Raw genomic sequence first — 57671 nt, forward strand, 5'->3', positions numbered from 1 at the left:
CTCAAGCGCCTGCATTCCCGCATCGAGCAGCCACTCGCAGGCGCGGATCGCGAGGTCCGCACTCGGCGTCCGGATCACCGGTACCACCTTGATCGCCTCCAGGCGCGCACGTAGCGCTACGCCTCGATTTTCCGACATGCCCCGCCTTCCCCATTATTTTGCGTGAGTCTCCACGATTCCATTCGTCAGGACAAGGGCATCGCGGCCGCGGCGGGACAAAGAGAACGGGCGGCGCTAGGCTGTAGGGAAAACGGAACGGGAGGAAGAAATGCTGAGTTCCGATCAGGCCGCGCGGTATCACGAGGACGGCTATGTCGTCCCGGATTTTCGTCTCGGTGCGGATGCGCTGGAGGAAATCAAGGCGCTGCATGCCGCTTTGCTGGAGCGGCATCCGGAGTTCAGGGATTACTGCTCCGCTCTTCTCGATTATGAGCCGGCTTTCAGGAAATTCGCGGAGAGTCCCGAGATCCTCGACATGGTCGGCCAGCTCATCGGGCCGGACATCGCGCTCTGGAACATGAGCTTCTTCGCCAAGCCGGCTCATGGCGGCAAACGGACGCCATGGCATCAGGATGGCGAATACTGGCCGATCCGGCCGCTCGCGACCTGCACCGTCTGGCTCGCCGTGGACGAAGCGACACCGGAGAACGGCTGCCTGAAGTTCATTCGCGGCTCACACAAGGATCAGCGTCTCAAGGCGCACAGCCGAACCGATGCGACCGACGTGACCCTGAACCAGGAACTCGACCCCGCTGCCTACGATGAACGCGAGGCAGTCGATCTGGTGCTGAAAGCCGGGCAGCTCTCACTGCACGACGTCTATCTGCTGCATGGATCGGAAGCGAACCATTCGGACAAGCCGCGCCGTGGCATGACCATGCGTTTCATGCCGACGACCAGCCTGTTCGACCGCGAGCTGGCCAAGCGAAAGTCCGAGACCCAGAAGATCCGCGACCAGTCACGCCAGAAGGTGTTCCTGATGCGGGGTGAGGACCGGACGGGCCGGAACCTGTTCGAGAATGCCTGAGGGTCAGTTGCGCCGCTTCAGCAAAAGCCGGCGGACCATCTCGGGCGCTTCGCCGAGATAGTTTTCCGGTTTGGTCAGGGCCTCGACGCTGGCCCGGTCGAGCGCGCCGGAAATCTCCGGCTCGGCCATCAGGGCGTCGAGGAACGTCGCCTCGCCGGACAGAGCCTTGCGGCAGCAATCATAGACCACGTCATGGGCCACCTGCCGGCCGATATGTGGGGCGAGGCCCATCATCACCGCCTCGGCGACGATCAGCCCCTTTGTGGTGTCGAGCACCTGGCGCATGGCGTCGGGCCGAACTTCCAGCCCTTCCAGGACTTCCGCCGCCGCGGCGAGGCCGCCGGAAGCGACGATGAAGGCTGTCGGCAGGGCGTGCCATTCGACATGCCACTGACCGGTCGCGCGCTCATGATCCTGCACCATCGCGTCCAGCATGGCGCTGTGCTGCTCGCGCACGATCTTGGCGGCGGCCAGCATCATCTCCGACGAAATCGGGTTGCGCTTCTGCGGCATGGTCGAGGAGGCACCGCGCCCGGCAACGTAGGGCTCCAGCACTTCGCCGGTTTCGGTTTGCATCATCAGCATGATGTCATAGCCGATCTTGCCGATGCTGGCGGCGACGAGGGCCAGGAAGCCGGTGACCTCGGCGAAACCGTCGCGGATGGTGTGCCAGGTGATGTCCGGCACGGCGAGGCCGAGTTCCTCAGCCAGCGCCGCTTGCGTCGCGAGGCCATTGCCTGAGAGCGAGGCGAGCGTCCCGGCGGCGCCGGAGAACTCGACCACCTCGACCCGGCCGCGCAACTCGGCAAGGCGGATGCGGTGACGGTCGATGGCGGACAGCCAGGTCGCGGCCTTGAAACCGAAGCTGACCGGCAGCGCGTGCTGCAGATGGGTGCGGCCCGCCATCGGGGTGTCGGCATGCTCTTCCGCCAGCTTGGCCAGCGCGGCGGCGATCCGCTCCAGATATTCCTCGACGATGTCGAGCCCGGCGCGAACCTGCAGCACATCGGCGGTGTCCATGATGTCCTGGGTGGTCGCGCCCCAGTGGCAATATTGCCCGAGCCCGTCCGGCGCCCAGCCGGAAAGCTGCTCGACCAGCGGCAGGATCGGATAGCCGACGATCTGGGTCCGGGCGGAAAGCTTGTCCATGTCGATCTTGTCGATGTCGGCAGCCTCGGTGATCGCCTTGGCGGCGTCTTCCGGGATCAGGCCGAGCTTCGCCTGTGCCCGGGCCAGCGCCGTCTCCACGTCGAGATAGAGCCCGAGGAGCGTATCGTCCTCGAACAGGCCGCGCATGTCGGCGGTGCCGAACATGTCTCCGTAGATACTGGATTTGACGACGATGGAAGGCATGGAAAGGCTCCGCTTGGTTGGACGGGGACGAGACTACATCAGAAGCCGAGCACGAACACCAGTGCGAGACCGGCAGCAAAGGCCGCGATGGCGCGCAGGCCGGCGGTCGCGTTGACGAGGCCCCAGCTTGTCAGCGCCAGTCCGGCACCGAGCTTGACGAAGGCGGCGAGCGCCAGCAGCGGCGCGTCGGTGAGGGCGATCAGGGACGGGTTCGCGACAATGCCGAGCGGCACGATATAGAGGCCGATGCCAAGCCGCATGGCGTTGCCCGCGACCTTCAGCCAGGGCGCGTCGGCCATCCCGGCGGCAATGAACACGGTGCCGCAGACCGGTGGCGTGATGGTCGAGAGCAGGGCGTACCAGAAGACAAACAGATGCGCTGTCAGCGGCGGCAGGCCGAGTTCCTGCAATGCCGGACCGGCCACGGAGATGCAGATCACGTAGGCTGCGGTGGTCGGCACTTCCATGCCGAGGATCAGGCAAGCCAGCGCGGTCAAGAGCAGGGCGGCCCAGAGCTGGCCGCCGGAGAAGGACAGGATGGCCGATGTCACCTTGACGCCGAGCCCGGTCATGTTCAGCACGCCGACGATGATCCCGGCGCACAGGATGATCGAGGCGATCATGGCGATCTGCCGGGCGGCGTCCACGGCGGCGCCGGAGAGTCGGTTCCAGGTGGTCTTCAGTCCGGCGAAACCGTCCGGGTTCAGCGGCAGCATGGCGGCGGCGGCGAAGATCGCCACACCGGCGGCATATTGCGGCGTGTAGCCAGTGCCGAACAGCACGGCCAGCAGGGCGCCGAACGGGATGACGAAGAACGGCAGGGTGCGCAGCACGGTGCGCCGGTCCGGGATCTCGGAGGCATCCATCGCCTTCAGACCGTCGCGGGCGGCAAACCAGTCGATGCCGAACCAGACGGCGGCGAAGAACAGGATGGCGGGCAGGATCGCGGCGGCGACGATGGTGTCGTAAGTGGTCGCCAGCAGTTCCACCATGACGAAGGCACCGGCCCCCATCAGAGGCGGCATGATCTGGCCGCCGGAGGACGCGACGGCTTCGACGGCGGCGGCGAGCGGTGCCGGATATCCAAGACGGCGCATGGTCGGGATTGTGAAAGCGCCGGTGGAAGCGACATTGGCCGATGCCGAGCCGCTGATGGAGCCGAACAGGGCCGAGGCAAGCACGGAGACCTTGGCGGCCCCGCCCTTCAGCCGTCCGGCCAGCCGGGTGGCGACATTCATGAAGCCTGTGCCGCCATGCCCCGCGCCGACCAGGGCACCGAGCACGATAAAGACGGCGACGACATTGACGGACACACCGGTGAGCGGTCCCCAGATCCCGCCCTCGGCAATGACGAGCGTGCCGAGCAGGCTGTCGAAAGGCAGGCCCGGATGCCCGAACTCGCCCGGCAGATACTCGCCGAACAAGCCATAGAGCAGGGCGATGACGGCAAGGGCGGGCAGGGCCAGCTTCACGGCCCGCCGCGCCATTTCAAGGACGATCAGGAGGATAAGGATACCGCCCGCGCGTTGCAGCCAGCCTTCGGTATAGCCGTACTGATCGCTGAGGGCTTCGGTGTTCCAGGCGATATAGGCGCAGATGGCAATGCCGGCTCCAGCCAGCATCCAGCCGGAGAGCCGGGAGGCAAGAGATCCGCCCGCGCCGATGACGAAAACCCACGGCAGGGCGAGCGCCAGATGCACCGGGCGGACGACCAGGTTCGGCAGCAGGCCGGTAAAGATCAGGGTGACGTGAAACGCGACGGACCCGAAGGCAAGCAGGGTCACGAGACTGGCCGTGACGCTCATCGGCACGGTCCGGTCATTGTCGGAGGGGAGCATCGGCGCAATCTCGGTCGCGTATCGGAAAGGGGCAGGCGCGGGAGACGGTGGTCCGTCTCCCGCTGTGTGAGGTTTGACTTACTTGATGGCGTCGGGAATCGCGATACCGGCTTCCGCATAGTAGCGGGCAGCACCCGGGTGCAATTTGCCGATCACGTTGGCCAGCATTTCCGGCTTCACGCCGTCCCACCATTTGGCGGTCTTGCCCATCGAGCCCTTGGCGTCCCAATAGGCCTTGGTCAGCGTGTAGGCGTCGTCGTCGCTCATCTTTGTCGTGGTGTAGGCGACGACCGGCAGGGACGTGGTGTTCACGTCGGTATCGATACCGGGATAGGTACCGGCCGGGATCACCAGCTTGGTGCGCTTGGTCTGCTTGATCTGCTCTTCCGACATGGACAGCAGGCGGACCTCGGTGCCGGCAGCAGCCTCGATCACATTCGGTGCCGGGTAGGAGCCGGCGGTGGCGAAGCCGTCGACCTGGCGGTTCTTCAAGGCCGGGACAGCAGCATTCAGCTCGGCGTCGACCAGCTTCACCTTGCCTTCAAGACCGAACAGTTTGAAGTTCTTGGCCGCCTCGCGGGCGCCGAAGCTGCCCTTGCCGATGATGAAGCTCTTGCCGTCGAGATCGCTGAATGTTTCGACACCGCTATCGGCGCGGACGACGAAATGCATGGTCAGGGACGGGATCGGGAACAGGGCGCGGATCGTCTTGTAATCCGTGTCGCCCTCGAACTTGCCCTTGTTTGCTATGGCCAGCTTCACCAGCACCGGCGGTGTAGTGAAGACATAGTTGCCCGGACGGCGGGCGCTTTCCTTGACGTTCTGGACCGAGCCCTGGCTCTCCTCGACAGTCAGTACCATCGCGCCGCCGGTGGCTTTCTTCACCGCTTCGGCGACCTGAACGGCCATCTGGTAGTAGGACGAGGTTGATTTCGCGGACTTGTAAGTCACGCGGGTTTCCGCACTGGCATCGGCGGCGAACAGGGCCGGCGCCGTCAGCGCCACGCCAAGCAGGCCGGCGCGTAGCAGTTTGTTAATCTTTTTCATTGTTCCTCCCGGGAGAAAAGCATAAGGCCGTCGAGTGGTAAGCATCTTGTCTTTCGCGGGCAAGAGGCTTCTCGGGATTACAGCCGTGCCGCAAAAATCAGGCATATTTATCGCTGAATACCCGGCCGCGACAGAAGGACGAAAGGACCATTGCATGCCGCATGACCTCATCATTCTGGATGGCGGTTTCTCCCGCGAGCTCGAACGCCTCGGTGCGCCTTTCCGGCAACCGGAATGGTCGGCGCTGGCGCTGATGGAAACCCCGGAAATCGTCGAACAGGCGCATAGTGCGTTTATCAATGCCGGGGCGGAGGTGATCACGACGAACAGCTATGCCGTCGTCCCGTTCCATATTGGCGAAGACCGCTTTGCCAGGGACGGACGGCGCCTGATCGAGCTTTCCGGAACGCTGGCGCGATCCGCCGCGGACAAGCATCCGGGGGTGCGCGTTGCGGGCTGCATTCCGCCGCTCTTCGGCTCCTACCAGCCGCAGGATTTCGATGCGGAGCGTGCACCGGCCCTGCTGGCGGAATTTGTCGGCGGGCTGGCACCCCATGTCGATCTCTGGCTGATCGAGACAACCAGCAGCATTGCCGAAATGGCTGCGGCAGCGGAGGCTACGGCTTCAGCGCCGAAGCCGCTCTGGGTTGCCTATACACTGGATGACGATAGCGAAGAGACCGATGCACCGAGACTGCGCTCCGGCGAGGCTGTCCGCGATGCGGCGGCCGCGGCGGCGCGCTGCGGTGCGGAGGCGGTGCTGTTCAACTGCAGTGTGCCGGAGGTTATGGAAGCGGCCTTGCAAGAAGCCCGGTCCGCCCTGCCGGTATCCATCCGCATCGGTGTCTACGCGAATGCCTTCGGCAAGCCTGCAAGCGGCATGGCGGCGAACGAGGGCCTGAGCGCAATGCGCAGGGACCTCGATCCGCCGGCCTATGTGGCCTGGGCCCGGAAATGGCGCGATATGGGGGCATCGATCATCGGCGGGTGCTGTGGGATCGGTGCTTCCCATATCGAGGTTCTGGCCCGCGCGCTGAAAGACGCGGATCAGTCGTCGTAGGCGAACCGAAGCGCGTCGTAGCGGGTGCCGTAAATGGTCTGATCGACGGCGCCCGTCTGGCGCATGCCGGCCTTCTCGTAGAACCCGATCGCCCGGTCGTTCCCGGCCAGGCAATAGAGCTCCATGCTGGGGCCAGCCAATGCGCGGCAATGGGCAAGAAGCGCTTTTCCGATGCCGCCACCGTGGGCTGCCGGATCGACGTGAAGGGATTCCAGTTTGGCGCCTTCCAGTATCGCCATAACCAGGATATTCCCGTCTCGTTCGCCGACCAGGAAGGTCACGCCTTCGTCCTCAAGCAACTCGCGCCATTTCGGACGATCGGGTGCGGCACTGGCGATCAGGTCCGCTTTTGGGACCAGACCGTCATAGGCAAGCAGACGTGCCGCGCAGTAGATCTCCGCGACGCGTGGAATATCCGCCAGCGTTGCTGCCCGGATGGTCAGCCCGCTCACGCGCCTGTCCATTCGGAGACGACGGTCTCCAGGGTCGGGCGCGGACGCTCCATTGGCGCATTGGTGGCGCTGCCGATATAGACGAAGCCGATGATCTCGGTCTCGGCGGAATGGCCGAGTGCTTTTTTCACGCCCTCGTCGAAGGCCGGCCATTCGGTCAGCCACTGGGCGACATAGCCGAGCGCATGGGCAGCGTTCAGCAGGTTCATGCAGAGTGCGCCGCCGGACATCTGCTGCTCGATCAGCGGCACCTTGTGATCCGGATGCAGGTCTGCCGTGACAACCAGAAGAACCGGCGCCCGGCCGGGACGTTCCCGCTCGAAAGCGAGCATGTTCTCGGAGGCGTCCTCGCCCCAGATCTCGGCAAAGCGGTTTGCGAAGACTTCACCGAGCGCTGCCTGACCTGCCTCGTGCAGCACCTGGATGCGCCAGGGGCCGATCTTGCCATGGTCCGGAACCCGGATGCCGGCGGTAAGGATTTTTTCCAGCTCGGCCGCATCGGGGCCCGGCCCGACCATATCCTTGACGACGACGGAACGGCGGGTGAGGAGCAGATCGATAGCTTCCACGGAATTGGTCCTTAGAGTTTGTTGGATAGAATAGGGACTAGATCGGTTCTATTTCAATCCATTCAAGCTTTAAAGCCCTAATCGCAGTTGTCAGGCTACCGGTTCGAGATGGGCGAATTCCGGCTCCGTATCGAACCTGCCGTTCGACAGCTTGAGCTTGTCCGCGTGGCGAACCCGTGTGTTTTTCTTTTCCCGGGATTTGCGTTGTGGCGGTAAATCGTTCGAGAGGGAAATGACGAACACTTCCTTTTCCGCCGTGCTGTAATTCTGTTCGATTTTCGCGAGTTCCGCAGCGGCCTCAGCATGTTCCGGGGAGAGCCTGAGGGCCTGTTTGTAATGCAGGATCGCGCCACCGAAAATTTTGAAAGCGCTTAGCATACGAGCGAAACCGACATGATTGTCCGGATCGAACGGGTCCAATCGCACGGCATCGGCCCAGCGTAATGTGGCCGGCATGAAGTTGCGCCGGGATGCCTCGATCGTGCCCAGAAGGGCAAAGGCCTTAGCCTTCCTGTCCGATGAGCCTTCAAGGTGGGTCATGCTTTCCAGGATGGCATAGGCCGCGTCGTGATCGTTTGCCGCGAGAAGTTTGTGCGCCTCGTCCAAGCGGGCGATTTCGAGATTGCGGATACGGTAGGCGCTCCGGTTCTTGACCGGATTCGGAATATAGGGACGAGTGCGGCAGTGCCGGCAGGCTATGCGCAGGCTTGGACTGCTCTCCGTATCGATGACTGCAGACTTGTAATGGTTCTCGGTCTGGCAGGTCGGGCAGGTGAAATCGAGATCGTAAGCGACCTTGCGGCCTTCGAGCTGCTTGTCGGAAATTTTGTGGGACGAATGCGGCGCCACGTTCAGGATAGCGCTGCCGTATGTGCTCAGGAGAATCGTTAGGAAGGTGCGGTTGGTCTCGTTCATCTGGCTGATATTGACGGAGACCGGAAGTTCGTTGACGAAATGATCGCGGTCCGTGATCAGGCCATCGCGTACCGCCTCGATATAGTCCGGGCTCCCGGGATAGACTTGCAGTGCGGAGAGATAGACACCGAGATCCGTGTTCTTGGCCCACCATTTCAATGAATTGTTGGCGGTCTCCAGTGTTTCGACCGTGTCACCGAAAATCAGGTTGGCCTGGATGCCGATCTTTTCTTCGGCGGTCATCCGGAGAGCGCTATGGACGCGCTCGACCTTTGCCTTCTTTTTCATGCTGACAAGTACCGTCGGATCCATGCTCTCGACGCCGTAACTGATGAAGCTGCAGCCGGAGCGTTCCATTTTCTTCAGCGATTCTCGGTCGCAGCTATTGACGTGCAACTGGACCAGCCACTGCAGGTTCAGCGGCTCCATGCGCTCGCAGAATTCGTGCAACCGGTCCCGGCGCAGCGAAAACAGCTCGTCCACGATCTGCACCATGTTGATCCGGTATTTGTCTTTATAGAAGGAGACTTCCTCGAAGAATTTCTCGAGATCGCGCTCCCGGTAGACCTTGCCGGCGGGATGAAAACAGAAGGTGCAACTGAACGGGCATGACCGGCTGGTGATCATGTCGATGCTGCGCGGGTTCGATTCTGGTTGGCCCTGATAGAAATAGGTGTCGAGGCTGCTTTGGGTCTCAATCGCATCCCCGAAGCCGAGCAGGTCGTAGCTTGGCCATGGCAGATCGTCGAGCCCCATGATTGCCGCCCGAGGTTTGTTGCGGACCAACGCGCCCTGGTCGTTGCGGAAAATCAGTCCGTCGACTTTTGCCAGATCACCGGAGCTTGAGAAGACGCGGAGAAAATCGCCGAAGCTGTCCTCTCCCTCGCCGATGACGCCGATATCCGCGCCGGTCATGCGCATGGCGGGTTCCGGATCGCCGCTCAGCATGCCGCCGCCGATGATGGTGGTCGTGTTCGGGCAGACATCCTTGCAAATTCCCAGGATCTCCTGAACCTTCGCAACGAAGGCCGAAAGCCCGCCGGTGCTGCAGAGGTCGGGTTTATAGGTCCAGAGTTTCAGCTGCAGCGCATCCAGATAATTGGAGCCGAGCGTGTTCAGGTTTATGGCCTGGATTTCATGCCCTTCCTGTTCCGCTATGGCCGCTACATATCCGAGGCCGAGAGGAAGGTGATAAAAGGCGCCCGCCTGTTCGACGTACCTTGGGATGACCATCAGGATTTTCATTGGGCTGCCTTTTTTCTCCGGTGATCCGGTTCTGCCAAGCCACGCGGCTTGATTGTACCGGAAAAAGACAACGCAAGCTCTATGCCAAGCCTTAGCGCTCGGCGTCCTCCCCGCGCGGTGGCGTCCATTCGCGGTCCGGCAGGTTCTTTCCTGCCAGGCGGTCGGAATGCATGACCTGCATCAACTCGTCGAGACGTTCGCGGACTGCGGTCAGATATTTCTTACCCATATCCCCGGCCCAGTATTCACGCAGCACATCTACGGTCTGCATGTCATGGCGGCGGAAGGCGCGGACTTTCTGTTCGGCCCGGAATGGGTGGAGGCCGAGTTCCCGCAAGGTGCGGCGGCCGAGCATCAGCGCGCCTTCGAACGCCTCGCGCTCTATGACGTGGGCGCCGGCTTTTTCGAGTTCATAGAGATGGTGGCGATCGAACGCACGGGCGACGATGCGGCATTTCGGGAAATGCTCTGCGACATGCCGGACGAGGGTGGTTTGCTGGTCCTGATCGTCGAGCGCCGCGACCAGTACCTCGGCCTCGCCGAGCCCCGCCGCTTCGAGCAGGTCCGGGCGGGTAGCGTCGCCATAATAACTGTGCACGCCGGTCTGCCGCATCCGTTCGACCAGATTGGGATCGTGATCGAGAACCACGATCTTGTAGTTCTCCGACATCAACAGGCGGGCGATGATCTGCCCGACACGGCCGACACCCGCAATCACCACAGTACCGGGTTCCGGGATCTCGTCCGCTGGTTGGCCCGTCTTGCTGACTGTGCGCGGCAGGACATAGCGCTCGTACAGGATGAACAGCAGCGGCGTCAGCAGCATTGTGACGGCAACCGCGAGGATCAGGATCTCGACAAGACTGCCGGCAATGGCGCCGCTCGAACCCGCGAAGCCGAACAGCACGAAGGCGAATTCGCCGGCCTGGGCGAGGCCAAGCCCGAACAGCCATGTGTCCTGCCAGGGCAGGCGGAAGATCCCGGCAAGAGCCAGAAGCACCAAGGCCTTGACCAGGATGATGCCGAGCGCGATGCCGAAGATCAGGAAGAACTCCGAGAATAGCAGCCCGAAATCAATGCCTGCGCCGACGGAGATGAAGAACAGGCCGAGCAGCAGTCCCTTGAACGGCTCGATATCGCTTTCGATGGCGTGCCGGTATTCGCTGGTCGAGAGCACGACGCCGGCGAGGAATGCCCCGAGCGCGGCGGATACCCCGACGAGATCCATCAGCAGGGCGGTGGAGACGACGATCAGCAGGGCGGCCGCGGTGAAGAGTTCCCGCATCTGGGACGCCGCGATCAGGCGGAATGCCGGCCGGACCAGAAAGCGCCCGGTCAGGATGATGAAGGCAATGGTGGCGACGATGACCAGGGTCTGGAACCAGCCGGGAAAGCCGTCGAGCATGTTTCCGTGTTGTTCCGGATTTCCGGCGCCCATTACCACCGGGTCGCCGACCGCGAGCAGCGGCAACAGGGCGAGCATCGGGATGACGGCAATGTCCTGAAACAGCAGCACGGAAAAGGCTGACTGCCCGCCTCGAGACCGCATCCAGCCCTTTTCGTTCAGGGTTTGCAGCACGATGGCTGTGGAGGAGAGTGCGAGCGTCATGCCTATGACGAGGGCGGTTTGCCAGGCGAACCCGGTCGCCATCGCGGCGGCTGTGAGCGTCGCGGTGGTCAGCACCACCTGAAGCCCGCCGAGCCCGAGAAGCTGCCAGCGCATGCGCCAGATCATCTGCGGTTCGAGTTCGAGGCCGATCAGGAACAGCATGATGACCACGCCGAATTCGGCGAAATGCTTCACCGTTTCGGTTTCCGCGCCGGCGACGACACCCAGCACGGGACCGATGGCGATACCGGCGAAGAGATAGCCGAGCACCGAGCCGAGGCCGAGCCGGTGGGAGACCGTCACGGCAATGACGGCGGCAAGCAGGTAGATGAACGCGTCCTGAAAAAATCCCATCAGAGTGTCGCCGGTTCCGGGGCGATAACCTCGTCGAGGACATCGTTCAGCAAAGGTGCGGCAGCGGCCTTTTCGAGGTCGAGGGTGCCGTCGCGCAGTGCGGTCAGAAGGCGGCGGTAGTCCGCGACGATGCCATCGAGACGTTTCTCCTCTGCGGCATCCTCTGCCGAGAAGACCCCGAAGGGAGCGAGATAGCGCATGCCGCAGAAGTTGGCAGTTTGCTCGAAGGGAGAGAACAGTGTGCGCAATTCGTTCTCGTACTTGCCGCGTTTTTTGTAGGCCGCGCGGGCGGTGCCGCAGGTGGCGACCTGGAGCAGGGGTTTGCCGGCAAGCGCGGTGCCTTCCGAGCCATAGGCAAAGCCATGCTCGAACACCAGATCCAGCCATTCCTTCAGTAGGGCCGGGCTGGAATACCAGTAGACCGGATGCTGGAATACCAGAATGTCGGACTCTCGCAGGCGTTGTTGTTCCCGGTCGATATCGATATCGAAATCAGGGTACTCGGCATAAAGATCGGCGAATGTCACGCCATCCATGGCACGCGCGGCGGCCATCAGGGCCGTGTTCGCGACGGACCGATCGGTTCTCGGGTGGGCGAAGAGAACCAGAACGCGTGCCACTTTTGAAATCTCCCCTGGAAACACCCCATGAAAAGACATGAGGCCGCGCGGTCCGAATGTCCAGACGCACGGGAGACGCTGGCCCTGATTTTAAGGTTCAGGCGTTCAGGCGGGAAATCGCGAGAGCGACTGCCTTTGCCCGGGGCACCAGCGTATCCAGCCGGCAATATTCATTGATCGAATGCGCGCCGCCGCCGACCGGTCCGGTGGAGCAGAGGGTCGGGGTGCCGACCTGGGCGGTGAAGCCGCTATCTGCGCTGCCGCCGGAGAATTCACCATCGATGGTCATGCCGAGCTCGGACGCACCGCCGACATATATGTCGAAGATGTTCTGGCTGTCGCCCGACATTGTGAGCGGCAGGAAGCCACGTTCCTGGACGACGCGGGTTTCCGTGCCGGGCAGGTGGGTGGTGTCGAGAATGGCCTGGATATCGCGCCAGACCTGGTCGCGCTGTTCCATGGTCTTGAACCGGACATCGACCTCGGCAGTGCAGAGCGGGGCGACGGTATTGACGGAACTGCCGCCGGAGAGAAGACCGACATTGACCGTGACGCCGGTTTCGAAATCCGTGAGCGCATGCAGGGCCTGGATCTTGCGGGCCATTTCCTCGATCGCGCTGACACCTTTTTCCGGCTGGCCGCCGGAATGGGCGGCGACACCGGTGATTTCGAACTTGAAGAAGGAGGCGCCCTTGCGGCCGGTTACCACATTGCCGGTCTCACGGCCGGGCTCTGCATTGAAGACCGCCCGTGCGCCGCGCGCGGTAGCCTCGATCACCGGTCGTCCGGATGGGGAGCCGATTTCCTCGTCGCCTGTATAGAGGGCGACCAGCGGGAAGGGCGCGCCGCCGAATTTATGGAAGGCTTCCATGATGAAGGTGTTCATCACCAGACCGGATTTCATGTCGGCGACGCCCGGGCCGTAGGCGACATCGCCGTCCTTGCTGAACGGGCGGTCTGCGACGGTGCCGTCCGGGAAGACGGTATCCCGGTGTCCCATCAGCACGATATGCCGGTTGGCCCCACCCGGAGCGGCCGAGATTTCGGCCCGGATGCAATCCCCGAAGCTGTCGGCGCCGGTGCGCTCCGTCTTGATGCCGGCGGCATTCAGATGCGCCTCGATCTTTGCCCCGACCGCATCGACGCCGGGCTTGTTGTAGGTGCCGGATTCCGTGTTTACCAACTCTTCGAGCAGATCGGTCATGGCTTCACGCTGGCCATCCAGCCAGTTCAGAACCTCATCGATGGGTTTGCCGGTCATTGTCTTGTCCTAGGTGATCTTGGGGGAGCGGGAGAAGTGAACTGGAAGACGAAGGTCAGATGTTCACGGAGAAGCCGCCATCGACCGGGATGGCCGTGCCGGTGACGAAATCGGAAGCGGAGGCGGAAAGGAAAACCGCAACGCCGGCGAGGTCTTCGGGATCGCCCCAGCGGTCCGCCGGGGTGCGCCCCTGAATGCGGTCGTGCAGACCTTCGACGTCGATGCGGGCCTGCCGGGTCAGGTCGGTATTGATCCAGCCGGGCAGAATGGCGTTCACCTGAATGCCTTCCGGCGCCCAGGCGACGGCCTGCGACTTGGTGAGCTGCACGATGCCACCCTTGCTGGCGGCGTAAGCGGCGCCGTAGCTGGAGCCGAAAATCGACAGCATGGAGCCGATATTGATGATCTTGCCGCCTTGCTCCGACAGCAGCGGATAGGCCGCGTTGCTGCAGATGAAGGCGCTGGTCAGGTTGGTGTCGATCACTGTCCGCCAGTCCTGCAGCGACAGCTTGTGCGGCACGTTGCGGATATTGGTGCCGGCATTGTTGATCAGGATGTCGAGGCGACCGAACCGCTCTTTTGTTGCCGCCATGGCTGCGGCGCAATCTTCTTCGCTGGTCACGTCGGCTGCAAAGGCACTGGCCTTGACGCCGAGCTCTGTCAGCTTTCCTTCGGCCGCATTGTTCTTATCGGGATTGCGTCCGATCACCATGATCGACGCGCCTGCCTTGGCAAGTCCCTCGGCCATCGCCAGACCGATGCCGCCGTTGCCGCCCGTTACTGCGGCGACCTTGCCGCTAAGATCGAAAGCTCCCATCCCGGCCCCCTGCCTGATTTTGTTTCAGAGTGTTGACGGGGCTACTCTGATGGGCGCTGAAGAAAAGTACAATGTCCGCGCCGGAAGGAGACCCTTGCTCGGGCTGTCCTGCCAGGTCCCGATCACGGGATATGAGGCGCCGACATTCAGTCGACGCGCCAATGGTCGATGGTAACGTTCGCTATACAGAAATCGGTCATTGCGAGCCTTCGCGCCTCATTGCTCATAGACCATTTGCAGTTTTACCGGTTCTTAACGACTGGCCTTTAGCGTGAATTTTCCATAATTGCGGGGAAATTCGGCGGAATGCATCGGGCTTTCAATCGGAAATCAGGCAGGCGCTTTTGCGTTTGGTTGCCGGCTGCGGTGGGTGCCATTTTCGCGCTTCATGGGGGCGTTCTCTGGTGGTTTTCGGATCAGGCAATCTCCAGCCCGTTCTGGGTTGTCGAGCAGGCAATCGTGGTCACCTTCATCACCGCATTGTCGGCTTATTATTTCCTGCATCTGAGACCGGGAGCTCCTGCTGATACCTCCGAGCCGGCGGCGGCGAACTCGTTGCCGGATATCACAGCGTGGAGCCATGCGGAGCGGTTCGGGCAGATCGGATACTGGTATTGGACGCTTGATGGCGACGAGATTTTCTGGTCGGACGGAGCGTATCGCATTCTTGGTCTGGACCAGGCCGGCAAAACACCGAACTGGGGCTCTTTTTTGCAGAGTGCCCATCCGGACGAACGTGATGAAATAGACCGCTGGTTTCGCCGTGTCTGGAAGATCGATGCCGAGAGCGCTACCGAATGCCGCATTCTTCGCCCGGACGGGAGCATTCGCTGGGTGGAGGCGCGGGTAGGACCCCTGTTCGAGAAAGGCAGGAAGATAGCCGTCTGCGGCACTCTGATGGATGTTACAGATCGGGTTGAGCGTCTTAATGAGATCCAGATCCTGAACACTCGCCAGGAAGAACTGGTCGAGCAGAGAACAGCTGAGCTTCGTGATGAAATCTCGAAGCGCAAGGCGATCCAGGCAGAGCTCGAGTTCAGCGAAGCGCAGCACCGCAATACCATTGACAGCGCGGCCGATGCGATCGTCAGCGTCGACACGGATGGCCGGATTATGTCGGCGAACCGTGCCGTGGAAACGATATTCGGGTTCTGTCTTAAAAATCTTATCGGCCAACCGGTTACGGTCCTCATGGACGCGAGCATGGCGGATGTCCACCAATCCTGGGTCCTGCGCTTTCTCGAGACCGGCGAGAGCTCGATCATCGGACGCACATCCGAGCTGGAAGGACGGCATGCGGACGGAACTCTCTTTCCGATCGAGCTTTCTGTGAGTGAAGTCAAGACCGCCGGAAGCCGTTCCTTCACTGCGATTATCCGGGATGTCACCAAGCGAAAGCTTGCTGAGCGAGAGACCCAACGCAACGCCGAGCGTTTGCGCGAGATTCTCGAATTCTGCCCGATGGGGGTTTCGATCTTTTCCGCCGATGATTCGCGGCGGCTGTTCGTGAACAACCGGAATATCGAATTGACGGGGCTCGAGAATCCGGATTCAGGAGCTCCGGCTTTGCTTGGGAGTACTTTCCCGGACGGTGTTTTCCCCGAGGCTTTACAGACCCCGGCGATTGATCAGGCGGGAGTGTCTCAATTCGAGACCGAGCGGGTCCGGCCCGATGGCTCCCGATGGTGGAGCCTGATTTCGGCCAAGCGGATCGATTTCGAAGATGTCCCCTCCATCATCGTCTGGCAGTCAGATATTACGGAGCGCAGGGAGTGGGAAAAGAAGCTCCTTGAGAAAGAAGAGTTGCTGCGGTCGATCATCAACAATGCGCCGGCGGGAATCATCCTGACTGACGAGCACATGAAAATCGTCGTGGTCAATGATCAACTACGGGACATTCTCAATGTACCGCGCGAGATGATGGAAGCGGGCAAGAATTATGATGACGTCATTCGCTATATGTCCGCGCGAGGAGACTATGGTCCCGACTCTGATCAGTTTCGCGACAATGTTCTGGACACCCTGAAATTCCCGAACGCGCGGCCCTTCGACTATACCTCTACAGGGGGCAAGGGCTACAGCGTGCGCCGTCACCCCGTCGGGGATGGAAGCGTGGTCACGATTGCCATGGATGTGACCGAGCAGAAAGAGTCCGAGGAGCGTTTGCGGCAGGCCCTCTGGGATCTTGAAGTTGCACAGGACGAGCTTGTCCATGCCGAGAAGATGGCGTCTCTCGGCAGTCTTGTGGCCGGGGTGGCGCACGAGATCAATACGCCGATCGGAACGGCCTTGACCGCGTCGACACATGTTCGCGAGGAGACGATCAAGATCGGGGCTGCTTTTGGCAGCAATACGGTCAAGCGCTCTCAGCTTGAGGGATATCTTGCGATAGCCGATGAGGGCAGCAGGATTATCGAGACCAACCTGGGGCGGGCTGCGGAGTTGATCCGAAGCTTCAAGCAGGTTGCCGTCGACCAGTCGAGCGAAGAGCGTCGATCGTTTAACGTCGATTCATACTTGCACGAGATCATTCAGAGCCTGAAGCCGCAGCTCAGAGCGTACCCGAATGTGGATCTGGTTCTGGAAGCCGATGCGAATGTTGTGATCGACAGTTTTCCGGGGGCGTTTTCCCAGATCCTCTCGAACTTGCTTGTCAATGCACTGACGCATGCCTTCGGGCAGGAAGGCCAAGAGCAGGAAGGCCAAGAGCAGGAAGGCCAAGAGCAGGAAGGCCAAGAGCAGGAAGGCCGGGGGCAAGTTCTGATCCGGACGATACTCTTTGGCGATCAGGTCAGGATCAGCTTTGAGGATAACGGACGTGGCATGGATGCAAAGGTCCGTGAGCGCATTTTCGAGCCGTTCTTCACGACCCGTCGCGGGTCCGGCGGAAGCGGACTCGGAATGCACATTGTTTATAACCTGGTGACGGCCACGCTGGCCGGCACCATTCGCTGTTTTAGTAATCCCGGAGACGGAACGCGTTTCGACATAACGCTCCCGATCAAGTCGGAGACTGCCGATGACTGATGACGACGATCTCATTTTCGCCGCAGAAGATCTGGACGAAGCCGCCCAGGAGGGACCTCAAGCCGCACAGTCCAAATGGAAAATCGTCATTATCGACGACGACCCGGGAATGCACGATGTCACCAAGCTGACGTTGGCGGGTTTCGAGTTCGCGGGCAAAGGGCTGAGTTTTATCAGCTGCTATTCCGGAGCGGAGGCAAAAGACGTTCTGGTTGATCATCCGGACGCGGCACTGATCTTGCTGGACGTGGTCATGGAGACCGACGATGCGGGCCTGCAGGTGGCGCAATATATCCGTGAAGACATGAATAACTGGCGCTCGCGCATTGTGCTCCGGACCGGCCAGCCCGGCCAGGCGCCGGAACGGAAGGTCATCGCCGATTACGATATCAACGATTACAAAGAGAAGACCGACCTCACCGCGACGAAGCTGTTTACCCTGCTGTGCAGCTCGCTCAGGTCCTATCGGGACATTGTGACGATCGAGCAGAACAAGCGCGGTCTGGAGCGGGTGATTGAAGCCTCGGCCAATGTGTTCGAGCTCAAATCGATGAACAAGTTCGCCGAAGGTGCGCTTGAGCAGCTCACCGCGCTTCTCCATCTCGATCCAAGTGCTGTCTATCTGCACAAAGGCGTGACCGCGCATGGTGGTCTTGCCGCCTCCTTCGCCGGAGACAAACTTCGTATTCTCGCCGCGACCGGCGCATTTGGTGGCTATGCGGGAGACGATGCGAACCACGTCCTGCCCGCCGATGTCGTTGGCCGGCTGGAGGGTGCGATCAAGAGCCGGTCGAGCCATTATGGCGATGGCGATTTCGTCGGGTTTTTCGAAGACCGCCACGGTTCCGTGAACCTGACCTATATGTCCGGTGTCGGTTCGATCAGCGCTGTGGACCAGCGCCTTCTGGAGCTGTTCATTCAGAATGTTTCCATCGCTTTCGAGAATGCGCAGTTGCATGAGGACGTCGCCAGTACCCAGCGCGAGATCGTCTACATGCTGGGTGAAGCGGTGGAGACCCGGTCACAGGAAACCGGAAACCACGTAAAGCGGGTGGCCGAAATCAGCCGCATTCTTGCCGTCGCCTACGGGCTTCCGGAAGAAGAGGTCGAACTGATCAAGCTGGCCTCGCCGTTACATGACATCGGCAAGATCGGTGTTCCGGATGCGGTCCTGAACAAGCCCGGTAAACTCGACTCCGAGGAGTGGGAGATCATGAAATCCCACGCGGCGCTCGGGCACAGGATGCTTGCCGGGTCGAACCGGAAAATTCTGAAGGCGGCCTCGACCATCGCCCTTGAGCACCATGAGAAATGGGATGGGTCCGGTTATCCTCACGGGAAGAAGGGCGACGATATTCACATCTATGGTCGGCTGACGGCGATAGCGGATGTGTTCGACGCTCTCGGCAGCGACCGTTGCTATAAGAAGGCATGGCCGCTTGATCGGATCGTGAGCCTCATGGAAGAAGAACGCGGCCGCCATTTCGATCCCCAGGGCGTGGACTTGTTCATGGCGAATTTCGATGAAATTGTAGCCGTGAGGGATCGCTTTTCAGATACGTCTACGTCCGATTAGCCCTGCTCGACGGATCCCCGATACCGCAACCGATATCAGCTTGTGGAGGTATGGCTGCGGGAGTCGCCCAGCCCCAGGCTTCTTCAGGCGTCCGGCAAATATAGTATTGCCAGCCGGCATCGGCCATTAGCGGTTTGAATTCCTCCAGAATGGGGAGAATTTTGGGGTCGTTGGAGATTGCCGCAACGCGCAGTCTGGGATTGGAGCTCGCAGCGGGGAGGTGCATCTTCCCGGTCAGTGCGGCATCGTCTCGATTGAAGCTGGTGCTTGATATGTCCCGGAGATCGTCGACCATATAGCGGAATTTGTCCCACTTCGGATGGCCCCATATCTCTCCGTTGGCCTGGAACACGTCGACGTAATCAATATGGCCTGAAAAGACACGATGAACTCCGGACTCCGTGTAGTTGATGACTATCGGCATCGCGCTCTCCCGCGCCTTGCGCGCGAAATAAAAACTGCATCACGCCCCAACGCATGCATCTTCAACCGGTCAAATTCAGTGTCTCGAAAAATTCTTTGTTATGCAAATCTCGCGGACGGCACACTCCGGGTACCTCCGTCTCAGTCAACACCGTAACAGGAACCGTTTCCAATGAATGATGCCGCTGCCACCCTCTTGCCGACCCTTGGTGCGGCCATGCCCGCCCGTATGCTCGAGCGCTACCGGGACTGGTTGATCGACGGCCAGCGCGACCTGGAAATCCAGGATTTCTTCAAGGCCGAGGTTTTGAACGGCGACTGGAAGCCGCTGGCGGCGGATATCAGGAAGCAGCTGTCCGGGCATGAGGGACGGCTTGGCATTCACGGCCCGTTCTGGGGCTTTACCATCGATACGATGGACCCGGATGTCCGCGATGTCGTGAAAAAGCGGATGATGCAGGGCCTCGATGCCTGCGAGGAAATCGGCGCGACGCAGATGGTCGTGCACAGCCCGTTCACCACCTGGGACTATAACAATTTCGACAACAAGTCCGGCAGCATGGAAGACGCGATCGGACGGGTGCATGCCACGCTGGGCGAAGCGGTGAAGCGGGCCGAGGCGATCGGCGTGACGCTGGTGATCGAGAATATCGAGGATATCGATCCTCGCTGGCGCGTCCGGCTGGCCGAGTCTTTCGAAAGCGAGCGGGTCCGCGTCTCCATCGACACCGGGCACGCGCATTATGCTCACGGCTCGACCGGTGCGCCGCCAGTCGACTATTACGTCGTTGCCGCTGGCAACATGCTGGAGCATGTGCACCTGCAGGATGCGGATGGCTACGCCGACCGGCACTGGGTAATGGGTGAGGGAACGATCCGCTGGGCCTCGGTTTTCCGGGCACTCTCTCAGCTGACCTCCAATCCTCGCCTTATCCTGGAGTTGAGGGATCACACGCGCATCTTCGAAGCGGCAGATTATTTGGTGAAAGCCGGTCTGGCGCGCTGATCCGGGCAGTTTTTCTTTCGCAAAGCGGTATCAGCGCTTATATCCATCCAACTTGTCTTTGGAGGGATGGATGGCATCGATTCCGGATTTGTCAGGCTTGCTGCAGCACAATGTGGAGTGGGCCGAAGGAAAACTGCGTGAAGACCCGCACTATTTTGAGCGCCTGTCCGGATTGCAGACCCCGGATTATCTCTGGATTGGCTGTTCGGACAGCCGGGTTCCGGCGAATGTCATCACCGGGCTCGCACCCGGCGAGGTCTTCGTGCATCGCAATGTCGCGAACCTGGTTCATCCCGGTGACCTGAACCTTCTGTCGGTGCTGGAATTCGCCATCGGCGTGCTGCACGTCAAGCATGTGATCGTTTGCGGCCACTATGGCTGTGGTGGCGTTCATGCGGCGGTGGACGGCAATGCGCATGGCATCGTCGATCACTGGCTCCAGCCGATCCGCGATGTCGCCGAGCGCTACGAGGACGAGCTTCACAGCTGCTCCGGAGACGATGCCCGGCACAACAGGCTCTGCGAGCTGAATGTCAGGGCGCAAGTGCAAACACTCGCCCGCACACCGATCGTCGGGGCGACCTGGGAAGCAGGCACGCCGTTGCATCTGCATGGCTGGGCCTATGGCCTCGGCGATGGCCGGATCCGGGATCTGAAATGCACCGTCAGTGGACCCGAAGGGCTGATTTCCCGTAAGGCGGCGCAGATCAGTACGGATAGCGGAGCCTAGGGCTTCTTGCGGCCCGGAGCCGCGATGTCACCGGTTGGCCGTTCCGTCGCTTCCAGCGCGTCGGCAAGCCGGTGCGCGGCGCTGCCGGGCCTGAGCGGCTTCTGCTGCGAGGCATGCGGCGCCCAGCCCGTCAGGTAGAGGATCTGGAAACTTGCGGCGATCCGGCCGTCGGCTGTGCCGTGGCGCTGCTGGTAGATTTCGGCCGCGCGCAGGAACACGCTTTTCGGCGTGGCGCTCTTGCGCCGGGCTGCCACGGCGTTGCCTTCGCCCATGCCGCGAAGCTCTCTCATCAGCAGGAACGCGTTCTCGTAGGTCACCGTCAGCAGATCACTGTCGACAACCGGCAGCGCGAACCCGGCGCGCTGCATCAGACCGGCGGCATCCTGCAACTCGGCGAAGGGCGAAACCCTTGGGCCGGCTCCGCCGAGCACGTCACTTTCCGCTTCCGTCAACACGGCACGCAGCTCGTGCAGGGTCTCGCCGCCCAGCATGGCGCCGAGGAACAGGCCATCCGGCTTCAGGCATTGCCGGGCCTGCACGAGCGCACCCGGCAGGTCGTTAACCCAATGCAGCGACAGCACGCTGACCACGGCATCGAAGCTGGCTGGTGCGAAGGGTAGAAGCTCTTCCTCTGCGGCCAGTGCCGGGCCGTGTCGGGAAGCCTCGATTGCGAATTTTTCCGACGGGTCCATTCCGACGACCCATTCGACACCGAGGCGCGGGTCCAGGCTGTCGCGCAGCAGGCCGCTGTGGCAGCCAAGGTCGAGCAGACGCGGGAACTGCCGCTGGATGTCGCCCATGCGGTCCGCGACCCGCTCCGAGATTTCTCTTTTCAGGAAATCATGGTCGGCGAAGCTTGCGGCGGCGCGGTCCCGGTTGCGGCGGACCTGCTGGCGGTCGAAGACGAGCATCTGATCGGTCATGGCGCCGATATAGTCCATCGCGGGCGCCGGGGAAATGTTTCTGGTCCTCCCATGCCATCAATATCTGGCCGAAAAGGCGGGGGAGCGTGGCGACAGTATGATCGGAAGTCTTGGCAGGCCGGCCTTGCATCTCGGGCGGAGGTTGTTCGATCTGGTGCTGCCGCCGCGTTGCAAGAAATGCGGCGCGCTTGTGGTCGAGGATGACGGGCTTTGCGCCGAGTGCTGGTCGGCGGTGACGTTCCTCGGGCCGCCGTGGTGTGACCGCTGCGGGTTGCCATTCGACTACGATGTCGGTGCCGGTGCCCTGTGCGGCGACTGCGTTAGAGGGGCGTCATTGTTTGAACTGGCCCGGTCGGCGCTGGCTTATGACGATGCCTGCCGGGAGATGATCCTGCGCTTCAAACATGGCGGCGACGAGACGTTGTCCCGACTGTTCGCCCGCTGGATGGCAATCGCCGGCGCGGAGCTTTTCGCGGAACCGGCCGTGATCGTGCCCGTGCCGCTGCATCCGTGGAGGCGGATCAGGCGGCGGTTTAACCAGTCCGCATTGTTGGCGGCGGAGCTTTCGCGTTTGACGGGGCTGGCCGACGATCCGCTGTCGCTCGTCCGGGTGAAGCGCACGCCCAGCCAGGGCGGGCTCGGCAAATCGGCTCGCACGCTGAATGTGCGCGGGGCTTTCGCGGTCGACCCAGGCCGGCGGGAGCGAATTGTGGGGCGACGCATTATCCTGGTCGACGATGTCTGGACCTCCGGCGCCACCGCGGAGGCCTGTATCAGAGCCTGCCGGAAGGCGGGTTCGGGGCCCGTCAGTTTGCTCACCGTGGCGCGCGTGATGTAATCCTTGCCGGCTGCCGCTTGCGTCTGTTCGCGCGAAATGCTGGATTGAGGGGCTCAGAATGCCCACTTGGATGCGGCAAGCCTTCTCAAGGAGATCACCCGATGGCCGAGGTCGAAATCTACACGACCATGTTTTGCCCGTTCTGCGTCCGCGCCAAGAAACTGCTGGAATCCAAGGACGTGCCGTTCACCGAAATCGATGTCAGCACCAGCAGTTCCAAGCGTGCCGCCATGACCGAACGCGCCGACGGGCGCTATACCGTGCCGCAGATTTTCATCGACGGGGTTGGTGTCGGCGGATCGGACGAATTGGCGGCGCTGGACGCCAGTGGTAAACTCGACGAAATGTTGCAGGCGAAAGCTTCCTAACCGTCCGTTCAGGGGATTTATCCGATGTCGAAATTCACCGTTGCCTGTGTCCAGACCAACTCGAAGCCGGACCCGGAGGTGAACATCGCCGAGGTCTCGCCAATGATCCGGGAGGCGAAGGCCGCCGGGGCAGACTTTATCACCACCCCGGAAATCGTCGGCATGTTCGAGCCGGACAAGGCGGCGGCGCGGGCAAAGGCAAAACTGGAAGAAGAGCATGAAGTGCTCATCGCGTTCCGAGGGCTCGCGGCGGAGCTTGGTGTCTGGCTCCATGCGGGCTCGCTCTCGGTCAAGCTGACGGATGACGAGCGTCTGGCGAACCGCAGCTTCCTGATCGCGCCGGACGGTAGCATTGCCGCGCGTTACACCAAGATTCACATGTTCGACGTGCAGGTCGGCGACGGTCAGACCTACCGGGAGTCGGCGTCCTACAAGCCGGGCGAGGAAGGCGTGCTCGCCGAGACGCCATGGGGCACGATGGGCCTGACCATCTGCTACGACATTCGCTTCCCCTATCTCTACCGTTCCCTTGCCCAGGCAGGCGCCAAGGTGCTTTTCGCGCCGGCGGCCTTCACCAAGGTGACCGGCGAGGCGCACTGGCACGTGCTGCAGCGGGCCCGGGCGATCGAGAACGGGTGCTTTGTGATTTCCGCTGCCCAGTGCGGCACCCACTCCAAGGGGCGCCAGACCTACGGCCACTCGATCATCGTCGCGCCCTGGGGCGAGGTTCTGGCCGATGGCGGTGAGGAGCCGGGCATCATCACGGCGGAGATCGATCTCGCGAAGGTCGATGAGGCGCGCGGCAAGGTGCCGTCCCTGACCCATGACCGGGAGTTCGCAGGGCCTAACCTCTATGACGCGGCGCTGCGCGAGGCCGGAGAGTAATCAGCCGCTTTAGCGTGTACCCATCGCGATACGGAAGCGCGACAGGGCCATCATGAAAAAGAGGCAGCCGGTCACGAACATGATGGCCAGTTCAGGCCAGATCAGGGTGATCGGCGCGTCCCGGTAGATCACGGCTTGCGAGAACCGGACGAAATGCGTCGCGGGTGACAGCTGCATGATCCATTGCAGGGTCTTCGGCATACTCTCCAGCGGAGTCTGGCTTCCCGACAGCAAGTGCAGCACGACAATCACCGGGATAGAAAGCAAGGCAAACTGGGGCATTGACCGGGTGAAGGTCGATAACATCACGCCCAGTGCCGTGACCGAGAACAGGAATACCGAGGCGCCGAGAGCGAAAAGGGGTATCGATCCTGTCAGCGGCACACCAAGACCCCGGTGCACGACGAGCTCCAGCGAGAGCAGCGCGGCGGTGACAATGACGAGGCCGTTCGCCCAGATTTTCGAGATCATGATCTCAACCGCCGTCACAGGCATGACCAGCAGATGTTCGATCGTGCCATGCTCCCGTTCGCGGATCACGGCGGCGCCGGACAGGATGACGGCCATGACGATGATGTTGTTCACCACCTCCATCACGGCATTGAACCAGACGGCTTCGAGGTTCGGGTTGTACTTGACCCTGATCTGCAGGGCGGCTGCCGCATCTGCTTCCGGCTCGGCCCGGCTGGTGAAGCGGGCGACCTCCTGCTCGACAATCGAGGTGATATAGCCGGCGCCGTTACCGGCGATGGTCATGGCAGTGGCATCGACATTGAGCTGGACTGCCGGAAGCCGTCCCCGCTGGACATCCAGTTCGAAATTCGCCGGGATATCGAGCACGAACGTGTAGGTGCCACTGTCGAGCCCCTTGTCGACATCGGCGATATCGATGATGACAGGCGGCTTGAAATAGGGCGGCAGGAATGCGCCCCTGAGGCGGTGCGAAAGCACACTGTCATCCTCATCGACGATAGCGATTGCCGCATCCCGGAGCTCGGTCTCTACACCGTCTGCGACCGTGTAGACGCTGACGCTGAAGGTATAGATGATCAGTCCCATCAGCACCGGATCGCGGGCCAGGCTGTAGATCTCCTTGATACCAAGGCGGAGGATGATCAGCAGGGCGCGCATGGTATCAGCGATCCTGTTTCGGCAGGGCGACAGAGGAGATCGCCCAGTAGGCCACGCAGAAGATGGCGAGCATGGCGAGGTTCGGTGCCAGATCGGCGACCGGCAGGCCCTTGTTGAAAACGCCGGAACTGATTTTCTGGAAATAAGAGGAGGGGAAAGCCTCGCCGAGGATCCGGCCGGCGGTGTCCAGGGTCGCGACCGGGTGCAGCATGCCGGAGAAGTTGATGGTCGGGACCAGAACGATGATCGCTGTTCCGAAGACGGCGGCGACCTGCGACGTGGCCACGGTCGAGGCCAGGAGGCCGAAGCCTGTGGCGGCGGTGGCGTAGAGCACCGCGCCGGCCAGCAGAACAAGCACGCTCGATTTCGGCGCCAGATCGAACAGCAGGAACATCATCAGCATCATCGTGCAGAAGCTGATCAGGGCGATGCCGATATAGGGGAGCTGCTTGCCGACCAGAAATTCGAAGCGGCTTGCCGGCGAGGCATAGAGGTTTGTGATGGAGCCAAGCTCCTTTTCCCGGACGATGCCGAGCGCCGTCAGCATGGAGGGGATCATCATCATGAGCATCATCAGCACGCCCGGCGGGATTGCCTGCTGCGACGTGAAGCCCTGATTGTAACGGAACCTGACCTCGATATCGGTGGCCTGTTGTGTTGTCGTATCCGTCCCGTTCAGGGCCGCGAATTCCGACAGGAAGGAGCTGAAGGCGCCTTCCACGTAACCGCGGGACGTCTCGGCGCGGCTGGTATTGGCGCCATCCAGCCAGGCGGAGACTTCCGGCTGTCGTCCGGCAACAAGGTCGCGCCCGAAGCCGGGTGGCAGGACGAGGGCGAGGCTGATCTCTCCCCTCTGCATGCGCCGGTCCAGATCAACGGTATCCCGCAGTTCCGGTGCAGCGCTGAAATAGCGCGAGCCTTCGAATTGGCGCAGGACCATCCGGCTCTCATGGCTGCGGTCCTGATCCAGGGCCGCATAGCGCATGTCCTCGACGTCGAAGGAAATCCCGTAGCCCATCGACAGCATCAGGATAAGGGGGCCGAAAATGGCAAAGGCAAGCCGGATCGGGTCTCGGCTCAGCTCGTAGGTCTCACGCCGGGCAACGGCCCAGAGCCGTGCCGGAGAGAACAGAGCCGGGACCATGTCTTCTGCGTTGGTGTTTTCAAGACCTATGGCCGGTTCCTCGACCGGTGGCGCGCCGTCCTTCGCCGCCAGCTCGAGATGGTCGATGAAGGTTTCTTCCAGCGTCTCCCGGCCGGACTCCGCCACCAGTTCGTCAGGCGGTCCCATTGCCAGCACCCGGCCGGCATGCATCAGCGAGATACGGTCGCAGCGCTCGGCCTCGTTCATGAAATGGGTGGAGATGAAGATCGTTACGCCATCCTCGCGGGAGAGTTCGGTCAGCAGGTTCCAGAACCCGTCCCGGGCCACCGGATCGACGCCGCTGGTCGGCTCGTCCAGAATCAGCATTTCCGGTCTGTGCAACACGGCCACGGCAAGCTGCAGGCGCTGGCGAATGCCGAGCGGCAGGGCGTTCGGCCGCTTGTTCATGACCGCCGCCAGGCCGAACCGGTCGGCCAACTCCGCGACCCGCTCCGTCTTCCTGCTCCCCGTGATCTGGAACAGGTCGGCATGCAGGTCGAGGTTCTGGTGCACGGTCAACTCGCCATAGAGCGAAAAGGACTGGGACATGTACCCGACCCTGCGGCGCATCTCCATGCCGTCGCTCTCTATGCGCTTGCCGAAGATCCGGGCCTCGCCCTCCGTGGGCGTCAGCAGGCCGGTCAGCATCTTCATGGTCGTCGTCTTGCCACAGCCGTTCGAGCCCAGAAATCCGAAGATCTCGCCGCGCTCAATGCGGAAGTCGACATGATCAACGGCGGTGAAATCGCCGAATTGCATGATCAGTCCGGCAGCCTCGATTGCGGGAGCTTCGCCGCTCTGGCCCACATTTTCCGGCTTCGGGCGCGGGATGAAACCGGTCCCGGAATTCTCAGGAAGCAGGGCAAGGAAGGCGTCTTCCAAGCTGTCGGCACCGGCCTGCTCCTTCAGCTCTTCCGCGGTTCCTTCGGCCAGGATGGTGCCGTCATGCATGGCGATCAGATGCTCGAACCGCTCGGCCTCGGACATGTAGGCGGTGGCGGTGACGATCGTCATCCAGGGACGCCGCCCCTGGATGCGCGCGATCAGGTCCCAGAACTGGCGGCGGGAAAGGGGATCGACGCCGGTGGTCGGCTCGTCGAGGATCAGCAGGTCCGGATCGTGCACAAGGGCGCAGCAAAGTGCCAGTTTCTGCTTCATCCCGCCGGACAGTTTGGCTGCCGGCCGGTCACGGAAGGGGGCAAGGCCGGTGGCCTGCAACAGCTCATTCGCCCGCTGCTGTCGCTCCGCCTCGGGCTGATCGTAAAGCCGGGCGAAGAAGTCGATATTCTCGGCGATGGAAAGTGTGGGGTAGAGGTTCTTGCCAAGGCCTTGCGGCATGTAGGCGATGCGGCCGCAGACCCGGCGCCGGTGACCCTTGCGCCGGAGGTCGCCGCCAAGCGCCTCCACCGTCCCGGACTGGATGCGTTTGGTGCCCGACAGCAAGGCAAGCAGGGTGGATTTGCCGACCCCGTCCGGGCCGATCACGGCAACGGTCGATCCGGACGGAATCTCAAGATCGATCTCCCGCAGCGCGTCCGTTCGCCCATACCGGTGGGAGACTCCCGAAAAACGTATGGGGAGAGCGGCGTCAGTCATTGCGCGGAGGCAGCTTGACGGCAAATTCCTCCGGCCAGGGCATGTCGGGGGCCGTCCGGACAATGGCCACGCCCGGAATGCCGGCCTTCACAAGGCGCTCATACCCTTCAAGTATATCCGCCGGGATCGTCACCTTGACGCGGAACATCAGCTTGTCCCGCTCGCTCTCGGTTTCCACGTAGCGCGGTGTGAACTGCGCTTCCGAGGCGACAAAGGTGACCGTGGCCGGGACGACATATTCCGGGGCCGCGTCGAAAATCAGCCGGGCCTCCGCTCCGTAGGCGAGCCGTCCGGCATCGCGTGTCGGCAGATAGACCGTCATGTAGACCCGCTTCAGATCCAGCATGGTCGCGATCTTGCCGCCGGCCCCGACCACTTCGCCGGGTTCCGCCAGCCGGTACTGGATGCGTCCGGCGACCGGTACGGTAATGTCATATTCCTTGAGATCGGCGCGAATGCGCTCAACCGTCGCTTCGCGGGCTGCGATTGCCGCCTCCGCCCGGGCGATGCCTGCTTGCGCGGAGATGACGGCTGCGGCGGCCGTGGCGCGCTGGCTGCGCCGGCGATCCACAGTCTCGCCGCTGGCGAAACCGCGCTCTCCGAGGGTTTCAGACCGTTGCATTTCCTGGTCGGCCAGAACCAGCTCGCTTTTCCTTTGTGCGAGGAGCGCACGGGCTTCGTTCAGCGCCTCCCTGGCTTGCAGGACGGCGGCTTCCGCTTCCTTGAGCTGGGCTTCGATTTCCGCTGAATCCAGACGCGCGAGGGGCTGTCCCTCGGACACCATCTCGCCTTCGGTCACCAGTACGTCACGGATCCGGCCGGAAAACTTGCTGGCGATATCGACCCGTTCGGCTTCAAGCCGGCCGTTGGCGCGGGCGAAGCCTTCCGGCGGACCGCTCTCGCGCTCGCTATACCAGTAGAATCCCCCAGCGGTGGCCGCGAGCATTAGAATTATCAGAATGGTGCGGTAACCGAGCATTCCGCTGCTCCCTCGATCGGTGCCGGCATTGTCCGGATCAATGTAGGGGACATAACACCTGACGCAAAAAAGGGAATTGTGTCAGATCAATTCAAGTCACGCACGGGATGGAAAACGGGCTGGTCAGGCGAGGCCCTTCTTGCCCATGTCGAGGAATTTACGGCGGCGGTCGGCTTTCAGCTTGCCGCCTTCCGTGCCGACGAGCGTCCGGAGATTAGCTTCCACGGCGTCGCCGAGGGCGTCGAGAGCGGTTTCCTGGTTGCGGTGAGCCGCACCGAGGGGCTCCCGCACGATCTCGTCGATCACGCCGAGTTTCAGCAGATCCTCGGAGGTCAGCTTCAGCGCCTCGGCCGCATCGCGGGCATGGTCCCCGTCGCGCCACAGGATGGAGGCGCAGCCTTCCGGAGAGATCACGGAATAGACCGCATGTTCCAGCATCAGCACCCGGTTGGCCGCAGCCAGTGCAACGGCGCCGCCGGATCCGCCTTCACCAACGATGGAGGCAATGATTGGAACCTGGAGTGAGAGACAGGCGTCGATGGAGCGGGCGATAGCCTCGGCCTGGCCGCGCTCCTCGGCACCGACGCCGGGATAGGCACCGGCAGTGTCGACGAATGTCAGCACCGGCAGCTTGAACCGGTCGGCCATTTCCATCAGGCGGCGCGCCTTGCGGTAGCCTTCCGGCTTCGCCATGCCGAAATTATGCGCGATGCGCTCTTCCGTCGTGCCGCCCTTCTCGTTGCCGATGACAACGGCTGAGAAACCGCGGAAACGGCCGATGCCGCCGATGATCGCCTTGTCCTCGCCGAAAGAGCGGTCCCCCGCGAGGGGCGTGAAGTCCTCGACCAGATGGGCCAGCACCTGCTTGAAATGCGGGCGGTCAGGGTGCCTGGCAACCTGGACTTTCTGCCATGGTGTCAGCTTTTGATAGGACTGCTTCAGCTGACGCTCGACCTTGGCCTGCAACTTGCCCACTTCGTCGGCGATGTTGATATCGCCCTCTGAAGAGAGGTGACGCAGTTCCTCGATCTTGCCTTCAAGATCGGCAATCGGCTTTTCGAAATCCAGAAAGACGCGCATATCCGTCGAATCACTATGTTGGGAAGCGCGGAACCATACTCGCCTGGGCCTTCGGATACAACGTCTGGATTGCCGTGACCGGTCAGCTTTTGTTGCCGGACTTTGCCAGGGGATGATGTTCGGTCACCAGTGCTTTCAGGCGTTCCGTGAGGACATGGGTGTAGATCTGCGTGGTTGATATATCCGCGTGCCCCAGCATTTGCTGAACGCTACGCAGGTCGGCGCCGTGATCCAGAAGGTGAGTCGCAAAAGCGTGCCTGAGGACATGCGGGGAAACGGTTGCCGGGCGCAGGCCGCATTCGATGGCGAGCTCTTTCAGGAGTTGCCCCATGCGGCGGCGTGTCAGATGGCCCTCGCTGCTGCGTGACGGAAACAGATATGGCGACGTCGCGCCCTCGGGCAGAAAGCTGTGTCTTGCGTCCTTGTATGCTGCGATAGCGTCCCGTGCGGCCTCGGTCAGGGGCACCATGCGTTCCTTGCCGCCCTTGCCGCGGACGATCAGCACACGCGGGTCGCGGGCGACGGAAGCAATGGGCAGGGCAACCAGTTCCGAGACCCGGAGACCGCTGGCATAGAGAATCTCCAGCAGGCATGTCAGGCGCAACCCGTCGCCACCATCCCTGTTGCGGGCGGCGGCGAGCAACAGATCCACTTCCGTTTCGCTCAGGATCTTCGGCAAGGGACGGCCTTGCCTGGGGCTGTCGATGGCGGTGGAGGGATCGTCGGTCCGATCGCCCTCGCTATAGAGGAAGCGGTAGAACTGCCGGATCGCGGAGAGCCGCCGTGCCGCCGTGCGCGGGGCCATGCCGGCAGCTTCGAGCTTTTCCAGATAAGCCCGGATGTCGTCGCTCGCAGCATTGCCGAGTGTCTGGCGCCGCTTTGTCAGACTGGCCGCGAAGTCCCGCAGGTCGCGCTTGTAGGCGTCGACCGTATTGCCGGACGCACCGCGCTCGGCAATCAGCATTTCAAGAAAGCGTTCGATGGAGCCGCTATCCGGGCTCATCGGCTCACTCGCCAGAGGAAGTCGGTGCCGGCGCGCTGGATGCTGCCAGATAGATGTCCAGCGCGAGGCGGTAGGCGTCTTTTTCCAATCCGAGGTCGGAGAGGGCACGGACGCTCTCGGTAAGAGTACCGGCATCATAGTCCAGCAGGTCGGCGCCGGAGAGCGAAAGCACTGTCAGCAAGGCGCCTTCGCCGAGCCGGCCGTTTCTGGCCGCGTCGCGACGGGCCCAGAGCAGGGCCGGCGGCGGCGATTTCGTATCTTTCGGCGTGGCTTGGTCGATCAGGCCGCGCCAGACCGTGCCGGGGGTTTCCGCTCCGGTCGCCTCCAGCAATCCGAACAGCAGCGTTGCACGCGCCGGAGCGTTTTCCGGAGCGATGTTGCGGATGCCCCGCCACCATTCCCGGAGGAAATTCTTCTCAAGCGGGACATCTTCGCCGGCTGAAAGGCGGGACATGATGACGGCATCGCGCCAGGCCGTTGCCTGCTCCGGGCCAAGTCGTGCCTCGCGGCCCGCCATTTCCAGCCAGGGCATGGCGGCTTCGTCCATGTTGGCGGCGATGAAGGCGGACGCCGCGTCGGCAGCGAACCAGGCATAGGGAGAGGTGGTCGGAATCTCCTGGATCAACGGCGCATAAAGCCGTGCCGTCGCACCGTATCGGCCCTCGCCGCGGCCAAGATTAAGCGCCTGCTGGATTGCCTGGGCCCGGGCCAATGGCAGGGTCTGGCTCGCAATTGCCCGGAAGAGCAAGGCGCGGCCGTTCGCGCTCGGGTCGGCAGCGGCGGCGGTCAGCGCGTTCTGCATTTGCGACGGGTCGATATCGACCAGCTCATACAGCGCAATCAGCTCGCTCCGGTCCACAAGACCAAGCTGCTCGCCGCGCTCGGCCAGACGCAGCCGGTCTTCGAAGCGTAACGCCTTGAAGGATGTCAGGACCGGAATCAGGGAGGGCGGAACCGCATCAGGGTCCGGCATGGCGGGAGCGATCCCGGCAACCCGCATCATGGCGATGTCCAGTGGCCGGAGTTGTGCGGCCTCCGGCATCTGCGGAATGTCGGAGGTGGTGCCGCTAACGGCGCGCATCAGGGCGATGTAGCGCGCGTCCTGATCGCCAAGTTCCAGCAACAGACGGAGATTGAATTCGACACTTTCCCACTCGTCGGCGAGTGCCTGGCAAAAGGTTCCGGCCTTCTGCCAGTAGCGGTCTTCCGGCACGGACAGCATGGCATCTCGGGCAATGGCGCAGCTTGTGCCGGTATCACCGGTCAGGAAACCGGCATCCGTCTTGAGCCGGGCGCGCATCGCCGGGGACAAGGTCGTTTCCTCATCGGCGGTCGGGGCAAGTTCCAGCAGCCGGATGTAATCCGGCCATGCTCCAAGCCGTTCGAGAGCGTCGATACGGGCTTTGACGACGCTGGTCCGGTCCGTCGGGTCCGCCGCCTGCGGAATAGAGGCCGGGCTCAGCAGAATGCGCAGCATCAGGGCGCGCAAGGAGGAGGTTGCCGGTGCTTCGCCGACCAGGGCCAGCATGCGCTGGATCGTGCTGCGGGGCGTGCCGTCCCACATGGAGGCCGGCAGGGCCGATTCGTCACTGCCTATCGTCCCGACACTCTCTCGCGAGACAGTGTCCAGGGTATTGACCGAGATGCCGGCCTTGGCTTTCGCCGCACCGCTGTTCGCCGGGGGCTGTCCGGGTGCTGCCTCGACGGGGCCGGTGTCGCTATCTGTGACAGCGGGCGTGCCGGCGGCCGGCGGGAGCAGCGGTTTCGGCGCGCCAAGGGATGGCAACAACGGCTTGGGAGCGCCCTGGGCCAGTGTGTCCCGCGCCGAAAAAGGCAGGGACAGAGCCAGCATCAGGACGCAAAAACCGGCGCGCCGCTGCCAGGTCCGGCCGTTAGCGGGGGAATTGATCATTGGGGAGGACCTGTTCGATCTGGCTGGTCGGAGCCGGGATGTCCCACGTGGACAGGAATGCAAAGCCGCCGCCAAAGAACAGTGCTATGACGATAACGACCCAGAGCGTCAATTTCATGCTGCGGACCCATGAATTACAGTTTCACGCGACACTGGTCCTGCCGACCCGTGCGTAACGTCCCCAATGCGTTTGCAACGCCATATTGGGAAAGTTATGCTACCGGCGGAATATGACGCGTTTGCGGCAGCATACCGACCGCATCCAGTGAGTTCAACGAGGGAGAGAAAAGGAGAGGTGCCGGATTTGACTGGAAACGCTACCTGCGTCTCGTCCGGAGCCAGAACCTGCTTCCCATGGTGAATCATCCTGATCCGGCGGACACGCCTCTGCCTTACCCGAAAAGTATCGTTCTGGTCGGCCTGATGGGGGCCGGAAAGAGCAGTGTCGGGCGCCGCCTGGCGCAACGACTCGACATGCATTTTGTCGATGCGGATCGGGAAATCGAAGACGCGGCCGGCTGCACGATCACTGAATTTTTTGAACGTTTTGGCGAGGAAGAGTTCCGCCGCGGCGAGCAAAGGGTGATCCAGCGCATCCTGAGCGGGCCGCCTGTCGTGCTGGCAACCGGCGGCGGCGCCTTCATGGCGGAGGAGACCCGTGCGGCCATCGCCGAGAACGCGGTGTCTCTCTGGTTAAAGGCCGATATTGACGTTCTGTTCGAGCGTGTCAGCCGGCGCCAGGGCCGCCCATTGCTGGCGCAGAAAGATCCGAAGGCGGTCCTCGAGAAACTGATGGCGGACCGTTATCCCGTTTATGAGAAAGCCGATCTCTGGATCGAATCGCGCCGGGGTCCGCTCGAAGCAACGGTCGATCGGGCCTATGACGTCCTCATGAACTATTTTGACGATGCGCGTAAAACCGTTCCGGCCGAATGAGCCGCATGACGGAAGCGGTATTTTGAAACAGGGAAAACCATGACGACGATCCAGACGGTTTCCGTCGGCCTCGGCGAACGCAGCTACGATATCCGTGTCGGACCCGGGCTGATCGAGAATGCTGGTGATGAGATCAAGCCCCTGATCCGGGGAAGCAAGGTATTCGTCATCACCGATTCGACTGTTTCCGGATATTGGCTCGACCCGCTTACTCGGTCTCTGGGCGCGGCGGGTATCGCGGTGACGACCATCGCCGTTGCGCCGGGCGAGTCTTCCAAGAGCTTTGCCGATTTCGAGCATGTCTGCAGTCGCATGCTGGAAGACGGCGTCGATCGCCGGACGGCCGTGATTGCGCTCGGTGGCGGCGTGGTCGGAGACCTTGCCGGCTATTGCGCAGCGTCCGTCATGCGCGGCCTCGATTTCATCCAGATCCCGACGACGCTGCTGGCACAGGTCGACAGTTCGGTCGGCGGCAAGACCGGGATCAACACGCCGCAGGGAAAGAATTTGGTCGGCGCGTTCCACCAGCCGCGGCTGGTGCTGGCCGACACCGGGACGCTCGACACCCTGCCGAAGCGCGAAGTGCTGGCGGGCTACGCGGAGGTCGTCAAATACGGCCTGATCCGGGATGCGGCGTTTTTCGAGTGGCTTGAGCAGCATGGCGCGGGTGTGATTGCCGGCGACGAGGCTGCGCGGATTTCCGCGATTGTCGAGAGCTGCAAGGCAAAGGCCACAGTGGTCGCTGCGGACGAGCGGGAAGCCGGGCTGCGCGAATTACTGAATTTCGGCCATACGTTCGGCCACGCCCTTGAGGCCGCGGCCGGGTTCGACGGCACGTTGCTGCACGGCGAGGCGGTATCGGTCGGCATGATCCAGGCACTGGAGCTCTCGCGCCGCCTCGGCCTTTGCGCGGGCCAGGATACGGAGCGCGCGCGTGCCCATCTCGGTGCCATGGGACTGATGGCACGTGTGGCGGATATTCCCGGCGCGGCGCGCTGGAGCGCGGAGGAGTTGCTAGCCTCGATGCGCCGGGACAAGAAAGCGCATGACGGAACCATCCGCTTTGTTCTGGCACGGGGTATAGGCGAGGCCTTCACCAGCGATGATGTCGCGCCGGATATTGTTCGGAGCATGCTGGAAGAAGATCTTTCGGCGGCGGCGAGCGTCTGATGGACGAAGAGTTCATGGAACTAATGGACGTTGAACTGTTGCTGACGATCGGAGGCATTTTGCTGCTGATCGTGCTGTCGGCATTTTTCTCCGGATCGGAAACAGGCCTGACGGGCTCCTCCTATGCCCGGATGCACCAATTGGATCGGAAGGGGGACCAGCGGGCAGCTCGCGTTCTCGCGCTGCGAGAGCATAGCGAGACCATGATCGGCGCCATCCTGATCGGGAACAACATCACCAACATCCTGGGCTCAGTGCTGGCAACAACTGTGTTTCTGCAGTTTTTCGGCGAGCATGGCGTGGTCTACGCGACGCTGGTCATGACGGTCGTGGTCGTGATCTTCGCCGAAGTCCTGCCGAAAACATACGCGCTGAATAATTCAGACCGGGTGGCGCTTGCCGTCGCCCCGCTGATCAACGCCATTGTCATTGTCCTGAGCCCGATCGCGAAGATTGTGCGGGGCATCGTCCGTCTGATCCTGTCCATGTTCGGTATCAGTATCTCCGAAGAATTCGGTCATTCCGAGCAGGAAGAGGAGTTGCGCGGCCTGATCGAACTGCACGGCCATAAGGTCGAGGTGGACGAGGAAGAGGTCCGCGAGGAGCGGGCCATGCTGCGCTCAATCCTCGATCTGAGCGAGGTCTGGGTCGAGGAGATCATGACCCACCGGCGCCAGGTCGAAATGCTGGATGCGGACGACACGGTCGAAGACATCATCTCGCAGATCATGAAAAGCCCCTACACGCGGTTGCCCTTGTTCAAGGGAGACCATGAAGAGATTATCGGCGTTATCCATGCAAAGGCGGTTCTCCGCGCGGTAAAGGGACTGGGCGGTGAGGAGCTGGAGCAGCTCGATATGCGGGAGGTTGCGTCGGACCCCTGGTTCATTCCGACCACCACCACCCTGCTCGACCAGTTGCAGGCCTTCCGCGCCAGGCGTGAGCACTTCGCACTCGTGGTCGATGAATACGGGGCTTTCCAGGGCATCGTGACCCTTGAGGATATCATCGAGGAAATTGTCGGCGAGATCAGCGACGAGCACGATGTCGCTGTTGCCGGTGTGCGGCCGCAGGCGGACGGATCGTATGTCATCGACGGTACTGTAACGATCAGGGACCTCAATCGGGAGTTTGACTGGAACCTGCCGGATGATGAGGCCTCGACCGTCGCCGGGCTGATCCTGCATGAGGCCAGAACAATCCCGAATGTGGCGCAGGAGTTCGTTTTTTATGGTTTCCGGTTCAAGATTTTGCGCCGGCATCGCAACCAGATCACATTGTTGCGGGTCTCTCGGGTAACCCCGGCGGAAACCGAAAATGAAACTGTTGAAACGACCCGGCTCCCAGATGCCTCGTGATTTGGTATAATCTTTTCCGATAAATAAAAACTTATCAGGGAGAATGCCATGGCCAGACACATCGTGCCGGATGTGGTGAGTAAACAGGACCTCTCGTCACTGTCCCCCAAGGAAACAGTTCTGACGGCCGCCAAACTGATGGCGAACCGCAAGATCGGTGCACTTCTCATTCTTGAGGGAGATACGTTGGTCGGGATTCTCTCGGAACGGGATATCGCTGGCCGCCTGGTAGCAGAGGAGAAAGCTCCGGGTGGAACGCTGATCGAGGCGATCATGACCCCGAAGCCCGAAACCATCGGCCCCAAGGCCTCTGTGATGGACGCGCTGCAGCGCATGCAGGAGGGCGGCTTCCGCCACCTGCCTGTCGAAGAGGATGGAAAAATCATCGGCATGGTCTCGATTCGGGACATTTATGCCGCTGTCCGCGAGGATCTGGAAGAGGCGGTTCTGGAACGCGAAGCCTTCATCTCGGGCTCGGGAATGGCTGGTCTTCCCTGAGTGCAATGCTGCCGGGAATTGACTTCGGCGCGGTCCGGAATGATTTTTGCTGCAAAGCAAGATCATTCCGGAGAGATCAATGCCCCTGTCCAACCCGGCGCCGCGCCGGAAAGTCCATACGCGCCGCGTCACCTGCGAGGGCTTTCGACGTGATGACGGCCATCTCGACATCGAGGGGCACATCACGGATGTAAAGACCTACGAGGTTCCGAACCAATTCAGGAACGGCATTCCGGCAGGCGAACCGATCCACGACATGTCGATCCGGCTGACTGTCGATGACGATCTCACCATTCTTGCGGTCGAAGCGATCACCGACGCCGGGCCGTTTGCAATCTGTCCGAACATCACGGTGAATTTCCAGCGCCTGGAAGGCATCCGGATCGGGCCCGGCTGGCGCAGGAAGGTGATTTCCGCGCTTGGCGGTGCCGAAGGGTGTACGCATCTGGTCGAGTTGCTCTGGCCGATGGCTACCACCGCTTACCAGACGCTTTATGGCGAAAGCGCCCGCAAACGGCGGGAAAGCGGAGAGGAAGAGCCGAAGCGGACGGGCCGTCCGCCACTCCTGAATTCCTGCCACGCCTTCGGGGAAAGTAGCCCGGTCGTCAAGGAAATCTGGCCTGAATTCTACAAGGCTCCAGTATAGCGGTTGTTATAGGGCGTGTTGCGGAATTCCTCCGTCTGGCGGAACACCTTGTTCATGATCGACCGCTCCGGCTCCAGAGACGCATCGCGCTCCAGGCTAACGGCCAGGATTCGAAAGTAACCAAGGATGAAGACCCGCGTCGCCGAGGTGAGGGACGTGTTCACCCTGTGCTGGTTCACGATTCCGCAGATCTGATGAATGGTGAGTTTTTCCCGTGCAGCGATCTGGGAGAGGGCGTTCCACATGGCCGGTTCCAGCCGCATGCTGGTCCGATGGCCATCGACCAATACGTTCTTACTTAAGAGAGTTGACACCGTTCTATCCGCAAACGTTCTGTCCCAGCCGGATCTCGGCAGATTAAAGTCTGATGTATCAGTGTATGCAAATCGTACGCAACCAAAAAACGATTTTTTATTTTCAAAACCCCTTTTAATTGCATTTTAACTATTTTGGCCGGCTCACTCCTGCGGGGCTTTTGCCCGGATCGACAAGGCGTGGACACGGTCCGCCAATTCCGCCGCGAGGACCTCGTGCACCATACGCTGGCGGTCGACACGGGATTTTCCGGAGAACGCGGCGGATGTGATCTCGACATTGAAATGCGTTTCCCCGCCCTCGCGCCACCCGCCGTGGCCCTGATGTTTCTGCGAGTCGTCGATGACCGCGAGATGCTCCGGCGCGAACGCGGACGTTAATTTGGCTTTGATCGTCTCAGTGACGGACATTAACTTGTCTCCCTGTATGTCCCCTTTCCGGGGACTATCTGGTTTGTATGGCGGGAACAGAACCGCATTTTCGACGTCTGGCACAAGCTGGACCAGCGACATTTTGGAATCCTCGGTATGCGGAAGGCGCAGAGCGAATCCCTGAAGATCGACACGTACGGTACCGAACCCGGGTTCCGTCGATGCGATGCGCCCGGATGCACATCCGTCGGCGAGCACCGTGCACCGAAGGGCCGCAGCGCCCTGTCGGACTATTACTGGTTCTGCCTCGATCATGTCCGACAATACAATAAGCAGTGGAACTACTACGAAGGCGCATCCGCCGAGGAGCTTGAACAGGAGATCCGGCGCTCGACGACCTGGGACCGGCCGACCTGGCCGCTCGGGACCGCCGCCGCATATCGCAAGTTTGTTGCCGGCGAATACAAAGACCCGTTCGGTGCGCTCAATGGTGACGAGGACATGGAGGCCGCGTCCGGTTCAGGTCCCGTGCGTCCGGGCAGCGAAACGGCGGAGGGAAAAGCTTTCGCTATCATGGGGTTGGCTCCACCGGTCACCGCGCTGGAGTTGAAATCCCGCTACAAGCAGCTTGTGAAAAAACACCATCCCGACGCGAATGGCGGGAACAAAGAGGCCGAAGAACGGTTGAAAATCATCAACGAGGCCTATACGACTTTGAAAAAGTTTCTAACTTGAAGGCATGGGAGCCCCGCTACGGGCGCTCCCGCACCGGATAGTCACCCACATCATTTGGGAATAGGGCCATGTCGGCAGCACATGTTTACGAGCGCAAGCCTGCGCACAATATCGAAGCCCCGGACACGGAGGTCTCGGTCCGCGAGACCTTTGGCATCGATGTCGATATGAAGGTTCCGGCCTTCAGCGAGGCGAGCGACTATGTTCCGACGCTGGACCCGACCTATCTGTTCGACAAGCAGACCACCCTCGCCATTCTGGCCGGTTTCGCGCACAACCGCCGGGTCATGATCCAGGGCTATCACGGCACCGGTAAGTCGACCCATATCGAGCAGGTCGCGGCGCGCCTGAACTGGCCGTGTGTTCGGGTGAACCTCGACAGCCATATCAGCCGTATCGATCTGATCGGCAAGGACGCAATCGTCCTGCGCGATGGCAAGCAGGTCACCGAATTCCGCGAAGGCATCCTGCCCTGGGCACTGCAGAACAGCGTGGCGCTGGTGTTCGACGAGTACGATGCCGGCCGGGCCGACGTGATGTTCGTGATCCAGCGCGTGCTGGAAGCCGACGGCAAGATGACCCTGCTGGACACCAACAAGGTGATCCATCCGAACAAGTATTTCCGTCTCTTCGCCACCGCCAACACGGTTGGTCTCGGCGATACCACGGGCCTCTATCACGGCACGCAGCAGATCAACCAGGGTCAGATGGACCGCTGGAACGTGGTCACCACGCTGAACTACCTGCCGCATGACCGCGAGGTGGATATCGTTTTGGCGAAGCTGCCGACCTACGACACGCCGGAAGGCCGCGAGACGATTTCCAACATGGTCTCGTTGGCGGATCTCACCCGGGCCGGTTTCATCGCCGGTGACATCTCCACCGTGATGTCGCCGCGGACCGTGATCACCTGGGCCGAGAACGCGACCATCTTCCAGGATGTGGCGATGGCGTTCCGCCTGACCTTCCTGAACAAGTGCGACGAGGTCGAGCGGGCCACGGTTTCCGAATTCTATCAGCGTTGTTTCGGAGCCGACCTGCCGGAGACCAGCATCCGCGCGGCGGAATAGAGAAAGCGGCGCGGACAGGACCTGATGGCATCGATGGCGGACGACGACCGGCTTGAGGATTTCAAGCGCGCGACAGCATCCTGCGTGCGGGCAATGGCCCACGAGAAGGAGCTTGAGGTCACCTATGGCGCGGATCAGGCCAGTGCTTCGGGTGACCGGGTGCGGCTGCCGTCCCCGCCACGCGGGCTTCCGGAAGAGGACGTCGCTCGGGTCCGTGGCGAGGCGGACAGCCTTGCCCTGAAGCTTCGCTTCCATGATGCGGCGACCCATGCCAGGCGGCAGCCGTCCGGTCAGGCCGCGCTGGAAATTTTCGATGCGGCCGAACAGGCCCGGGTCGAGGCGCTCGGCGCCATGCGGATGTCCGGCGTTGCCCAGAACCTCGAAGCGGCGATGGAGCAGCGTTACCAGAAGCAAGGTCTGGAAGGCGTTACCGACAAGGACGAGGTTGCCCTCGCCGAGGTGGTCCGGCTGATGGCCCGTGAGGCGATCACGGGCGCTCCGCCGCCGGAATGCGCGCAGGGCGCTGTCGATCTATGGCGTCCCTGGGTCAACTCGAAGATCGGCGACACGCTCTCTGAGCTGTCCAGCCATCTTGAAGACCAGGAAGCCTATGCCGAGCTGTCCCGTCAGCTGATCAGCGAACTTGAGCTGGAGATCGGCGACGAGGGCATGACCGACGAGTCGAATTCGGACTCCGAGGCCGAGGATGACGGCGGCGAGGGTGAGGAGCTGAATGACAGCGGCACCCAAGGCACCGCGGAAGACAGCACCTCCTCCGAAATGGTCCCGTCCGATATGGATTCCGGCGACGAGGCCGGCGAAGGTGAAGACAGCGAGGACGGTGATTTCGAGCCCGGCGAGGGTGACGAGCAGCCTGCCAATCCAGGCACGCCTCCGCAAATGCAGAATGCTGATGACAGCAACCGCCTGCTGAAAGCCTATCACGCCTACACGACCGAGTATGACGAAGTCGTCATGGCGAGCGAGCTTTGCGATGCCGAAGAGCTGGCGCGCCTGCGCGCCCTGCTTGACCAGCAACTCAGTCATCTTCAGGGCATGATCGGACGGCTCGCCAACCGGATGCAGCGCAAGTTGATGGCGAAGCAGAACCGGTCGTGGCAGTTCGATCTCGAGGAAGGCATCCTCGATGCCGCACGGCTTTCCCGTGTGGTGGTGCAGCCGGACAGTTCGCTTTCCTACAAGCTGGAAAAGGATACGGATTTCCGGGATACGGTCGTCACACTGCTGATCGATAATTCCGGCTCCATGCGCGGCCGGCCGATCTCGATCGCGGCCATGAGCGCTGATATTCTCTCTCGCACGCTTGAGCGTTGTGGCGTGAAGGTCGAAGTTCTCGGCTTCACGACCAAGGCCTGGAAAGGCGGTATGTCGCGGGAGAACTGGATCCAGGGCGGTAAGCCGGTCAATCCGGGTCGCCTGAACGATCTTCGACACATCGTCTACAAGCCGGCGGATGCGCCGTGGCGCCATGCCCGCAAGTCGCTCGGTCTGATGCTGCGCGAGGGCATCCTGAAGGAAAATATCGACGGCGAGGCCCTGCTCTGGGCGCACCAGCGTCTGCTGGGGCGGCCGGAAGAACGCCGCATCCTGATGGTGATTTCCGACGGCGCGCCGGTCGACGATTCCACGCTTTCCGTCAATCCGGGGAACTATCTGGAGCGCCATCTGCGCGAGGTCATCCAGTATATCGAGAACAAGTCCCCGGTTGAGCTGGTCGCCATCGGCATCGGGCACGACGTGACGCGCTATTACCGCCGCGCGGTGACAATCGTGGATGCCGAGCAACTCGGCGGGACCATGATGGACCAGCTCACCAATCTTTTCGACGAGGATACGCCGCGGAACCGCCGTGCGGAGATGCGCCGCTCCGCCTAGCGGAATAGCTGAGGCTTTTCACTGTGGTAGGTGAAATTTCCCGTAAAACAGGCTAGTCTTTAGCTGGTCTTTTACGGAGAGAAGCCATGCGCGCCACGCTCCACACGATTTTCTGGCTCACGCTATTCGCTATTTGCGGGGCGCCGGCAGGTGCGGAGCCACTCCGTCTGTCGATTGTCCACGTGAACGACTGGGACCGGCTCGATGCCAGGGACGGGGCGGGCGGAGCCGCGAAGATCGCCAGCATTGCGCGCTACGAGCGTGACCGTGTCGAGGCCGAAGGCGGACAGGTGCTGCTAACCTTCGGCGGTGACATGCTCTCGCCTTCCCTGCTGTCCGGCTTCGACAAGGGCGCGCATATGGTCGCGCTGGCCAACGCCATCGGTTTCGATGCGGCAGTTCTCGGCAATCATGAATTCGATTTCGGCCCGGACGTTCTGATCCAGCGTCTGAAGGAAGCCAAGTATCCGGTCCTCGGCAGCAATGTCTCCTACAAGGGAAAGCCCGGATTTCCCGGTGCCGAGCGCTCGCGCATGGTCACGGCGGGAGAATACAAGATCGGGCTGCTCGGTCTGACCACGACCGATACGCCGAGCCTTTCAAGCTCCGGTCCCGATGTCGGCTTCGCGCCGCTCGCGGAGACAGCAAAAGAGGTCGTGGCCAATCTGCGCGAGGACGGCGCGGATCTAGTCATCGCCCTGACCCACGCGGTTTATCAGAGCGATCTGGAGACACTGCGCCAGGTGGCGGGGATCGACATCGTGCTCGGCGGTCACGATCATCTGGTGCTGGTGCTCTACGACGGAAAGCAGGCCATTCTGAAGTCCGGCAGCCAGGGCAACTTTGTCGGGATCATGGACCTTACCATCGACAGGGTCGAGGGGCGCAACGGGCCAAAACTCGTCTGGCAACCGAGTTTCTCGATGATCAATACGATCGACGTTGAGCCGGACCCCACTCTTGAGGGAAAGGTTGCCGCCTACAGCTCCAAACTTGACCGGGAACTTGCTGTCGAAGTCGGTGTGACCGAGGTTGCGCTCGATACCCGCCGGGCTTCCGTGCGAACGGCGGAGAACGTTTTCGGCAACCTGATCGCCGATGCGATGAGGGCCGCGACAGGTGCCGACGCGGCGATCACAAACGGTGGCGGGATACGCGGCGATACCAGTTATGAGGCGGGCCGCACGCTGACCCGGAAGGATGTGCTGACGGAATTGCCCTTCGGCAACCGGACGGTAACCATGCAGCTCAAGGGATCGGATTTGCATGCGGCCCTGGAGAACGGGGTCTCGCAGGTAGAGAAGGGGGCAGGCCGTTTCCCGCACGTTTCCGGCATCAGCTTCGCCTTTGACGGACGCAAGCCCGCCGGCTCCCGGGTGTCGGAGGTGAAGGTTGCAGATACGCCGCTCGATCTCGGCAGGATCTATGTGGTCGCGACCAACGATTTCATCGCCAGGGGAGGTGACGGATACGCCGCCTTCACAAAAGGAGAGATCGTCGTCGATGCGAGTTCGGCACGCCTGATGGCGAGTCAGGTCATCGACTATGTCCAGAAGAGCGGCGGCGTCAAAGTCACGATTGAAGGGCGGGTGCGCCGGCTGGACTGATGTCTCCGGACTGTCTCCCCACCGTCGCGCGTCTCGTTCCGTCTCGGCGCTGGAGGGTGTGCGTCTCAGCGCCTATGCTGCAGCCGGACTTTGGATTTTTGGGAGGATTCCATGCTGCTCGACGTGCGTACTTACACCTGCCGCCCCGGTGCCATCAAAAAACATCTCGAGATTTACGAGAAATACGGCAAGGCGCCGCAGACCAAGCATCTGGGTCAGCCGCTTGCCTATATGGTCACCGAGACCGGCAACCCGAACCAGTATATCCATATCTGGGTTTACGAGAGTGCCGGTGACCGCGAAGCCAAGCGCGCTGCCATGTGGGCCGATCCGGATTGGCTGACATACACCAAGCACAGTGCGGAATTCGGCGGCCTTGTGGAACAGCAGAACATTCTGATGAAGCCGGTCGACTTCTTCGACATCAAGACCTGACATTGCGTCGCCCTGATCCAGCCGCTCTGTCGGAAATTGCAGTTTCGTGACGGATTTCGGATGTTCGCGGAGCGTGTGATGCGATACGCATGGCGGCTGGATCGGGATGAATGAAGGGAACGGCCCGTGGCAAGAGACCTGATTGGCGATAATGTGACGCCGCTGGATGTGGTGCGCGATGCCGCCGCGAATGCCAAGCCCCGCCCGGGCTATACGGTGCGTATCCGCGACCTCGTGCTCAACATGTTCATTGGCGTGCATGAGTTCGAAAAGGCAGACCCGCAAAGGGTCAAGATCTCGGTCGAGCTGACGCTGGATTATCCGGAAGAGGGCATCGGCAGCCATTACAGCCGGGTGTTCTGCTACGAGACTTTCATTGGCCGTATCCGCATGATCGCCGAAGCGGGGCATGTCCTGCTGGTGGAAGGCTTCGCGGAACGGATCTGCGAGCTCGCTTTCGACGACCGCCGGGTGCTGGCGGTAAAGGTCGAGGTGGAGAAACTCGATATCTTTAAGGATGTCGGTGGCGTCGGTACCCTGATCGAAAAATTCCGCCCGGAAAGCTGAAGCGGTAGCGCTCGTCGTCAGAGCGGAACTCGCCAGCCCGTTTCAACCGGGCTGACGGATGCTTTCGTCAGGCAGTGCCTAGAGAGCCGCGTTCTTTTTCGCGAAACCCCAGTACAACTCGCGGCAGCGGGCGGCCAACGGGCCCGGCTGCATCTCGCGGTCCTCGAACCGGGATACCGGGGTAACCTTGGCATGGTTGCCGGTGGACCAGAGCTCATCTGCTTCCCGCAGGTCCTTCGGGGTGACGGTCGCTTCCTCAACGGTCACGCCATCCTCACGCAACAGCTTGATGATGCGCTGGCGGGTAATGCCGTTCAGGAAGGTTCCGTTAGGCACCGGCGTTCTCACCACGCCGTCCTTCGCCATGAAGACGTTGGAGGTGGCGAATTCGGCCACGTTGCCGACCGGGTCCAGCATGATGGCATTATCGAACCCGGCTTCGTTTGCTTCGCGCAGGGCCCGACCGGCATTCGGATAAAGGCAGGCGGCCTTGGCATCGGTCGGCGCCTGATCCGGGGCCGCACGGCGCCGGCTGGAGATATGGGCGGAAAAGCCCTTCGGCTCCGGCAGTGGCGATTCGAAGATATGCAGCATGAAGCGCGTGGTTGCCGGGTCCGGATAGATCCAGCCATCCTCGGCCCACATCAACGGCTTGATATAGAGCGCGGTGTCGGCCGGAAACTTGGCGATGCCCTCGCGGGCCAGCCGTTCGATTTCCTCGGCGCTGACCGGGGACTTCATGCCCATCTTCTCGGCCGAAGCGCAGGCGCGCTGGCAGTGCCGGTCAAGGTCGGGCGCGGTTCCCTCGAAGGACCGGGCGCCGTCGAAAATCACCGACCCGAGCCAGGTGGCCAGGGTGGCCGGGCCGAGAACCGGCGGGTTGCCTTCTTGCCATTCGCCATCGAGATACGTCAGCGATTTCATTGGAATGCTCCAGATTTGATTTTTAGGCTTGGCGGGGGTCAACGGACGCGCCCCGGTTTTCGGCAGCTTAGCCCGGCCCTCCGGGCAATGCCAATGATGCAATTGTCCCGAAAGGCAGCGGAACAATTTGAGATTGGAAGGGCGCGCGGCTACTCTCCCGGCCATGACACAACAAGACACATTCCGGTGGATTTACCACCTTTCGCGCCGGGCCGACTGGGATCGCGCCAAGGCAGCCGGTTCCTACGAAGGCTCACGTGAGGACACAGCCGACGGCTTTCTGCATTTCTCGACGGCTCTCCAGGTCGCGGCGAGTGCGGCCAAGCATCGCAGTGGAGAGAGCGATCTCGTGCTGCTGGAGGTCGACAGCGCCGCTCTCGGCGAGGTCCTGAAGTGGGAGCCGGCCCGAGGCGGTGAGTTGTTCCCGCATCTCTACGGTGCTTTGCCAGCCAGTGCTGTCGCTGCCGAATTCGACTTGCCGTTGGGCGAGGACGGTCTGCATGTCTTTCCGGCCATGAAGGCGGAATAGACGGATATGCTGGCTGATCTTGCTCTTCCGCTGCTGCGTTGCCTCGATCCGGAGACAGCGCACCGTCTCACTATCCGCGCCCTGTCCGCCGGTCTCGGTCCGTCCACAGGCGGCTGGGTGCCTGACGCGCGTCTGAAGCAGTCCCTTTTCGGTCTGAAGTTTCCTCATCCGGTCGGCATCGCGGCCGGGTTCGACAAGGATGCGGAAGCCTTCGCCGGTGCCTTGAAGCTCGGCGCCGCCTTCGTCGAGGTCGGCACCATGACGCCGCGCGCGCAGCCGGGCAATCCACGCCCGCGCCTGTTCCGCCTGCCGGAGGATGGCGCCGTCATCAACCGCAACGGCTTCAACAACAGCGGCCTGGAAGCAGGAGCGGCCCGGCTTGCGCGTCGGGACCGGACGCAGGGCATCGTCGGTGCGAATGTCGGTGCCAACAAGGGTGTGGAGACGCCGGAGAGCGACTATGCGGCGGGCGTCCGGGCCACGGCGCCGCTGGCGGACTACATCACCATCAACGTTTCCTCGCCTAACACGCCCGGCCTGCGGGACCTGCAGGCGCCGGAGCCGTTGCGCGAGTTGCTGAGAGCGGCGAAAGCCGCCCGGTCGGAAGTCTCTGGCGAAGCAGGACCGGCAATCCTGCTGAAGATCGCGCCCGACCTGGACGATGCGCAGCTTGAAGGGATCGTCGGTGTTGTGCTGGAGGAAGGGATCGACGGGATGATCGTCTCCAACACCACCATCGCCCGCCCTGACAGCCTCAAGGGGGCCAGCAAGGGGGAGATGGGAGGTTTGAGCGGAATGCCCTTGTTCGCGCCGTCGACTGCTGTTTTGGCGAAGACCTATCGGCTGACCGGCGGGAAGCTCCCGCTGATCGGTGTCGGCGGCATCGATTCGGGGGCGGCGGCCTATACCAAAATCAAGGCCGGTGCCTCTCTCGTTCAGCTCTACACCGCTTTGATATATAAAGGACCCGGTCTCGTTTGCCGCATTGCCGAGGAGCTTGGCACGCTGCTTGAAAGAGACGGATGTTCCTCCGTTACGGAGGCTGTCGGCGTGGAGGCTGGGGCCACGCCCTGAACCGGAAAGGGGATCGTGCCGTTGCGTCACGTCCTGATCGTTAGCTTCTATCTGTTTCCCGCCATCGCGATTGCGGTGCTGGCGCCGGTCATTCCGTTCGTCGGCCTGCCGGGATGGGGGGCGGGGCTGCTCCTGCTGACCGTTGGGAGCCTTGTGCATATGGGGATGTCGGTGAAGGCGTCCCGGGAATCCTCGGAACGTCAGCTGGAAGTGCTGGCGCACGAGTTGGCCGTCACGCGGCATGATCTGGATGCCGCGCGTGAGGAAGTCTCCGCCATCCGGGAGACCATAGAAGCCATGCCGGATAGCGGGCATGTGGTGTCCGAGCTGAAGGTTCTGCAGGGCCTGTTGGGGCAACTTTCCGCGAAGGCGCCGGATAAGCCCAAGGCGAAGCCTGCGGCTGCCGCCGCGAAACAAAAAGTGGAAGACGATGCCGGGCTGCCCGCTGTTGCCGCCGCATCGGGGGCGAGCGAGCCGCTGCTGCTGATCGACGACGACGAGGTGTTGAGCATCGTCGAGCAGGCGCTCCGGGAAGACCGGGTCGATCTCTATCTGCAGCCGATCGTCAGCCTGCCTCAGCGCAAGCGGCAGTTCTACGAATGCTTCTCCCGTATCGTCGACGATCGCGGCCGGGTCATCATGCCGGAGCAATATATCCCGCTGGCTGAATCCGCCGGGCTCGTCGCCGTCATCGACAATATGCTGCTGTTCCGCTGCATCCAGCTGGTGCGCCGGGCCGTGCGCGGGCAGCCGGAGCTGGCTTTCTTCTGCAACATCTCCGACAGCTCGTTGACGGATGTCGATTTCTTCACCGACTTCATTGAATTCCTGAGCGACAATCAGAAGCTGACGCCGAACCTGCTGTTCGAATTCGAGCAGGAAGCGATTGTCAATCCGACCTACGAGACCCAGGTCAATCTGCAGCGCCTGCAGGATCTTGGCTTCCATTTCTCGCTCGATCAGGTGCGCACGCTGGATCTCGACCTGCCGCATCTGGCGGATCTCGGCTTCAAGTACATCAAGGTCGGGGCGCATATGCTGCATGAGCTCGCCCGCGGAGACGACCCCCAGCTCGACATGGGCCGGTTCAAGGGTGCGCTCGACCGATGCGCCATGGATCTGGTTGTCGAGAAGATCGAGTCCGAGGACATGTTGCGCGATCTGCTTGATCTTAAGATCGACTTTGGTCAGGGCTATCTCTTCGGGGAGCCCCGGCCAACAACTGCCCCCGCCAAATGAGGTTGCGGCTCCGTGCCGCGAGCCCACTCTGTAATTCTTCTCACGCCCGGAGTTTGGGAATGACCACGCCTTTGTCCGCCTTCGCCGAGATTGCCGACCGGTATGACGGCTTCATCTTCGATGTTTGGGGCACGCTCTATGATGGCGGGAGCGCTTTCCCCGGGGCTCTTGATGCAGTCGGGGCGCTGGCCGGCATGGGCAAGAAATTGCTGGTCCTGTCCAACTCTCCGCGCATTCCGGAGGTCGTCGGTGGGCGCCTGGCGGGCATTGGGTTCGATCTTGCCTGGTTCACAGAGATCGTCACCTCCGGCGGCATGGTCGCGGATATTGTCGGCGGCCGGCGCGATGCGGAAGCGGCGGCGCTTGGCAGGCGGGTTCTGTGGCTCGGTCAAAGCCGGTTTCCGGATACGGTGCCGGCCGGCTCGTTCACCGTGGTCGAGAGCGTCGAGGATGCGGACTGGATCCTCAATGCGGGGCCGGAAGGCCCGGAATCCCGTCTGGAGGATTATGAAAGCCGACTATCGGACTCCAGGGCGCGCGATCTGCCGATGATCTGTGCCAATCCCGACAAGAATGTTGTGCATGGCGGCGTGCGGCAGATCTGTGCCGGTGCGATGGCGGAGCGGTATGAGGAAATGGGCGGCACGGTCCGCTATTTCGGCAAGCCCTACCCGGAGATCTTCACCCGGTGTCTTGACCGTATGGGTCTCCCGGCGGAGCAGGTTCTTGTCGTCGGCGACAATCTGGAGACGGACATCCTCGGCGCCAACCGGACGGGCATCGACAGCCTGTTGCTGGGCTGCGGTATCCACGCCGCCGCACTCGCGGAGAACGGCGGCGTGAATGACCAATTCGATATGCTGACATCGGCCCACGGCGCACACCCGACATATTTCTCGGACGCACTTGCCTGGTGACGGAGGCTAGTGGGCGGTGTCGCCGGAGCCTTGGTCGCTGAGCGCGTATTGCCTTTGTTCGACGGCAAAGCGCTGCAGTGCGATGTCGAGGTAGCCGGGGATCGGCTCCTGCCGGCTTTCTCCAAGCCCCGTTGCCGGGGCCGAGCTGAGCGCGTCTTCGATATTATCCACTACCAGACGGAAATAGGTCAGCAGGAAGACACGCAGTGCGGATGACATACTCGATTCCTGCCGTCTCTCGGCGACCATGGTGCAAAGCCCATCCATGCCGATCGATTCTCTCTTGCAGATATCGGAGAGGCCATTCCAGACTTGAGCTTCCAAACTGACGCTTGTGCGTCTATGACCGATCGTGACGTTCTTCCTGATCCGGTCGCTCCCTATTACGCGTGCCACTCCTGATGCTCCCGATTTACTTAAGCACACAACTGTATGGTTAACGTGCCGCATTTCTACTGGTAGTGCAATATCGAACGCTATCTTCGCGTTTGAGGCGTTTGAACGTCAGGTTCATCCGGCTGTCACAGCGCGTTACCGGAGTTGCTTTGCAGAGCGGCCGCGGGGCTTTATGATCTGTTTGAAACTGGCGGGCAGAAGGAATCTCCCCATGAGTGCGAACGGTGAGGGACAACTGGACAAGGTTGGCTGGCAATTGCTGCGTGTGTTGCAGGAGGATGCCCGGCTTTCCTTCAGCGAACTCGGCCGCAGGGTCGGCTTGTCGTCTCCTGCCATCGCCGAAAGGGTCCGCCGGATGGAGGATCTCGGGATTATCACCGGGTACCGAACCACGGTGAATCCGGACAAGCTGGGATACCCGACAACTGCCTTCATTCATCTGAAGACTTCCGGCGAGCACTATAACAAGATCGCGACGGTCGCTCACACATTGAGCGAAGTGCTCGAGTGCCATCATGTCACCGGGCAGGACAGTTACATGATCAAGGTCATCGTCTCCTCGATGGTGCATCTGGAGCATGTGATCTCCCAGATGCGCAAATACGGTGAGACGACAACCTCCATCGTTCTGTCGTCGCCTGTTAAGGGCAAGATGATCGCGGCCGGGCCAAGCGTCAGGGTCGGCCCCGCCATGCCGCCGATGTTCCTGGTCGAGAACGAGTAGGCAATCCGAGGCGCCGGGCTGAAAGTTCAGGCCGGCAGCCATGGTTTTGGCCTGAATCCGCTTGACTGAAAAATAGGGCTCGCGTATATGCCCTCTTCCTCGTGGAGCCCCGGCTCCGCGAAACCCAATTCTATCGTGTTGACCGAGGATTAGAAAAATGGCGCGTCGTTGCGAAATCACCGGTAAGGGTGTCCAGACCGGCAACAATGTGAGCCACGCGAACAACAGGTCGCGCCGCCGGTTTCTGCCGAACCTGCAGCAGACCTCGCTGATGAGCGATGCGCTCGGCAAGATGGTCCGCCTGCGTCTGACCACGCATGCGATCCGGTCCATCGAGCATAATGGCGGCCTTGATGCCTACATGCTGAAAGCCAAGAATTCCCAGCTCGGCCTCGAAGCTCGCGCGCTGAAGCGCCGCATCGAGAAAGCTGCTGCTGCGAAAGCCGCTTAACGCAGCTTACCCAAGTTTGGTTATTGAAAACGCCCGCGTCAGCGGGCGTTTTCTTTTGTGCGGTCCTGGTTGATTGGGCCGTCAGATCTTTTCAAGCCCGCACCAGTCGGCGATGAACAGAGCCATGGCCGCCGTCACCCGGCGGACGGAGGGCAGGTTTACCCGCTCGTCGAAGCCGTGCACGTTCTCCGCGATGGCTCCATAAACATAGCTCGGTGTCTGGTTATAGAGGCCGTGGAAGCGCGAATCCGTCAGCGCGGTCGAGGACCGGCGTCCGAGCGGTGCGCCGAAGACGGTCTCGTGACAACGGTCGAGCATAGGCTCACCCGGCGTGCCGGCGGGAACCTCGTATCCCGGAGACAGGAAGCCCTGCCATTCGATTTCCGGCGGATTGTTCGCCAGGAACGTGTGTGACTTCGAGGCCTCGGCAATCGTCTGCGTCAGCCGGGCCTGGATGGTCGCCGGATCGACGCCCGGATAAAGCCCTACCCGGACTTCGAAAGTGCACCATGCGGGGACGCTGGAGGTCCAGTCGCCACCCTCGATCTGGGAGATCACCACATTGACCGGATGCGGGTTGTCCTTGAAGGCCGGATGCTTGTTCTCCGGCAGGTTCCATTCTTCCTCGAGCGCGTGCAGGGCATTCCAGAGCGGGATGCAGGCCTCGATGGCATTCTGCCCACTGCCCGCATGGGCGACATGGACGGGAATGCCGGCAACCTTGACCCGCATCCATACCACCCCGACCTGCGCTTGCGTAAAGGTCTCGCCGGTCGGCTCCGGGATCAGCACCGCATCGGCCTTGTAGCCGCGCACGAGGGTCGAGAGCGCGCCGTTGCCGGTGCATTCCTCCTCGATCACCGACTCGAAGTGCACGGTGCCGCCCGGGCGGTAGCCGGCACGTTTCAGAGCCTCAAGCGCGCACAGCGCGCTGACGGTGCCCGTCTTCATGTCCCCGGCGCCGCGGCCATACATCCAGTCACCGTCGATCTCGGCGCCGAAAGGCGCGCGTGTCCACATCTTCTCCGGCCCGATCGGTACCACGTCCACGTGGCCGTTCAGGATCAGCGATCTGCCTTTCGGATTTTCCGGCCGCCAGGAGGCGACGACGGTCAGGGCGTTCTCATAAGAGACATCGACGGGCGAGAAACCCGGATGCTTGGCGATCTCGTCGGGATCGATATGCCACATGTCCACGGCATAGCCGAAATCCCTCGCGGCACGAGCCATCAGGTCCTGAGCCGACGCTTCCTGCCCGCGCGTCGAGGGGCAACGCACCAGCTCCTGGCTGAGCTGGAGTTGTTCATCAAATCCCGCATCCACGGCGCGCATGATCTCGGTCGCGACTGATTGTTCTGGCATGGGTGTCTCCTGATCGCTTGAAGGGGGGGCCTGATCTGTCGGGGAAGCGCTGCAACTCACGGGAAGTTCCTGTTAGCGCGATCCTTTATGGCTGAGTTCGTGTCATGTAGCTTAACGTGTATGGTTAATGCGTGTGTGCTGTAGTCCACATTTCTGTAAGTCCAGGGGGGCACCATGAGAATATTATCGTTCGAGTTAGGTGATTAATGTCATCAGATGGTTTGGCTGGAGCGACAGGGAGACTCCTGCCGTCTGTGCCTGATCTTTACGGGGTGGCTGCCAGCGCGTGGCACAACGGCGATCTCGCCGGAGCGGCGGCGATGGCGAAGTTGATTCTTGAACGGGAACCGGGGCATGTCGGTGCTCTGGAGATCGTTGGCATCGTGCTGCTTCAGCAGGGCAATGTATCCGCTGCTTATGGAGCACTGAGGCGGGTTGCCCAGGTTCAGGCTTTGAGCGAAACAGCGCAATGTAGGCTTGCCGAGGCTGCGCAGGCTTCCGGGCATTCCGAAGAGGCGTTTCGTGCACTCAGTCGAGCACGTCTGGCAAGCCCTGGTTTTCAGCCCGCTCTTCTCAAACTAATTAGTATTCTGATCTCGGAGGGAGAGGTCAGCGAGGCGCTGGTACTTGCAGACCGGATCGTCCAGACCGGCTCTCGTGATGCCAGTGTCTTTGCCCTCCGGGGCGGCCTTCGACGGAGGGCAAAACCTGCTAAATCCTCTAAGTCTGATTATGTGCGCGCTCATGTTCTGGCGCCTGAGCATACTGGGTATCTGTTTCAGTGCATGGTGGCCGCGCAGTGGTCCGGTGACCCGAACGGTGCCGAGCGATTGCTTCAGCGTTATTGCTATTACTACGCCGCAAGCGATCCACGTGGTTGGGAGGCGTATTTTGATCTGCTGGATCATCGCCGACGCCGTCATGAAGCAACACGGCATCTGAAGCGAGCACTCGTTCTGGAGCCGGGCCGCGCGGAGACCTGGAGACGGATGTCCAACGCTGAATGGCAAAGTCCGTCGATTGGTTTCGCCGAAATCGCGATGGCGGTCAGTGATCCGTCTGATCCAATTGCCTGGGTGAGGGTGTTGGCGGCTATGGTCGGTTGCTCGGAGCAGCAAGACCGGCTGGCGCAAATCTACATCCGGGCGGAGAAGGCCGCACCATCAGCCCCCTCCGTTCGTTGGTCTTTGGCAAAACTGACACATACAGTAAACCAGCCTGCTGAAGCGGAGCGCCATATCCGACTCTATTTTCAGGAGGTGACAGCGGCGCTCGACGGGCGCTATTCGGACGCCAGACACGATGGCGGCATGGTCGATTTTCTCTACTACCTCATGTTTCGTGGCGAGGCAGATCTCTGTCGGCACTATGTCCCAAGGGTTAACCCGTCCGCAGGCGGGAATGTCGAAGCTGCTCAAAGACTTCTTGAGTTACGGCTGGTGTTGCAGATGGTCGATGCCTATCGGGCCGACGCACACATCTGGCAATCTGGCCCGCGACGTATTGTATCCGTCCCGGTCTGGGGGGCGGAATATGTCGATATGTGGCTCAAGTACGGACTGGCCTCACTGTTTGGGGAGCAGAACAGGGATTATTGGAGGGAAGGAGAAACTGTCTTTCAAATCTTCTCGACGCCGGAAGACTGGGCCCGTCTGCAGAGCGCACCCCTCTTTCAGCAATTGGGTCAGCAGTTTGTGGCCAAGTTTATCGACGTTACGCCTGTCTTGGAAGCCGGTATGGCATCAGAGTCTTACAAGGCCTTGTTGCTCAGCCATTGGACTTCAATCTTCATTGCCCGTGATGAAGATGCTGATTTCATGGGGCTCGTTGCCGATTACATTTTCGCGGATGGATCTCTTTCTACCTTGGCGGATCTCTTCGAAGATAAGGGAAAGCATTCTGCTTTCACCGTCGATTTCTGGGTCGCCATGGCGGGAACGGGCTCTTATGACCTAGCCCGGTCGAATGACGGAACACTGAGTGTTTCCATGCGCGAAATGCTTGATATTTTCTGTTCCCATACCTCGTCGCGAATTCATTTCAATGAGGCTGGACCGGAGCTGGATTCAATTCCGTCCGACCCATCGCGGATCTATAGCCGGATACCCAACGGAATGCGGATTGATAACCTGCAGCCGCAATTGTTCTATGCTCGTCCGGAGGTGTTGCGGAATCTTTGGTCTATGAGATTCCCGATGACCGATAATGGCCTTGTCGACATGATCCGTGCGGCATCGGACAGTTTCGATGACATGGAAATGCTGGTCGATGGCGATCTCTTCGGCTGCACTGTTCTCGATTTTGACGAGGAACACCGCGCTGCGACTGGCTATTACCCGTCCCGTATGAACAGCACGGACCCGGTTCAGGATCTGGCGGCACAGATCAGCCGAAGCCATCTGTGGAGCCGTGGTCGGGAATGGGCGTTGCAACATCCGCTCTATGTGACGAACGACGCGAAACCTCCGCAGTCTGCTGTCGCCGACGAATTCATGGAACGCGTTTCCCTCCGCTTGCGAAATCCTGCCCCGATACAGTCGATCGATAGGATGCGGGATATCAGCCTGCCGATTCTCGATGCCTTCCTCGCCGAAATCAAGGCGCCGGCATCTCCGCTGCAGGAAGAGTAGAGGAGCGCGCCATGACCTGGTCCGTTTCCCTTGACGATGCGGTGACCGCTTTCCAGCCGGGGCGCTGGTCAAACGGCCTCTTGAATGTCGACCCGTCGACATTGGTGTTCTTGAGCTGTTCGAGGTCCTGCTCTTTCGGGAGGGACGGCGGGATGCCGCAGGCGAGCGGTCGGGCGCAGCGCAAGGCGCCTAAGAGATGCTCCCAGAACCGAGTGATTCAGCCTTTCCCGGATGCCTGCCCGACGTCTCGAACAATACCCATATAGCGGCGCAGAGCGTTAAGGCCGCGCCACCCTGGTGCGCGGCGCCAAGACTAACCGGAACCTGCGCAAGCAGCGTCGAGATACCAAGCGCAACCTGGATCGCGCTCATGCCGGCGAGGCTGTGGATGGCGAGGCGGGTGCGGGGGGCGATGTCTGTTGCGCGGACTGCCCGAACCAGTAGCCAGAGGACGCTGGCGAAGGTCAGGATAGCGATGAGGCGGTGATTGAACTGCACTGCGGCCGGGTTCTCGAAGAGATTGATCCAGAAAGGCTCGGCGAAGGCATAGTCCGGCGGGATCACATGCCCGTTCATCAGCGGGAAGGTGTTGTAGATCAGTCCGGCATCCAGACCGGCGACGAACGCTCCGGCGACGGCGGTGATGGCGATCAGGTGTAGCGCCGCGACGGCATGACGACGATATTTGCGAGTGGCCTCGGCGGGGGTCCGGATCAGCCCGAGAGCTGTCCAGATCAGCGTGACGAGGATCAATAGGGCCACAGAAAGATGAATGGCCAGCCGGTACTGGCTGACGGCGGGGTTATCGACCAGCCCGCTTTTTACCATCCACCAGCCAATGCCGCCCTGAATGGCGCCGAGCAGGAAGAGGAAGCCGAGCCGGGGATAGAGAGCCCGGCGAATCCGGCCGCTAAGGGCAAGCACAATGAATGGAACAGCGAAGGCGATGCCGATCAGCCGGCCCCAGACCCGGTGCAGATATTCCCAGAAGAAGATGTGCTTGAAGTCGTCGATGGTCATCCAGGTGTTCACCTTCTGAAATTCAGGTGTGTCCTGGTAGAGCGAGAAGACCCGGTACCATTCCGGCTCGCTCATTGGCGGCAGCCAGCCGATCAGCGGGCGCCATTCCACCATCGAAAGACCGGACTCCGTGAGCCGCGTGATGCCGCCGATGACGATCATCATGAAGACCATGACGGCGACGCCGGCCAACCACCAGGCAACGGGCCGGTCGGCTGCTGCATGCTTCGGCAGGGTCGGTCTATAAGGCTGGCTGGACGCGCTCACGCCGCACTCCGTATTCGGTTCTGGACGGGCGGAATGTGGCGTCAGGCGCAGCTCAGGTCAAATGGATGCAATGCCGCACCCTTTGACGCCGTGAGGTCGAGCTGATCAGTGCAGGCGAAACTCGACATCCGCGTGGCTGAAGTCCGCCACTCCGGTCAGAGAGCCGGCGCAAATGCTGACGGAATGGATCGGGGCTTCGATGTTCAGGCGCCAATGGTCGAGGAAGCGGCGCAGGCGGGGGAATTTCGGGATGACGTCGTGGGTTTGCCAGATGAAGCTTTGCAGGAGATCCGGGTAGTCCGGCATGCGGTAAAGGATCTCGGCGGTGGTCACGCGGCGCTCAAACAGAACAACTGGCTCAATCGACATATAGCGACTCCACAGATTGCATCTGGGGAAAGCTTGGGTTAGAACCGCCTCACATTTCAATAAATAAATTAAATCAATGCATTAGCAGCAGTGTTGGCGGATTGCTGCTAGCGCCATCCAGATGGCGGGGCCTTAATTCTCTTGGCAATGCAGCGCGTGGTCACCATGTGTTCCGTCGGGACTCAATATGCCCCCGCCCAAGGGCGCCGGACTCAGCTTTTTTCCTCACGCTCCGCGCCATTTCCTTGACAGCTGAAGTGCCATTCCTTACATCGTCAGCACTCGCCGGTGGTGAGTGCTAATACATTAGGTTCGCTCCGGCGAGCACTCATTGGAAACGTCACTAAGACGATTAATTCGGAGGTTATGGCATGAAGTTCAGGCCATTGCATGACCGGGTCGTGATCCGTCGCCTTGAAGGCGAGGAAAAGACGGCCGGGGGCATCATTATTCCCGATTCCGCCAAGGAAAAGCCGATGCAGGGCGAAGTCGTCGCTGCCGGTACGGGCGCACGCGATGAAAACGGTAAGGTTCAGCCGCTGGACGTGAAAGCCGGCGATGCCGTGCTGTTCGGTAAATGGTCGGGTACGGAAGTCAAGATCGACGGCGAAGAGCTGCTGATCATGAAAGAGTCCGACATCATGGGCGTTCTGGAATCCTAAGAAAGGACTGATCCATCATGGCTGCTAAAGAAGTTAAATTCGGCTCCGATGCTCGAGCCCGCCTGCTGGCTGGCGTCGACATTCTTGCGGATGCCGTCAAGGTTACTCTCGGCCCGAAAGGCCGCAACGTTGTTCTCGACAAGTCCTTCGGTGCCCCGCGCATCTCCAAGGACGGCGTGACCGTTGCGAAAGAGATCGAACTTTCTGACAAGTTCGAAAACATGGGCGCACAGATGGTGCGTGAAGTTGCTTCCAAGGCGAACGATATCGCCGGCGATGGCACCACCACTGCTACGGTTCTGGCTCAGGCCATCGTGCGCGAAGGCTCCAAGGCCGTCGCCGCCGGCATGAACCCGATGGACCTGAAGCGCGGCATCGACACGGCAATCGCCGCTGTTGTCGCCGACATCGAGAAGCGCGCCAAGAAGATCTCCACGACTGACGAAGTCGCGCAGGTCGGCACCATCTCCGCCAACGGCGAAATCGAAATTGGCGAAATGATCGCCAAGGCGATGGAGAAGGTTGGCAACGAGGGCGTTATCACGGTTGAAGAAGCCAAGTCCCTGCACACCGAACTCGACGTTGTCGAGGGCATGCAGTTCGACCGCGGCTACCTCTCCCCGTACTTCGTCACCAACGCTGACAAGATGACCTGCGAGCTGGAAAGCCCGTACATCCTGCTGCACGAAAAGAAGCTCTCCAACCTGCAGGCTAT

The 57671-nt window shown here is 61.5% G+C and carries 54 protein-coding genes (1 of these 54 running past the window's edge); 29 read left to right on the forward strand and 25 right to left on the reverse strand.

Features of this window, described 5'->3' with window-relative positions; all coding sequences use genetic code 11:
• Positions 1-268 precede the first annotated feature (268 nt).
• Positions 269-1027: a phytanoyl-CoA dioxygenase family protein gene (locus IG629_RS19790; protein ID WP_193173642.1), complete on the forward strand. Its 759-nt coding sequence runs from the start codon at positions 269-271 to the stop codon at positions 1025-1027.
• 3 nt (positions 1028-1030) lie between these two features.
• On the opposite strand, the gene IG629_RS19795 is transcribed toward IG629_RS19790, so the two are convergent.
• The 3 genes from IG629_RS19795 to IG629_RS19805 form a co-directional block, all read right to left on the reverse strand.
• Positions 1031-2380 carry a class-II fumarase/aspartase family protein gene (locus tag IG629_RS19795; protein WP_028467695.1) on the reverse strand — a complete coding sequence of 450 codons (1350 nt, stop codon included), beginning with the start codon at positions 2378-2380 and terminating at the stop codon, positions 1031-1033.
• A gap of 38 nt (positions 2381-2418) precedes the next feature.
• Positions 2419-4218 carry a TRAP transporter permease gene (locus IG629_RS19800; RefSeq protein ID WP_226886958.1) on the reverse strand — a complete coding sequence of 600 codons (1800 nt, stop codon included), beginning with the start codon at positions 4216-4218 and terminating at the stop codon, positions 2419-2421.
• A 78-nt stretch (positions 4219-4296) separates the two neighbouring features.
• On the reverse strand, positions 4297-5265 hold the full coding sequence (locus tag IG629_RS19805; RefSeq protein WP_193173643.1) for a TAXI family TRAP transporter solute-binding subunit: 969 nt from the start codon (positions 5263-5265) through the stop codon (positions 4297-4299).
• Between the two features lie 154 nt (positions 5266-5419).
• Here IG629_RS19805 and IG629_RS19810 point away from each other — a divergent pair, with 154 nt between their 5' ends.
• Positions 5420-6325 (forward strand): homocysteine S-methyltransferase family protein, encoded by a 906-nt coding sequence (locus tag IG629_RS19810; protein ID WP_193173644.1) that lies wholly within the window; start codon positions 5420-5422, stop codon positions 6323-6325.
• Here the strand turns inward: IG629_RS19810 and IG629_RS19815 are convergent.
• The 7 genes from IG629_RS19815 to IG629_RS19845 form a co-directional block, all read right to left on the reverse strand.
• Complete coding sequence (locus IG629_RS19815; protein ID WP_193173645.1) at positions 6313-6777, reverse strand: GNAT family N-acetyltransferase; 465 nt, start codon at positions 6775-6777, stop codon at positions 6313-6315. The genes IG629_RS19810 and IG629_RS19815 overlap by 13 nt on opposite strands.
• Complete coding sequence (locus IG629_RS19820) at positions 6774-7346, reverse strand: nitroreductase family protein (protein ID WP_319025135.1); 573 nt, start codon at positions 7344-7346, stop codon at positions 6774-6776. Before IG629_RS19820 ends, IG629_RS19815 begins: the two co-directional genes overlap by 4 nt.
• 90 nt (positions 7347-7436) lie before the next feature.
• Positions 7437-9494, reverse strand: a complete 2058-nt coding sequence (locus IG629_RS19825; RefSeq protein ID WP_193173646.1) for a B12-binding domain-containing radical SAM protein — start codon at positions 9492-9494, stop codon at positions 7437-7439.
• A 103-nt stretch (positions 9495-9597) separates the two neighbouring features.
• A complete protein-coding gene (locus IG629_RS19830) occupies positions 9598-11469 on the reverse strand; it encodes a monovalent cation:proton antiporter-2 (CPA2) family protein (protein ID WP_193173647.1) in 1872 nt (623 codons plus the stop codon).
• Positions 11469-12089, reverse strand: coding sequence for an NAD(P)H-dependent oxidoreductase (locus IG629_RS19835; RefSeq protein ID WP_319025136.1), 621 nt, complete (start codon positions 12087-12089; stop codon positions 11469-11471). Before IG629_RS19835 ends, IG629_RS19830 begins: the two co-directional genes overlap by 1 nt.
• 97 nt (positions 12090-12186) lie before the next feature.
• The gene (locus IG629_RS19840; RefSeq protein ID WP_193173648.1) at positions 12187-13350 is read right to left on the reverse strand and encodes a M20 family metallopeptidase; all 1164 of its coding nucleotides are present in this window, start codon (positions 13348-13350) and stop codon (positions 12187-12189) included.
• 55 nt (positions 13351-13405) lie between these two features.
• Positions 13406-14167 (reverse strand): SDR family NAD(P)-dependent oxidoreductase, encoded by a 762-nt coding sequence (locus IG629_RS19845; protein WP_193173649.1) that lies wholly within the window; start codon positions 14165-14167, stop codon positions 13406-13408.
• Positions 14168-14533: 366 nt separating this feature from the next.
• Here IG629_RS19845 and IG629_RS19850 point away from each other — a divergent pair, with 366 nt between their 5' ends.
• Together IG629_RS19850 and IG629_RS19855 are read left to right on the forward strand one after the other, a co-directional pair.
• Positions 14534-17194: a PAS domain S-box protein gene (locus tag IG629_RS19850; protein WP_193173650.1), complete on the forward strand. Its 2661-nt coding sequence runs from the start codon at positions 14534-14536 to the stop codon at positions 17192-17194.
• Entirely contained in the window at positions 17187-18770 is a 1584-nt protein-coding gene (locus tag IG629_RS19855) for a response regulator (protein WP_193173651.1), read from the forward strand. The genes IG629_RS19850 and IG629_RS19855 overlap by 8 nt, the downstream gene beginning before the upstream one ends.
• Here the strand turns inward: IG629_RS19855 and IG629_RS19860 are convergent.
• Positions 18757-19194 carry a hypothetical protein gene (locus IG629_RS19860; RefSeq protein ID WP_193173652.1) on the reverse strand — a complete coding sequence of 146 codons (438 nt, stop codon included), beginning with the start codon at positions 19192-19194 and terminating at the stop codon, positions 18757-18759. The two genes, IG629_RS19855 and IG629_RS19860, sit on opposite strands and share 14 nt — an antisense overlap.
• Positions 19195-19365: 171 nt before the next feature.
• Between IG629_RS19860 and IG629_RS19865 the strand changes: the two genes are divergently transcribed.
• Together IG629_RS19865 and IG629_RS19870 are read left to right on the forward strand one after the other, a co-directional pair.
• Positions 19366-20199: a sugar phosphate isomerase/epimerase family protein gene (locus tag IG629_RS19865; protein ID WP_193173653.1), complete on the forward strand. Its 834-nt coding sequence runs from the start codon at positions 19366-19368 to the stop codon at positions 20197-20199.
• 70 nt (positions 20200-20269) lie between these two features.
• On the forward strand, positions 20270-20929 hold the full coding sequence (locus tag IG629_RS19870; protein ID WP_193173654.1) for a carbonic anhydrase: 660 nt from the start codon (positions 20270-20272) through the stop codon (positions 20927-20929).
• Here IG629_RS19870 and IG629_RS19875 read toward each other — a convergent pair.
• Positions 20926-21870: a methyltransferase domain-containing protein gene (locus tag IG629_RS19875; protein ID WP_226886960.1), complete on the reverse strand. Its 945-nt coding sequence runs from the start codon at positions 21868-21870 to the stop codon at positions 20926-20928. The genes IG629_RS19870 and IG629_RS19875 overlap by 4 nt on opposite strands.
• A 16-nt stretch (positions 21871-21886) precedes the next feature.
• On the opposite strand from IG629_RS19875, the gene IG629_RS19880 reads away from it, so the two are divergent.
• The 3 genes from IG629_RS19880 (at position 21887) to IG629_RS19890 (ending at position 23943) form a co-directional block, all read left to right on the forward strand.
• On the forward strand, positions 21887-22690 hold the full coding sequence (locus IG629_RS19880) for a ComF family protein (RefSeq protein WP_226886961.1): 804 nt from the start codon (positions 21887-21889) through the stop codon (positions 22688-22690).
• A 101-nt stretch (positions 22691-22791) separates the two neighbouring features.
• Entirely contained in the window at positions 22792-23058 is a 267-nt protein-coding gene (grxC, locus tag IG629_RS19885; protein WP_193173655.1) for a glutaredoxin 3, read from the forward strand.
• A gap of 24 nt (positions 23059-23082) precedes the next feature.
• A complete protein-coding gene (locus tag IG629_RS19890) occupies positions 23083-23943 on the forward strand; it encodes a carbon-nitrogen hydrolase family protein (RefSeq protein ID WP_028467712.1) in 861 nt (286 codons plus the stop codon).
• A 9-nt stretch (positions 23944-23952) separates the two neighbouring features.
• Here IG629_RS19890 and IG629_RS19895 read toward each other — a convergent pair whose 3' ends face one another.
• From IG629_RS19895 to IG629_RS19920, 6 genes are all read right to left on the reverse strand, one after another.
• The gene (locus IG629_RS19895) at positions 23953-25074 is read right to left on the reverse strand and encodes an ABC transporter permease (protein ID WP_193173656.1); all 1122 of its coding nucleotides are present in this window, start codon (positions 25072-25074) and stop codon (positions 23953-23955) included.
• Positions 25075-25078: 4 nt separating this feature from the next.
• Entirely contained in the window at positions 25079-27814 is a 2736-nt protein-coding gene (rbbA, locus tag IG629_RS19900) for a ribosome-associated ATPase/putative transporter RbbA (RefSeq protein ID WP_193173657.1), read from the reverse strand.
• Complete coding sequence (locus IG629_RS19905; RefSeq protein ID WP_193173658.1) at positions 27807-28793, reverse strand: HlyD family secretion protein; 987 nt, start codon at positions 28791-28793, stop codon at positions 27807-27809. The genes rbbA and IG629_RS19905 overlap by 8 nt, the downstream gene beginning before the upstream one ends.
• A gap of 123 nt (positions 28794-28916) precedes the next feature.
• A complete protein-coding gene (locus IG629_RS19910; protein WP_193173659.1) occupies positions 28917-29873 on the reverse strand; it encodes an acetyl-CoA carboxylase carboxyltransferase subunit alpha in 957 nt (318 codons plus the stop codon).
• An 82-nt stretch (positions 29874-29955) separates the two neighbouring features.
• Positions 29956-30876: a site-specific tyrosine recombinase XerD gene (gene xerD, locus IG629_RS19915; RefSeq protein ID WP_193173660.1), complete on the reverse strand. Its 921-nt coding sequence runs from the start codon at positions 30874-30876 to the stop codon at positions 29956-29958.
• Positions 30877-30880: 4 nt separating this feature from the next.
• Entirely contained in the window at positions 30881-32788 is a 1908-nt protein-coding gene (locus tag IG629_RS19920; RefSeq protein WP_193173661.1) for a hypothetical protein, read from the reverse strand.
• A 354-nt stretch (positions 32789-33142) separates the two neighbouring features.
• Between IG629_RS19920 and IG629_RS19925 the strand changes: the two genes are divergently transcribed.
• The 5 genes from IG629_RS19925 to IG629_RS19945 all read left to right on the forward strand — a co-directional run bounded on the left by IG629_RS19925 (position 33143) and on the right by IG629_RS19945 (position 37396).
• Complete coding sequence (locus IG629_RS19925; RefSeq protein ID WP_193173662.1) at positions 33143-33724, forward strand: shikimate kinase; 582 nt, start codon at positions 33143-33145, stop codon at positions 33722-33724.
• Positions 33725-33763: 39 nt separating this feature from the next.
• Complete coding sequence (aroB, locus tag IG629_RS19930; protein ID WP_193173663.1) at positions 33764-34894, forward strand: 3-dehydroquinate synthase; 1131 nt, start codon at positions 33764-33766, stop codon at positions 34892-34894.
• On the forward strand, positions 34894-36252 hold the full coding sequence (locus IG629_RS19935; RefSeq protein WP_226886962.1) for an HlyC/CorC family transporter: 1359 nt from the start codon (positions 34894-34896) through the stop codon (positions 36250-36252). The genes aroB and IG629_RS19935 overlap by 1 nt, the downstream gene beginning before the upstream one ends.
• A gap of 48 nt (positions 36253-36300) precedes the next feature.
• Entirely contained in the window at positions 36301-36750 is a 450-nt protein-coding gene (locus IG629_RS19940) for a CBS domain-containing protein (protein WP_193173664.1), read from the forward strand.
• Between the two features lie 79 nt (positions 36751-36829).
• Complete coding sequence (locus IG629_RS19945) at positions 36830-37396, forward strand: DUF2889 domain-containing protein (RefSeq protein WP_193173665.1); 567 nt, start codon at positions 36830-36832, stop codon at positions 37394-37396.
• On the opposite strand, the gene IG629_RS19950 is transcribed toward IG629_RS19945, so the two are convergent.
• Positions 37378-37710, reverse strand: coding sequence for a ribbon-helix-helix domain-containing protein (locus IG629_RS19950; protein WP_193173666.1), 333 nt, complete (start codon positions 37708-37710; stop codon positions 37378-37380). The two genes, IG629_RS19945 and IG629_RS19950, sit on opposite strands and share 19 nt — an antisense overlap.
• A gap of 144 nt (positions 37711-37854) precedes the next feature.
• Positions 37855-38121, reverse strand: a complete 267-nt coding sequence (locus IG629_RS19955; RefSeq protein ID WP_193173667.1) for a BolA family protein — start codon at positions 38119-38121, stop codon at positions 37855-37857.
• A 117-nt stretch (positions 38122-38238) separates the two neighbouring features.
• Between IG629_RS19955 and IG629_RS19960 the strand changes: the two genes are divergently transcribed.
• From IG629_RS19960 to IG629_RS19985, 6 genes are all read left to right on the forward strand, one after another.
• Positions 38239-38817, forward strand: coding sequence for a J domain-containing protein (locus tag IG629_RS19960; protein ID WP_193173668.1), 579 nt, complete (start codon positions 38239-38241; stop codon positions 38815-38817).
• Between the two features lie 68 nt (positions 38818-38885).
• Entirely contained in the window at positions 38886-39887 is a 1002-nt protein-coding gene (cobS, locus tag IG629_RS19965; RefSeq protein WP_193173669.1) for a cobaltochelatase subunit CobS, read from the forward strand.
• Between the two features lie 24 nt (positions 39888-39911).
• Positions 39912-41783, forward strand: coding sequence for a cobaltochelatase subunit CobT (gene cobT, locus IG629_RS19970; RefSeq protein WP_193173670.1), 1872 nt, complete (start codon positions 39912-39914; stop codon positions 41781-41783).
• A gap of 86 nt (positions 41784-41869) precedes the next feature.
• Positions 41870-43390: a bifunctional metallophosphatase/5'-nucleotidase gene (locus IG629_RS19975; RefSeq protein ID WP_193173671.1), complete on the forward strand. Its 1521-nt coding sequence runs from the start codon at positions 41870-41872 to the stop codon at positions 43388-43390.
• Between the two features lie 111 nt (positions 43391-43501).
• The gene (locus tag IG629_RS19980) at positions 43502-43825 is read left to right on the forward strand and encodes an NIPSNAP family protein (RefSeq protein ID WP_193173672.1); all 324 of its coding nucleotides are present in this window, start codon (positions 43502-43504) and stop codon (positions 43823-43825) included.
• A 126-nt stretch (positions 43826-43951) separates the two neighbouring features.
• On the forward strand, positions 43952-44392 hold the full coding sequence (locus IG629_RS19985; RefSeq protein ID WP_193173673.1) for a dihydroneopterin aldolase: 441 nt from the start codon (positions 43952-43954) through the stop codon (positions 44390-44392).
• Between the two features lie 78 nt (positions 44393-44470).
• Here the strand turns inward: IG629_RS19985 and IG629_RS19990 are convergent, their stop codons facing one another.
• Complete coding sequence (locus IG629_RS19990; protein ID WP_193173674.1) at positions 44471-45316, reverse strand: branched-chain amino acid aminotransferase; 846 nt, start codon at positions 45314-45316, stop codon at positions 44471-44473.
• Positions 45317-45479: 163 nt separating this feature from the next.
• Here IG629_RS19990 and IG629_RS19995 point away from each other — a divergent pair, with 163 nt between their 5' ends.
• Genes IG629_RS19995 through IG629_RS20010 form a run of 4 tightly spaced genes read left to right on the forward strand, consistent with a single transcriptional unit; the run spans position 45480 to position 49075 of the window.
• Positions 45480-45845, forward strand: coding sequence for a DUF952 domain-containing protein (locus IG629_RS19995; protein WP_193173675.1), 366 nt, complete (start codon positions 45480-45482; stop codon positions 45843-45845).
• A 6-nt stretch (positions 45846-45851) separates the two neighbouring features.
• On the forward strand, positions 45852-46919 hold the full coding sequence (locus IG629_RS20000) for a quinone-dependent dihydroorotate dehydrogenase (RefSeq protein ID WP_193173676.1): 1068 nt from the start codon (positions 45852-45854) through the stop codon (positions 46917-46919).
• A gap of 15 nt (positions 46920-46934) precedes the next feature.
• A complete protein-coding gene (locus IG629_RS20005; RefSeq protein ID WP_193173677.1) occupies positions 46935-48158 on the forward strand; it encodes an EAL domain-containing protein in 1224 nt (407 codons plus the stop codon).
• 59 nt (positions 48159-48217) lie between these two features.
• Positions 48218-49075 carry a TIGR01459 family HAD-type hydrolase gene (locus IG629_RS20010; protein WP_193173678.1) on the forward strand — a complete coding sequence of 286 codons (858 nt, stop codon included), beginning with the start codon at positions 48218-48220 and terminating at the stop codon, positions 49073-49075.
• A gap of 6 nt (positions 49076-49081) precedes the next feature.
• Here IG629_RS20010 and IG629_RS20015 read toward each other — a convergent pair whose 3' ends face one another.
• On the reverse strand, positions 49082-49471 hold the full coding sequence (locus IG629_RS20015) for a ribbon-helix-helix domain-containing protein (RefSeq protein ID WP_193173679.1): 390 nt from the start codon (positions 49469-49471) through the stop codon (positions 49082-49084).
• 211 nt (positions 49472-49682) lie between these two features.
• On the opposite strand from IG629_RS20015, the gene IG629_RS20020 reads away from it, so the two are divergent.
• Positions 49683-50195, forward strand: a complete 513-nt coding sequence (locus IG629_RS20020) for an Lrp/AsnC family transcriptional regulator (protein ID WP_193173680.1) — start codon at positions 49683-49685, stop codon at positions 50193-50195.
• A 157-nt stretch (positions 50196-50352) separates the two neighbouring features.
• On the forward strand, positions 50353-50646 hold the full coding sequence (rpmB, locus tag IG629_RS20025) for a 50S ribosomal protein L28 (protein ID WP_193173681.1): 294 nt from the start codon (positions 50353-50355) through the stop codon (positions 50644-50646).
• Between the two features lie 81 nt (positions 50647-50727).
• Here the strand turns inward: rpmB and IG629_RS20030 are convergent, their stop codons facing one another.
• A complete protein-coding gene (locus IG629_RS20030; RefSeq protein ID WP_193173682.1) occupies positions 50728-52008 on the reverse strand; it encodes an ArgE/DapE family deacylase in 1281 nt (426 codons plus the stop codon).
• Positions 52009-52262: 254 nt separating this feature from the next.
• On the opposite strand from IG629_RS20030, the gene IG629_RS20035 reads away from it, so the two are divergent.
• Positions 52263-54638, forward strand: coding sequence for a tetratricopeptide repeat protein (locus tag IG629_RS20035; RefSeq protein ID WP_193173683.1), 2376 nt, complete (start codon positions 52263-52265; stop codon positions 54636-54638).
• Between the two features lie 189 nt (positions 54639-54827).
• Here IG629_RS20035 and IG629_RS20040 read toward each other — a convergent pair whose 3' ends face one another.
• Both IG629_RS20040 and IG629_RS20045 read right to left on the reverse strand, forming a co-directional pair.
• Entirely contained in the window at positions 54828-55925 is a 1098-nt protein-coding gene (locus IG629_RS20040) for a COX15/CtaA family protein (RefSeq protein ID WP_319025137.1), read from the reverse strand.
• Positions 55926-56030: 105 nt separating this feature from the next.
• Positions 56031-56294 carry a hypothetical protein gene (locus IG629_RS20045; RefSeq protein WP_193173684.1) on the reverse strand — a complete coding sequence of 88 codons (264 nt, stop codon included), beginning with the start codon at positions 56292-56294 and terminating at the stop codon, positions 56031-56033.
• Positions 56295-56665: 371 nt separating this feature from the next.
• Here IG629_RS20045 and groES point away from each other — a divergent pair, with 371 nt between their 5' ends.
• Together groES and groL are read left to right on the forward strand one after the other, a co-directional pair.
• Positions 56666-56956 (forward strand): co-chaperone GroES, encoded by a 291-nt coding sequence (gene groES, locus IG629_RS20050; RefSeq protein WP_193173685.1) that lies wholly within the window; start codon positions 56666-56668, stop codon positions 56954-56956.
• Positions 56957-56973: 17 nt separating this feature from the next.
• Positions 56974-57671: the 5' end (the start) of a chaperonin GroEL gene (groL, locus tag IG629_RS20055; RefSeq protein WP_193173686.1), read on the forward strand. The gene runs 958 nt beyond the window's last position; 698 of the gene's 1656 nt are visible here — the first part of the coding sequence; its start codon is at positions 56974-56976; its stop codon lies beyond the right edge, outside the window.

The sequence above is a fragment of the Nisaea nitritireducens genome, from assembly GCF_014904795.1.
GTDB lineage: Bacteria > Pseudomonadota > Alphaproteobacteria > Thalassobaculales > Thalassobaculaceae > Nisaea > Nisaea nitritireducens.

Coding starts and splice junctions, on each gene's coding strand:
- IG629_RS19790 (WP_193173642.1), top strand. CDS start 269: ATGCTGAGTTCCGATCAGGCCGCGCGGTATCACGAGGACGGCTATGTC.
- IG629_RS19795 (WP_028467695.1), bottom strand. CDS start 2,380: ATGCCTTCCATCGTCGTCAAATCCAGTATCTACGGAGACATGTTCGGC.
- IG629_RS19800 (WP_226886958.1), bottom strand. CDS start 4,218: ATGCTCCCCTCCGACAATGACCGGACCGTGCCGATGAGCGTCACGGCC.
- IG629_RS19805 (WP_193173643.1), bottom strand. CDS start 5,265: ATGAAAAAGATTAACAAACTGCTACGCGCCGGCCTGCTTGGCGTGGCG.
- IG629_RS19810 (WP_193173644.1), top strand. CDS start 5,420: ATGCCGCATGACCTCATCATTCTGGATGGCGGTTTCTCCCGCGAGCTC.
- IG629_RS19825 (WP_193173646.1), bottom strand. CDS start 9,494: ATGGTCATCCCAAGGTACGTCGAACAGGCGGGCGCCTTTTATCACCTT.
- IG629_RS19830 (WP_193173647.1), bottom strand. CDS start 11,469: ATGGGATTTTTTCAGGACGCGTTCATCTACCTGCTTGCCGCCGTCATT.
- IG629_RS19840 (WP_193173648.1), bottom strand. CDS start 13,350: ATGACCGGCAAACCCATCGATGAGGTTCTGAACTGGCTGGATGGCCAG.
- IG629_RS19845 (WP_193173649.1), bottom strand. CDS start 14,167: ATGGGAGCTTTCGATCTTAGCGGCAAGGTCGCCGCAGTAACGGGCGGC.
- IG629_RS19855 (WP_193173651.1), top strand. CDS start 17,187: ATGACTGATGACGACGATCTCATTTTCGCCGCAGAAGATCTGGACGAA.
- IG629_RS19860 (WP_193173652.1), bottom strand. CDS start 19,194: ATGCCGATAGTCATCAACTACACGGAGTCCGGAGTTCATCGTGTCTTT.
- IG629_RS19865 (WP_193173653.1), top strand. CDS start 19,366: ATGAATGATGCCGCTGCCACCCTCTTGCCGACCCTTGGTGCGGCCATG.
- IG629_RS19870 (WP_193173654.1), top strand. CDS start 20,270: ATGGCATCGATTCCGGATTTGTCAGGCTTGCTGCAGCACAATGTGGAG.
- IG629_RS19875 (WP_226886960.1), bottom strand. CDS start 21,870: ATGGACTATATCGGCGCCATGACCGATCAGATGCTCGTCTTCGACCGC.
- IG629_RS19880 (WP_226886961.1), top strand. CDS start 21,887: ATGTTTCTGGTCCTCCCATGCCATCAATATCTGGCCGAAAAGGCGGGG.
- grxC (WP_193173655.1), top strand. CDS start 22,792: ATGGCCGAGGTCGAAATCTACACGACCATGTTTTGCCCGTTCTGCGTC.
- IG629_RS19890 (WP_028467712.1), top strand. CDS start 23,083: ATGTCGAAATTCACCGTTGCCTGTGTCCAGACCAACTCGAAGCCGGAC.
- IG629_RS19895 (WP_193173656.1), bottom strand. CDS start 25,074: ATGCGCGCCCTGCTGATCATCCTCCGCCTTGGTATCAAGGAGATCTAC.
- rbbA (WP_193173657.1), bottom strand. CDS start 27,814: ATGACTGACGCCGCTCTCCCCATACGTTTTTCGGGAGTCTCCCACCGG.
- IG629_RS19905 (WP_193173658.1), bottom strand. CDS start 28,793: ATGCTCGGTTACCGCACCATTCTGATAATTCTAATGCTCGCGGCCACC.
- IG629_RS19910 (WP_193173659.1), bottom strand. CDS start 29,873: ATGCGCGTCTTTCTGGATTTCGAAAAGCCGATTGCCGATCTTGAAGGC.
- xerD (WP_193173660.1), bottom strand. CDS start 30,876: ATGAGCCCGGATAGCGGCTCCATCGAACGCTTTCTTGAAATGCTGATT.
- IG629_RS19920 (WP_193173661.1), bottom strand. CDS start 32,788: ATGATCAATTCCCCCGCTAACGGCCGGACCTGGCAGCGGCGCGCCGGT.
- IG629_RS19925 (WP_193173662.1), top strand. CDS start 33,143: ATGGTGAATCATCCTGATCCGGCGGACACGCCTCTGCCTTACCCGAAA.
- aroB (WP_193173663.1), top strand. CDS start 33,764: ATGACGACGATCCAGACGGTTTCCGTCGGCCTCGGCGAACGCAGCTAC.
- IG629_RS19935 (WP_226886962.1), top strand. CDS start 34,894: ATGGACGAAGAGTTCATGGAACTAATGGACGTTGAACTGTTGCTGACG.
- IG629_RS19940 (WP_193173664.1), top strand. CDS start 36,301: ATGGCCAGACACATCGTGCCGGATGTGGTGAGTAAACAGGACCTCTCG.
- IG629_RS19945 (WP_193173665.1), top strand. CDS start 36,830: ATGCCCCTGTCCAACCCGGCGCCGCGCCGGAAAGTCCATACGCGCCGC.
- IG629_RS19955 (WP_193173667.1), bottom strand. CDS start 38,121: ATGTCCGTCACTGAGACGATCAAAGCCAAATTAACGTCCGCGTTCGCG.
- IG629_RS19960 (WP_193173668.1), top strand. CDS start 38,239: ATGCGGAAGGCGCAGAGCGAATCCCTGAAGATCGACACGTACGGTACC.
- cobS (WP_193173669.1), top strand. CDS start 38,886: ATGTCGGCAGCACATGTTTACGAGCGCAAGCCTGCGCACAATATCGAA.
- cobT (WP_193173670.1), top strand. CDS start 39,912: ATGGCATCGATGGCGGACGACGACCGGCTTGAGGATTTCAAGCGCGCG.
- IG629_RS19975 (WP_193173671.1), top strand. CDS start 41,870: ATGCGCGCCACGCTCCACACGATTTTCTGGCTCACGCTATTCGCTATT.
- IG629_RS19980 (WP_193173672.1), top strand. CDS start 43,502: ATGCTGCTCGACGTGCGTACTTACACCTGCCGCCCCGGTGCCATCAAA.
- IG629_RS19990 (WP_193173674.1), bottom strand. CDS start 45,316: ATGAAATCGCTGACGTATCTCGATGGCGAATGGCAAGAAGGCAACCCG.
- IG629_RS19995 (WP_193173675.1), top strand. CDS start 45,480: ATGACACAACAAGACACATTCCGGTGGATTTACCACCTTTCGCGCCGG.
- IG629_RS20000 (WP_193173676.1), top strand. CDS start 45,852: ATGCTGGCTGATCTTGCTCTTCCGCTGCTGCGTTGCCTCGATCCGGAG.
- IG629_RS20010 (WP_193173678.1), top strand. CDS start 48,218: ATGACCACGCCTTTGTCCGCCTTCGCCGAGATTGCCGACCGGTATGAC.
- IG629_RS20020 (WP_193173680.1), top strand. CDS start 49,683: ATGAGTGCGAACGGTGAGGGACAACTGGACAAGGTTGGCTGGCAATTG.
- rpmB (WP_193173681.1), top strand. CDS start 50,353: ATGGCGCGTCGTTGCGAAATCACCGGTAAGGGTGTCCAGACCGGCAAC.
- IG629_RS20030 (WP_193173682.1), bottom strand. CDS start 52,008: ATGCCAGAACAATCAGTCGCGACCGAGATCATGCGCGCCGTGGATGCG.
- IG629_RS20045 (WP_193173684.1), bottom strand. CDS start 56,294: ATGTCGATTGAGCCAGTTGTTCTGTTTGAGCGCCGCGTGACCACCGCC.
- groES (WP_193173685.1), top strand. CDS start 56,666: ATGAAGTTCAGGCCATTGCATGACCGGGTCGTGATCCGTCGCCTTGAA.